Origin of the sequence: Fervidobacterium sp. (assembly GCA_026419195.1) — a bacterium.
Classification (GTDB): domain Bacteria; phylum Thermotogota; class Thermotogae; order Thermotogales; family Fervidobacteriaceae; genus Fervidobacterium.
This window is the reverse complement of the sequence record JANZZV010000006.1, coordinates 57,672-115,342: the sequence shown is the minus strand read 5'-3', so window position 1 is coordinate 115,342 and position 57,671 is coordinate 57,672. Positions and strand designations below refer to the sequence as shown.

Sequence of the window (57,671 nt, the reverse complement as noted above, 5' to 3'; positions counted from 1 at the left end):
CAAATACACCTCCGGTAGCCCTATAAAGCTACGTTTTATTTTGTTCTAAACAGTCTATCGCCGGCGTCTCCCAGTCCAGGAAGGATGTATCCATGATCGTTAAGTTGTCTGTCAAGCGAAGCAGTGTATATATTCACATCGGGATGTGTTTGCTGGATAGCATTAACCCCTTCGGGAGAGGATATAAGAGAAATAAATGTGATCTGCTTACCACCGAGCTCTTTGACTTTTGTTATCGCATCGATGGCTGATACCCCTGTTGCAAGCATTGGATCAAGAATGAATATTTCGCTTTTGTCATGAAGTTTTGGAGTTTTAAAATAATAATCAACCGCTTTTAGTGTGACTGGGTCTCTGTAGATACCTATATGTCCAACTGAGGCGTTTGGTAATAGCTCAAGTATACCATCAACCATTCCTAACCCCGCTCTCAGTATAGGTATTACAACAATGTCTTTGTCGTTTATGTAGTATCCTTTCGTTTTTTCAAGAGGTGTTTCGACTTCAATTTCGTATACTTGAATGTGTCTTGTTGCTTCATATGCAATAAGTAAAGTTATTTCTCTTAAGAGCTCTCTAAATTCTTTCGGACCTGTTTCTTTCTTCCTCATAAGTGTTAATTTATGCTTAATCAACGGATGTTCTACGATGTTTAGCACTTTTATCCCTCCACCTCGGTCAGTATTCCAAGTTCTCTTAATTGTTCTTCTATATCAAATTGCATCAACTTAGGTATTATCAAATCGAGATCTCCGTCAAGCACCGCTTGTAAATTGTAAATGGTTAAGTTAATTCTATGATCTGTTACCCTGTTTTGAGGAAAGTTGTAAGTCCTTATTTTTTCACTTCTTTCACCACTTCCAATTTGTGTCTTCCTTTGGAAAGAAAGCTTTTCATCTTGTTCTTTTCGCGCAAGTTCGTACAGTTTTGCCCTTAGAACCATTAAGGCCTTTTCTTTGTTTTGATGTTGTGAACGCTCTGATTGACAAGTAACTACGATTCCTGTTGGGATGTGGGTTATTCTAATAGCTGACTCTGTTTTATTAACGTATTGTCCTCCCGCTCCAGATGCTCTATATGTATCTATCCTTATGTCTTTCGGGTCTATGTAAACGTCCACATCTTTCATTTCAGGAAGAACAGCAACAGTTGCAGTTGAAGTGTGTATCCTTCCTCCAGATTCTGTTACTGGTATTCTTTGAACCCTGTGTACTCCTCTTTCGTACTTCATGTAAGTTCCACAATTTTTTCCTCTAATTCTTACAACTACTTCTTTATAACCGCCTAAATCCGATTTGCTTTCGTCTATGATTTCTGTAACCCAACCCTTTATTTCAGCGTATCTCAAATACATTCTTAGCAAATCACCGGCAAACAGGGCCGCTTCTTCTCCACCAGTTCCTGCACGTATTTCGAGAAATACATTCCTATCTCTAAATTCATCATCAGGAAGAAGTAGTGTGATTATTTCGTTTGAAACTTTTTCTATCTTTGCATCTAATTTAGCAATTTCGTCTTCACCACCAGGTTCCTCTTTCCAAAGCTCCTTTTCATCAAGTAGGTTAAAATACTCATTGATCAGTTCATCTATTTCTTTGAACTTCGTAAAATCTGCCGAGACTTTTATCATTTCCTTTATTTCCAGGTTCTCAGTCATTTTTTTCTCAAGCTCTTCAAGAGTTTTTCTCACCCAATCTTTTATATTTTCCATTAGATTCCTGTCCATCCGATCTTCTTAGCCACCTCCTCAGGATTTCGAGCAAACGACATGACAGTCTCCTTGGAAATTTCACCAGAAAAGTAAGCTTTCAAGAGTGCGTCGTCGAAAAGTACATTTCCTTGTTTTTGAGCTGTTTGCATTATACTTTCTATCTGGTGGATTTTACCTTCTCTTATAAGGTTTTTCACAGCTGTGTTTGCGACAAGCACTTCAACAATAGGAACCATACCCATGTTCTTTTTTGGAACTAGTCTTTGATAAACTACCCCAACGAGTGTATTGGCAAGTTGAAGAGATATTTGCTTTTGTTGATGTGCAGGAAAAACGTCAACAATGCGTTCTGGAGCAGTAGCTGCAGAATTTGTATGAAGAGTTGCAAGAACCAAATGTCCTGTTTCTGCAGCTGTTAACGCCATAGAAATTGTCTCTAAGTCCCTCATTTCTCCCACAAGTATGATGTCTGGATCTTGCCTTAAGGCATATTTTAACGCATCTGCAAATTCCTCGGTATCCCTTCCTACTTCACGCTGATGAATTAGTGAATTTTTATTTTCAAACACATATTCAATTGGATCTTCTATTGTTATTATGTGGTACGCATATTTAGAATTAATATAGTCTATCATTGCCGCAAGAGTTGTTGATTTTCCACTACCTGTTGGTCCAGTAACTATAATCAAGCCTGTGTCCCTATCGCAAAAATCCTTGAGAATAGGTGGTAAGCCAAGTTCATCAAATGTGCGAATTTTTTTAGTTATAATTCTAAGTGCGATAGCTGGGTTTCCTCTTTCGTAGTATAAATTGGCCCTTATTCTAACATCTTGAAAACCAAACGAGAAGTCTATTTCCATGGAGTCTGTTGTTATTCCGTTTTCAGTAAGTAATTGTTCAATTGCTTGTCTTAATTCTACCTTTGTTACTGGTTGATATCCTTGGATTTTGGACAAGAAACCGTCTACGCGTATGACAGGTGGATTATCCACCGAAAGATGAATATCAGTTGCCCTAAGATTTTTTGCTTTGCTTATTATCTCGTATATGCTAATCATGTTAATTTTTTCCCCCCTAAATTATTATTTTTCAAAACTAGCTTCATCAAAAAGTAGCTTCAAGCGTTCGAGTATCGGGTCTGTTACTTCGTCTGAAAGTATAACTTCTACCTTCCTGTTTAACCCCGTTTTGTTTTTGTAAATTAAAGCAATCTCTTCACTTTTTTCACGGATAACCTCATAGCTAAATTGTTTTGATTTGTCAAAAATAATTTTTATTTTGTCTTCTTGCTCCAATACATTTGCAAGAGACAATCCAACAAATATAGATAAGTCACCTTTCATTTTCAGCTCATCAAGTATTTCCTTAGTTACTGGTTTTACAATGTTTAACGTTCCAGAAGTTATAATTTCCTCCGTATTTGATTCTTCTCCCAAATTATGCAAATCATCCGCTTCTTTTTTCTTTTCATCTTGCTGAAATTTAAGTTTATTCTCTAAGGTTGATTTGTCAGTAGATTTTACATCGAATGTTTGACTAAGACTTAGAGCATCCGTTTTGTTCTCGGACTCTTTGAGTTCTTTATCCTTTTTGTTAGATGCGCTACCGAACTTATCTGCTATACTCAGAAACATTAATTTGGCAATCAATAATTTTTCTTCTGCAAATTTTATTTCTTTAAAGGCTTTGTAAAGTTCTAAAGCAAGCTTTACATTTTGAGTTTCTGGGTCTTCAATTGTTTTTTCAATTAGTTGAGTGACGAAAGTCTCAAAATCCCCTCGCTCAATGTATATTTCGTTTAAAATTTTTTCAATATTGTGCACGTCATTTTTTAAGATTGAATCTATAAAGTATCCGATAGTTTCTTCATCAACCAAGCCCAAGGCCTCTTCAACTACCTTTTCTGTAACCTCACCGGCAGCATATCTTACAACCTGTTCAAGAATTGAAAGGGCGTCTCTAAGTCCGCCAGCAGCTCTTTTTGCTATTTTGTACAGCGCTTTTTCGTCTATATCATAACCTTCTGCATCTGAAATCTTCCTCAACTGGTAAACTATGTCTTGTTGGTAAATATTTCTGAATTCAAGTACGTGGCATCTTGAGGTTATAGTTGGTGGAATTTTTTCAGGATTTGTTGTTGCCAATACAAAAACAACGTGTTGCGGTGGTTCTTCAAGGGTTTTCAGAAGTGCATTAAATGCTTCTTTTGTAAGCATGTGAACTTCGTCGATTATATATACCTTGTATTTTCCCATGACCGGTGAGAAGTTAACTCCATCTTTAATTTTTCTAATCTCATCTATTCCTCTATTCGATGCTGCATCAAGTTCTATGACATCAAGATGTGAGCCGTTGTCAATAGCCTTACATGAAGCGCATTCATTACATGGTTCACCATACTGATTTTTCTCACAATTTAAAGATTTGGCAAGAACTCGAGCTGTTGTAGTCTTACCAGTTCCTCTTGGACCAGCAAATATGTAGGCATGGCTTACGCTTTGTTTTTTCAAGGCATTTTTCAGTAATTTTTTTATGTGCTCCTGTCCCACTATATCAGAAAAATTTTTGGGTCTGTATTTTCTATACAATGCTTCCATTCGTTTCACCTCGTGTACTTCAGGTATTGTTTGGAGAATTGAAAGCAATGAAGAATTAGTATGAGAGAAATTATGTAGACTAATCAAAAAAGTGTTTCCTTTTTGATTATCTCAAGAATCTTTTGCACTGTTCCCTTTTCAAGAGGATCAAACCATAGGGCATTTTTAAATCGTCTTAAATAGATAAGTTGCCTTCGAGCATAATGACGGGTGTTTCGTTTAATAAGATGAATAGCAGATTCTAGACTGTATAGCCCTTCAAGATAACCTATTATTTCCCTGTATCCTATTGTTTTAAACGCTTCGATGTTTTTATCGTACTTCTGAACTAATTGTTTTACCTCTTCTATTAGTCCGTGTTCTATCATCTTTTCCGCTCTTGAGTTTATTTTCTCGTATAGTTTCTCCCTTTCCAAATTTAGAATTATCAACACAAAATCCTCACCTGTATTTTGATTTTGTAACTCAGAGATCCTCTTTCCCGTCTTCAAGTAAACCTCAAGGGCCCTTATCGTTCTTTTTGTATCTTGTGGATGAATCCTAATAGCTGCTTGTGGATCAAACTCTTCTAACATCTTTCTTAATATACCAGGTTCTTGTTCGTTAAGTTTGTTTAGCTCTCTACGTATGTTCTCATCCCTTGGAACACCTTCGAAAAAACCTTTTACTATAGCATCGATGTACAAACCTGTTCCACCTACAAATATTGGGATTTTGCCGTTTGAGATGACTCTTTTTTCTACTTCTTTTGCTTGTTTTTGATATAAGAACGCATTAAAATAATCTGATGGTTCGATGATATCTATCATATGGTGTTTTACAACCATCAGTTGGTATGGATCAGGCTTTGCCGTACCAATATCCATATATTTATAAATCTGTCTTGAATCCATAGATATGACTTCTATAGGCAAATAATTTGACAACTCCACAACTAAATTTGTCTTTCCGACCCCTGTGGGCCCTGAAATAATGATTCTTTTCAATTTTTCCACTCTCTCTAAATCAATTTAGATATACTAAGTCACTATTCTACTTTCAGCTCAATGTTAACATTATTGGCTTTCATATCGTTCTTTTCAGTGTATATGGTGGCATCGGAGGCAGTCATTTTAAGGTTCTTATCTGGATCATTTATCACAACTGAACCAACAAGTATGAGTTCTCCTTTTTTCTTATCGTATTCGAATCTATCAGCTACGGCTGTTACTTTACCCTTTGTTATACTTACGCCACCTTTTTTTGTACCGCTGTATCTGTCATTTTCAAGATCAAAATTGAGAGTATCCGCAACTATGACTATTCTTTCATTACTTTTCGTGTCGATTACAGTAACATTTGCATTCGTCATGGTTCCAGTTCGATTATCTAAGTCGTAATTCATTCTGTCAGCGGTTGCACTACCACCATCAAAGCTAAATTCAGCTCTTGCCGGTATATCAACAATTTTCCATTTGTCGCTAACTTTTCTTACGTACATTTCTGATGCCTTAACACTAACCTTATCTTCTTCTATGTTAACAAATATACGCCCTTTATAGTATATGACGTCACTCTTGGGTTCCACGTAATCAGCAGAAACACGTACGGTTTTGGATTTTGTTGCGGTAGTTTTTTGTGTAGTAGTTGTTTGAGAAGTAAGTACAACAAATAGTACCAATAATACCGAGATAATAGTCAACAATCTGATAGCTCTTTTCATGAACTTCCCTCCTAAAAATAATTTAATATTTTTTTGGTTATTTGGTGGTTATTAAATCTAATAGTTTTAGTCCACAATCATAAAAACGCTTACTGACAGTAGAAATATCCCTAAAATTTTTCAAGTTGACTTCCAGATAAACTCTTGCTTCCATACTTTTTTGCTTTACCAATTCAAAGGTCCTTGCAAATGTGGAAAGGAGAAGGTAGTCTGTAGCCCTTTGAGGGTAGAGAGATTTTTCCCAACTAAGATATATTATAACATCTCCATTCGGAATTCCAACTACCCAACTAAGAGATATGTAAGAATCTACAGGGGAAAAATCCAACGGATAAGCTATCGCTTTTGCAATCACTTCTTTTGAGTTTCCGAAAATTTTTTCTTCTTTATTCTCAGCCAGATTATAGGCATATATGTCCAAGTTTTCAAGACTTGTAGTGTTAATTTCTGGTATCCATTTATCGGTAAACTCCATGATTTTTTCTTTACTTGTTGCGAAATCAATTCGCTTCTGCATTTTTAACAACATGCTGAAACTTTTTGAAAGCTCATTAAGAGATAAGGTTGATGCGCTTGGAAACGTTTTAAAACACTCTTCCCACATTCTTGCAATTATATTGTACGCGTTTTTTTTATTGTAAAGCCATAACAGCGCTGGGATACATGAGAAACCTGAACAATTTATTTGGTAATCGTTAAATCCTGCTTCATCAAGTGCCTTGAGAAATCCTACAACTCCAAGGTATTGTACAACATCACCACCTAAGGAAATTTTCAAACTCATCTCTCCTTTTGAGTGCAGTGTTCATACCGATGTCGAACACTTCTTTGTATTTCTGAAACTCATCCCAGCTGTTCTTAACGGGATATTTAATAACAAATTCTGAGTTTGAAATTTCTTTTTGAAGAATTATGCTTTCTTTTAACGAATCAATGTAAAGCATTAGTTCCATTTGAGTATTGTAAGTTTTCTTGGTTTCTTCAAGAACACTTGCTACTATTTTTGTTGCTCCATAATTTCTCAGTTCAGTAGTAGGCAGAGGTGAAAGTATTCCACCATCGAGCATTTTACTACCTGCTATGTAAGTTGGTTGAAATACACCTGGTACGGTACAGCTTGCAAGCACAGCGTCCACTAAATAGCCTTCGTTGATTACCATTGAACTCATGTTTTCAAAGTCAAAAACTACAACAATTGCAGGGATTTTGAGTTCAGAGAATTTTTTCCGTTCGTAAAGGCGTTTGAAAAATTTATAGTATTCATCAAGTGTAAATAATGATTCTTTAAGTACAAGTTCAAGACTAATAAATTTTGACCTTGCTACGTTATTGGATTTCAAAAAATATTCTATGTTTTCTGAAAGAACACTATACACTTTATCTGAGTCTTCGTAAATAGAGTACAATGTTCCAACAATTGCTCCAAAAGATGAACCTGCAAGAACATCTGGTTTTTGATTACATATATCAAACAATTTTAAAGTTGCAATGTGAACAAAACCCTTGACACCACCAGCTTGTAATGCGACACCTATCATATCTTACTCCTTATGTTTATTGAATGACAAAAAGTATTCCAAAAATCAGTGACAAAGCAAGACTGATCAAGGCTACCAATCTTGTTATATTCAGTTCGTTTTTTAAGTCCTCAATTTCTTTTTTTTGGGATGTTAATTGTTCTAATGTACTTTGTTGATTAGCCCTTTGTTGGGAAATATCGTTCTGTAATTTGTTCATGTTGTTATTATTTTCAGTCCTAAGTTGGTTCAATTCTTTGAGCAGCGTTTCTGTTGAGATGCTATCTTTTTTTTCTAGCTCGGATAATCTTGAATCGAGCTGATCAAAACGATTGGTAATCAACTGAAGATTGCTGAAAGTGTTTGCTATTGTTATGACATCAGCCGATTCTATCCTCTTTATAAAATCATCTGTTTTGTTTATCAATTCTTCTATTTTTGACAATCTTTTATCCAGCTGAAGATCTGAATTTTTCAGCTCGATTTCTAAGTTACTTGTTTTCGCCATGTTGTTTTGAAGATTTGATTCAAGTTTATTTTGAGTGTTCTCAAGCTCCTTTAATTTTTTTGTCACTTCTTCAAGGCTTTTAGAGTAGTTATCTAAACTCTTTTCTATATCACTCATTTTCTTAGACAATTTTTGTATCTCGCTATTTAAAGAATTTACATCTGATGCATGAGACTCTAAAACAGACTTTAAATTACTTTGGATATTGTTTTTCAATCCTTCAATATCACCTTGCAGTTTTAGAATTCCTTGAGAAACACTCTGAACAGTTTTTTGCAAAGTCGAAAGTTGCCCTTCAAGTTCTTCGGTTTTAGGTTTGTAATTTCCTTCCAAATTAGCCAACCTTTTTTCTAATCTGCTCACCAAAGTTTGAAGATTTTGGAGGTCTACATCTAAACCGGAGATTTTGTTGTTAAGCTTCGTTGAATTACTTTCGATATTTTGAACAGCTTTCTCAATGTCAGAAATTTTACTGCCAAGCTTTCCCGCATCTTGAACACTCTGAATGTTTTTCTCAAGTCCTGAGATTTTGCCCTCAATTTTGTTTAAATCACTTTGAAAACTTTGTATTTGCTTTTCAATATCTGAAACTCTTCCAGAGATTTTGCTTGAGTCTTGGACAACTGATAAGTTTTTTTCAATCGTAGATAGCTTGTTCTCAAGCTTAACAAGATTGTTCTGAATTTCCTTTAAATCTTTTTCAATTCCATCAATCCTGCTTCCTAATTTACTTACATCTTGAGGATTTAGTAAACCTCGCTCTATTACGGAGATTCTACTGTTTATTTTACTCAAGTCGCTTTGAATACTTTGAATATTCTTCTCCATTTCTAAAACCTTACTATCAACTTTCTTCAAATCATTTAATGTACTTTGAATGCTTTGTACGTTCTTTTCAATACCAGTAATTCTACCGTCGAGCTTACGTAGATCCTCAGCGCCTAAGCCTGTTTGTTGCGAAGAAGTTTTCAAAGAAGTATCAAGATTGTAGTAATCTATAAGGTTATACAAATACCTTGCCAAGTCTAGTTTTGTTATTAGCAAAGAAGGTTTAAAGTTTCCGTTAGAGTCAATGTCCATTATCTTCTTTTCAATTAAATCGCTTACCGCTTTGTAAGTACTTGCCGATGGAGAAAGATCTTTGATATTTACAGCACCTAATAAAAATGCTGAAAATATTAAAAAAACAATCGATAAAAACCTGAGACGACTGTTTTTCATTTTCCACACTCCTTTTTTACTCATCAATTGAAAACTCATTAAGTTTACCTTGAGAAACGGAGACCAAACTTTTAAAAATCTCTCGTTCACCTTTTTTCAACAATAGTTCATGCATGCCACTGCTCGTCATAAAAAGGTAAATGGGAGTTTTTCCAATGTATTTCCCATCCCAAAATACATCTAAACCTGTCTTTGAATAGATATTTACTAAACATTTCTCCACGCTATCAAAGATTGTAAGTTTGTCTACAATCACTGTTTCTGTACCTGTGAATTTGTTGTATAAGCTTATCTTTTGACCGTTTTCTATTTGCAATACAGCAGGTCCAATGTACGCTTTGTTGTTAATTGTCACTTGGTAGTCTGAGTTTATAAGTATTGGTATTGTTGTCGGGATTTTGTTAAAAGTCCCGTCAGAAAAACCAACCCATATTATGTTGTTGTTTTTGTCAGATACCGTCGTAAAATAAGCTTTTGGAATAAGTCTTTCTCTTACAAAACCATCAAATTTGACAATGTAATCTTTATCCAAAAAGTTTGATTTATACAATTTTTGTGGTTCCAACATGTAGTTTATCACTGTATTTTCTTTTAACTCCAGTCTTCTTGTCTCTTCTTTATATCCGTCAGCGAAGATAACAATGTTATAAAACCCTTCAGAAAGTTTGTTTCTGTATGGTAATCTATAAATCTCATTGTTTATCCTTACATAAGCATACTCTGGTTCACCCGATATTTGTAGCTCATACTTTTTTTGAAGATCTAATGTTATTGAGTAACTATCAACTGGTGGTACATCAAACTCTTGAATGTTTTTAACATAATCACCCGAAAGTATCAAGCGGTACTTGCCTGGTAAAACTTCAAGTGTGTGTGGAACGTCGATGACTTTTCCATCTATAAGAACATTCGAAATTTTTTGCACTGAGTTGATTGTTAGTGTTACTGTCTTTTTCAAATTCACGTCCAAGATTTTTTCTTCGTTTTTATCAAGAAAAAGCTCGATGGTTTTGGTCGTGTAGCCTGGAGCAGATATTTTTATTTTATAATACCCAGGTCTCAATGCGTGTAGTTCCCCAGGAGAATATTTGATGTCGTTTATGTAAAGCTCTGCATTTTCTAAGGCAACATTAACCTTAAGATAACTTGGAAATGCTAAATTAGCAACAACAGTACCATCTTCTGTTATTTCTTTTTCAAAAGTTAAGTATCCAGGTTTAGCTACGCGAAGCCAACCAGGAAAACTTGCAGGAAAAGACAATGAATTGTTTTTCACCACACCTATTAGGAAACCATTGTAATATACCATTGCGCCGTTTTCGGATATTACTGTGAGTGCTAAGAAAGATGATGAGAGTAAGAAAGTAAAAATAATAATAATAAGGTATCTCACTGTCTTAAAAAACATAGAAATCACCAAATTCAGAGATTATTTGTTCGTTTCCTTTATTAAATTTGACAAATTTTCAAGGCTTGAATAGAGCTGATTTAAATCCTCGTCTGAAAATTTTTCACAAAGTTTCTTTACATAGTCTATCCTGGAATTTATGACTGCTTTTATTACTTCTTCACCTAGCAAAGTTATCTCCACAACGGCAACTCTTTTATCTTCTCTACTTTGTTTCCGTTTCAGAAAACCATCTCTTTCAAGTCTCATAACAAGACCTGTCGTCGTACTTTTTGCGATACCAAGCATCTGGCTCAGTTTTGTCATGGTTTGTGGTCCATTAAAATAAATTCTCTGAAGCAGCTCAAATTGCGCATGAGTAATGGAATAATTTTTAAGAGCTTCACGGCCGTGTATTCTGATACTGAAACAGATATCTCTTAACAACTTTTCAAGAACAGTGTACAGCTCTTCGGCTCTTTCTTTGACGTGTTTACTCATTTTTTCCACCTCTTCTACAACTGTTCCATCAATACTTTAAAGGCAAGGTAAGTTTCGTAAAGATCGGCTTTTGATACAAGTTCAAACGGAGCGTGCATACTCATTAACCCTGGTCCCATATCGACTGTATCAAAGCCTTCCTTAGCTAAAAATTTGGCAACTGTACCTCCACCACCAACATCAACTTTTCCAAGTAAGCTTACTTGCCAACAGATTCCATTCTTGTTTAAGATGTTTCGAACTTTTGCTAACAATTCAGCATGAGCTTCACTTGCACCCGATTTTCCACCCCTACCTGTGTACTTAACTATTGCTACTCCGTAACCTGGTTTTGCTACGTTGAGTTTGTCATGTACTTCAGGGTAAGATGGATCATACAAAGCGGTAACGTCCGCTGATATTACTGTTGACTTGGATATTATGTCATCTAAAACGTTTTCACTGTCTTCAAGACCTTTGGCTTTGATCAATTTTCTTAGAAAGCTTTTGTAAAACCTTCCTTGTGCACCTGCATCTCCTTCGCTACCGATTTCTTCTCTATCAAATAGTATTACACCAGCAGCTTTTTGATTTTCCGAAATTTCCGCGTTTAAAAGAGCCATAATTGCTTCGTAGGCACATATTCTATCATCATGCCCATATGCACCTATAAAACTTCCATCAAGTCCAACATCTCTTGGTTTTATGGCAGGGACAAGTTCAAGTTCGGCACTTATGAAATCCTCTTCTTCTATATCATATTTTTCTTTCAATAACTTAAGTACATATTGCTTGACTGGTTCTTTGTCATTCGTTTCAAGTGGAATAGATCCAACTAAAAGGTTCATTTTGTCGGCTTTAAACTGCTCGCTTACTTTTTTATCTTCCTTATCAAGGTGCGGTAATAAATCAGGTAATACAAACACAGGCTCTTTTTCGTTACATCCTATGCAAATATTTATTTTGTCACCATTTTCCTTTACAACTATTCCAACAAGTGCTAAAGGAAGACTCAGCCATTGGTATTTTTTTATCCCTCCATAATAATGCGTTTTTGCTAATACTATACCACTATCTTCATAGAGTGGATAAGGTTTTAAATCTAATCTTGGCGAATCAACATGTGCAACTATAAAATTTATGCCATTTGTTATGTCTCCTTTTACTGCAACAAGTGATTTAAAACGGTTCACAGAAAAGATTTTACTTGTGGTACTTTTTGACACATAATCGTTTATACTTATAAACCCTTCTCTTTTCAAAAGCTTTTCAAAGTATTCTATCGCTAACCTTTCTGTCTTTGCAAAATCTATGAATATTTTGTAATTTTCAGAAAACCTTTCGATCTCCTCTTTTGTTCTTTTTTTCCAAACCAACCCTTTTTCAACAGACACGCTCTTCACCTCCAAAAATCGTTTTGTCCTATTCCCAAATTTCAATCTCAGTCTCTAAATCTATATTATAACGCTCTTTAATTTTTAATCTAATGTATTTTATTAAACTAATTACATCTTCAGCCTTTGCATTACCTTTGTTTATTATAAAGCCAGCATGCTTTTCGGAAATCTGCGCCCCTCCTATGGAAAAACCTTTCAGTCCAAGCGATTCAATCGCTGTGCCAACATAAAAATCAGGTTTTGGTCTTTTAAAAACACTACCCGCACTTGGGTACTCCAAAGGCTGTTTCTCGTATCGTTTCTTAATCGTATCTAACATAAGATTTTTGATTTTTTCCTTTTGCCCCTTGGAAAACTTGAATGTAGCTCCAAGTATTACCATATTTTTTTCGATTTTGAATATACTGTTTCTGTACGAAAAATTAATTTCATTTTTCGTTAGTTTTATTACTTTTCTACCATCAAAGGCAGTGACTTCCAAGATATTATCAGCCGTTTCCCATCCATAACATCCTGCATTCATATAAACAGCTCCTCCAACACTTCCTGGAAGACCATAGGCGTGCTCCAAACCGGATAATTCATTTTCAAGCGCTACGAGACACAATTTCTTAAAAGAAGCTCCTGCTCCAACATGAATTTTATCGTGTTCAACAATTAATTCATCTATTCTTTCAGTAGAAAGTACCAAAAATGGTAAAGAACCATCTAAGGGAAGAATGTTTGTTCCTTTACCCAAAATACGAAATTCCATTCCTTCTTCTCTTATCAAATTAATTGCATTTAATAGTCCATCTACGTTATTGGGAATTACAAAAATGGGAACTGTACCACCAATTTTAAAACTTACATGTGCAGAAAGCTCTTCTTTAAGTAAAGTGTCACAACCATATTCCCAGAGTTTTTCAAGTACTGTTCTTCTTAAATTATGCATGCAATCCACCCGTCATTCCCTCCGAATAGACTACTATCTTGTCTTTTCCGGTATTTTTAGCATGATACAAAGCAGTATCTGCTAACCTGATAAGATCTTCCGGGGACTGTATTATAATTCCGCCTGTGTTTTCAGGATGGTTTACAACACCAAAACTCAGCGTTATTTTGAAAGGAAATTCTGTCAAGTCACGTATGTGGCGCCTTAATCTTTCAAGAATTGATTTTGTTTCCTCAACATCTGTTGATGGAAAGGATATTATAAATTCCTCTCCTCCAAATCGTCCGACGATGTCGGTCGATCGAATGTTTTCTCTAAGTAGTTTAGCAATAATTTTAAGTACCCTATCCCCTGTCAAGTGTCCATATGTATCGTTTATTTTTTTGAAATTGTCTATATCACACATCACTATAGATAAACTATCTTTTTGGTTAACAGCATTTTCAAAATGTTGAGCCAAAAGCTCGGAAAAATAATATCTTGTAAATAGCTTTGTAAGCGGATCTATATAGCTCCTCATTCTTGTTAAAACGCCTTTGAAAACTGCAACAAAACCGTATTCTATTATTTCCAACTTTGCTATAATATTATTCTTAAAGTATTCTGGAAGAGATAGAGTTGGATTCGAAGCATATATTTCATATTTAGATTTTTGATCAAAATTGTCTGTAAGATAAATCTCTAACGGAGACAACACTAAGTAGTCTTTTTCAAAACTTCTAAACTCACCCCATCCACTTTCAAAATCTCTGTCCAGTACATTGTCATGAATCTTAAAATACACATTCTTCACCGGAAAAACGGTCAAAACTTTTGAGACAAAGTAATCAAGTAGAATCTGCGGATCCGTTTTTGGATCAATAACCTTGAGACTTGTTAGAATATCTATTGATAAATTTTTCGTATCTTCAAGCTCACCAGGTTCCAAATCAACTGTGCTAACGTTATAAGTCTGTGACAAAATTTTTGATGCATTTAACATACCTATGTCTTTGTAAAGTGTAATTGCTTTTTGATAGTATACATTTGCTTTATATAATTTTCCAATTTCTTTATAATAATGTCCATAACCTTCGTAGACCATTGCAAGAGACAGTAAACTACCATCAAGTACGAATCTGTTCTCTAAATATCCTAGCTCCTTTCTAAAGAGCTCGGGCTTCAAGCGTGACAATTTATCACCTGCAATTGCACAAATTTCCTCTCTAAAAATTCTTCCACCGCTGTTGATGTATTTCTCCCATTTTAACCCAAGTTCCTCATTATTTAAATTTCCCAAAATTTCTATAACAGCTCTCGAGTCATCTGATAAATTTGAAATATCAATCTTTGAAAGATATGTATTGAAACTGTCAAATTTCCTAACTATAGCACTGATGAACATACGTTCAAGCTCGTTAGCTTTCCCAGAAATTTTCTCAGACTCCCCAATGTGTACTAAAGCCTCTTCGTATTCAAAATTGTAAGCATGATAATATGCCTCTAAGATATGGCTATATGCCAACTCGTCGGAAAGGCCTAAAAGCTCAATTTTTGGTCTAACATTGGCAATCCCTGTCACAAAGTCTTTTATCTTTCCAGCGTAAAGTGCATGGTAAAGCATATTTAATTTTGCCATGTATCCTCGAGCTGGAAGTCCTATATCGTTTGCTACATCGACTGCTCTCTGAAGAAATGTCATGGATATGTTTGTATTTGAACTTTCTGTTGACATGTTGTTGTAGATAATCGGAAGTTTATGAGCCAGGTTGAACTCGAGTGCTATTTTCTCCGCCTTTTTTAAATAGTAAAAAGCACGGTGCGGGTTATCTGAAAGCACTCTCGATATGAAAATATACGCATCCACAAGTATGCCGGCATGAATAGGGTTATCTTCTCTAAGATTTGCAATCAGGGCAAAAGTTCTGTTAACATATTCTTTTCTTTTTTTCCCAACTTCAAATTCAGCCATTAAATAAAGCAAATTCCTTTTTATTTCACCTATTGAACCATAGGCCTTTGGATATTTGCTCAATATCTCCATAGCTTCTTGCTCTTTATATGAAGAAAAGTATTTCTTAGCTATGTAATAAGAAAACAACCTATTCTCAGGAATTTCTAATGTTATTAACTCTGTTATCTCTTCTGTTCGTGTAAGTAGTTCAACTTCAAATTTTACAAGAGCGTAAGAAGTTCTGTTACCGATGATTTCCTTAACTTTACGTATCACCGATTTAACAAGTGAAGGAGAAGCATAGTATTCTAACAACTCTTTTATATATTTTAAATAAACAGTTGCAGCATTTATTTTCTCACCTATCATTTCTAAGTGCCATGCCCTCTTAAATGTATCATTAACTTTTTTCGAAAGCTCTTTATGTATTTCGTTTCTTGTTTCAGATGGTATGCTGTTGTACAAGAATTCCCAATATTGCCTCAGCGTAAATCTATACTTGTCATATTCTTTGTATACAACTCCATCTGAAATGAGTTGGTTGACATCTATTTTCTTCTTCAACTCAACTTCAAGTTGTTTTAATTCTGAATTATTGAACTTCTGGCCTAAAACGGCAACATACTGTTCTACTTTGTTGATAAATTTGCTTAGTTTTTCACTAAAGATGTTGTTAAATTGCAGCTGTTCTAACTTGTCGATATCATATCTTAGTTCCCCTTTAGAAAAATAAATAACATCGTTTTCATAAAGATATTTTATATATTCAACTATAAGTCCAGGTAAACCGGCTGAAACATTTGTTAGCCATTGACTAAGTATGTCTGCTTCCCATACTTTTGAAAACGAAGCTTTCAATAATTCTTTTGTTTGTTCCACGGAAAATGGTGTTAAATTGATCTTATCTTCAAATTCTTCAAAATTTTCAACGCTAAAAGCGATTATTTTTATATTAGAACCCTTTATCATGGTAGCCATTTTCCGTAGTAACGCTCTCAAAGTTTCAGATACTTCATGGTAGTCATCAACAATAATCACCACGTTGCTCAAAACAGAAAGGGCTTGGACTAAAGCCATTGAAACTGTATCGATTTTACATGTTTTTTCAATACACTCTGTAAGTTCTTCAAATAATTCTTCGCTTATCTTATCTGATACAAGTTGTAATGTTTGAATAATCACGTCTGATCCAGACACAGCGTGAAGGAACGGTGTACCAATTTCTCTAAGCGCGTTTTCAATGTTTTCAACGATAGTCGTTTTACCTATCCTTTGAGTTCCAATAACACCAAGAAATTTCTTATCTGTATCCTTAGAGGTAATAAATTTGATGATCGCCTTCTCTTCTTCTCTGACTATTCTCTTGAGCGCTAAGGTCCTTTTGTTTTTCAATATACTTGAGAAAGGTATATCTTCTTTAAACTTTCTTTCCTTGGGGTCTTGTGCACTTAACTGTTTTGCTATTGCTTTAACAACTTCATCTTCTGAAATAATGTCTAATAGTTTACCAAACACATAAAGTGTTGACGAATCTGTAAGATTTTGCTCGTGAAGGATTTCAGGTGCTATGAAAAGACTTCCCTCGTCTTTATCTTGGAGGGCTGAAAGCTTAACATAATTTTGTACAAATGGTAGAAAAAGTAATATCTCGTCGTCCACCTGAACTATGTCATCAAATCCGAGAACTGGCAAGAAAAGTTTTGGAACATGCAGAATGTTTTTAAGTAAGCTTAGTAGAAATGAAACTATTACTTCTTTTTGCCGAGCAGCAAACTTATCATAAAATTCAACGTTGTTTACATCGTAAATTAAAATAGGAACGTTTTCAAAAATAAACCTTTCTGGTAATAACAAACCATACACGTTTCTCGCCAGTTCCGATTTCATCACAACCTCATCAGGCCTTAAAATCAAGTTTTCTTTGACAAACTTTACAATCTTTCTTCTTCCGTCCAACTCAGCAATGTAGTCTTTACTCCAATAGGTTTCATTAACAAACTCTATGATTTCTAATTTTTCTCCAACTCTTTCCACACCTTGCCACCACCCAATTTTTTTCAATCAGTTACGATTGTATTTTTACCACTGTTTTTAGCTTCGTACAACCTTTGATCTGCAAGTCCTAAGAGCTCTGATCTTGTATTTTTCTCCGTTGAATCTGCAATTCCAATGCTTACAGTAACCTCAAATCCAAACTTATCGTTCATTGTCTTAGCTATCAAACTTTTGATTTCTTTACAAATCTTCAGCGCAACTGCTTTTTTGGAACAAATCAGACCAACAAATTCTTCCCCACCATATCGTGCAACAACATTATCGTTTACATTCAAATTTTTAAGTAAGTTGGCAATTTCAATTAAAACTTTGTCACCAACAATATGACCATAACTATCGTTGATCTTCTTAAAATCATCTATGTCCATAATAAAGATGGAAAAAACATCGGTCTTTTTATCGAGTTTTTCGTCTATCAATTGATTTAACTTCCATCTGTTGTACAAACCAGTTAAACTATCTATGCTTGCACGTTCTCTGAATATGATTCCCTTAAGCTGACCTGTGAAAAGCTCTTCCACAAGCGTGATTATATCTTCAAGACTTTCTTCTTTTGGAAATGCAAGCTCTTCGCTATAAATGTAAATGTGGTAATAAGAGTATTCATCTATTCTGTCTTTAATTAGTAATTCAAAAGGATGCAAATTAAAAACCTCATTCTCAGGTATCTTATTAGTGTTAGACATTTCATAGCTAATGTTACTAAAACTATCAAAAATTCCTATACTAAATCTTTGTGCCTTAAAAAGACGATATATTTCACTTGCAAAAAGCTTGACAAAATTACTTAATGATACATTTAAATCAAGACGTTTAAGAGTGTGTAGTATAGAATTTACGCCACCCACATCTGCGCTTGAACACTTGTACAAAAAAGGGTGCTGAAAACTCTTCATTATCTCTGCCAAGTTGCATATTTCAGATCTGATAAACTCACTTCGTACTTTGTTTCCTTTTCTTTCAAGATATCTATACTTTGCAAGCAAGATGTAAAATAAGGAAAGATTTACACCACCAGAAGTATAGGTGTCTTCCCAAGCTCTTATCTCCTTTAAAAATCCTTCTTCGTCTAACTCTGATATCCTATCTGAAAAGATGTAGAGTATCTCTTCTCTCAAAAGGTGGTATGGAGAGTTTCTGTATTCAATCCATACATTTTTGAATTCTTCGTCATCTTTCGCAAGAAGCATTTCGATGAGATATTCAAAGGCACGTGTTTTGACAGCAGGGTTATCTATGTTTTCAAGCGCAACCTTTTTGGCAGCTTCAAAATTACCACACAAAAGTTCATTAAGTATGATCCCTCTCAACGACGCTTGCTGTAAATTGTTGGATCTTTCAAAATCCAAGGCTCTTTTCAAGGATTCGTCTGCCTCATCATGTTTTTGTTCATACATTGGTAAAAAGGCTAATATTCTGTAATAAAATGCTAAGTCTGACGCATTCCTCCAAAGCGAAACATAGCCTTGAGTCTTCTTTATTTCTTCTTTTAGTTCCTCAATAAAACCAAAATAAAGTAATGAACGTAAAAGGTTTACATAAGGAACTAATGAACGTTTTGAATAACCGATCTCTAAGGATATTTGTATTGCACGTTTAAAATTTTCTATGGAAATCGCTGCCATATCGTTCAGTGTACCTACTGCGTTTTCCAGTCTAATCATTAAATATTTTGCTCCACTTTTTTCTATCAACTGTTTTGCTTTTTCAGCGTACTTAATTGCTTCGCTCCTATTTTTGTAAATTAGGAAGAGTATATACAGTAAGATATATTCACTTTTCAATTTTGTCCACTCGTTATTGATCTCCGGGATATTTTCAAACAGATCTTTTAAAAAATCTTTGTCCTCTATTGTATCATTCAGATTGTAATACGAATATTGATATAGCAGATATGCCTTAAGTTGTTTGAAATTTCTTCTTTTAGCACTCCAAATGTAAGGTTTTTCAAATGACCTTTCGAATTCTACGATGACTTGTTTATGGTTTTCATTCACGAAATTCTCAAGCAAAATAAGGAAATTATTAATTTTGCCCTCAGGTAAGCTCAATACGATATTGTCAAGTTCCTCCAAAGATTGATATCTAAACCTGAGCAATATCGAATTAAATGCGTAAGAATCAATCCTGTTGTGTTTTTTTAATATTTCATATGCAGAAAAAAGTGCATCTTTCATTCTTTCGGTTGAAAAAGTGTAAGTTTCAAGGTTCTTCTTAACGAATTTTAAGCACACAATAACCGCTGAAATTTCCTTTCCAGCCATAATGTAATGGAATGAGCTCTTAAGTAAAGAAAGGTTAAACGGGTCTGATAAACTAACCAATTTTTTTGCTAAACTCAAGTGTAAACTTACCCGTTCTTCCAGCGGAATTTGATTGTAAATAGAGTTCCATACATTTTCGTCAAACACGTACTCATTGCCTTCTTTCGAGATTATTCCTCTTTTTAAGTATCTTTTCAAGTATTTTTCGAGATCTTCATTTGTGATTTTTTCAAGTAAAATCATTTCCAATTGCTTAAATCTTTGCCCAAGTACGGCTAATATTTTCTCTTTACCATTTGTTATTTTATTACATTTGTATTTTTGCGATATGTTTTTGACAGTTAACTTCACATCTGGTCGACTTGAGTTTCTTGTTATGACAATTATCTTGGACTCCATTCTAATTGTGCGAAGATGACTCAAAAACGTCCTGATAAGGTAGTCACCGTTGTCAACGTCTTCTACGCACAAAAATACAAACTTTGCTCTATTCAAGACACCAATTAGCACTGGCAATATGCTATTAAACTTTGTGTTTGCATAAAGTGTTGGATAAAGAATTTCTAATTCGTCAGGATTCAACAGATGCTTGTATTTAGCAAGTAACTGCCTTGGAATATTTGTAAAATCATCTTCAACGCAAATGAACAACGAACTTTCAAGCCGAGCAAATTCCTTATAAATAGCTCCCAAGATGCTTTTAAATTCATTATAGCTTGCTCCATGAATTTCGATCGTATGATAATGCTGTCTTGTCTCAGATATTTTGTCTCTGATTATTGGTTCAATTTCTCGTACCAAATTCCTATTGTAAGTTACGAGCTTATCAATTAATTCTGGGGTTATGTTTCGTTTCTCAGGATCATCTAATGTCAAGTTTTCTGTTAAGCTTTCATATTTTTTGTCCTTGTCAAGAGTTTGGATAAATTTTCCGATGGCATAAAAGGTGGATTTATCATTGCAAACTCCTTCTTTGAGGAACTCAGGGGCGACGAATAAGCTGTTTACGTTGCTCTTTTTCAAAATTTTGCTTAGTACATTTTTCGATTGTATCAATGGTGGTAAAAAGAAAAATTGCCCTGCGTAAACAAATATATCATCTAAAGAAATGCATGGAACGGGGGGATATATTCCATTGATAACACCATACAGATAGTTCAAAAGTTCTTTTACTATCTCATTTAAATCTTCTTCTGAAAGTTTATCAATTATTTCTGTTAAAGGTTTTTCATTAAAATACTTGAACTTAACAATAATGTTTTCACCTTTGGATTCAACAGTTGTTGGTAAGAACGTATTTGGAATGTGCGTAAACTGATTTACATGGACAACAAAATCCAAGAACGAATCGATGAATTTTTTTGGGATTACCCTTACTAAATATTTATTGTTAATATCGTACAAAGAACTTTCTATATACTCACTTCCGGAGTATACTTCCCTAAAAAACACCATACTATTTGAGTTCAAGATAATACTAAATTCCCCCCTGAATAATATTAAGGATTCTGACATTAAATAATTTCAAAACTGCAAAGCTTTTTGGGAAACAAACATATTCTTAGCTTCTCTAATAACTTCTTCCACGATAGACTCAAGATTTCCTTTAAGTGTACAACCTGCGGCTCTCGGATGACCTCCACCACCAAGTAAAACAGCAAGTCTGCTACAATCAAACCAGTCTCTTGATCTAAGACTTACGTGTACTTCCCCAAATTCATATTCAGATAGGAAAATCGCAAGTTCAACGCCACGAATTGACCTTAGTTCACTTACAAAACCTCCACTATCATCTTCTGTGCAATTGTTATTCTCGTAATCTTGTTTAGAAAGGTATGAATACACTATCATCCCATCAAGCTCCATTCTCATGTGTTCGATCATAGTTGAAAGCAATTTGAATTGCTCGATGCGTTTGTTTTCAAAAATTCTTGAAATCAAATGCATCTTTCCACCAAGTGATACAAGCTTTGTAGCATCTGAAAAGACAATTTCGTCTGCGTTGGTGTATCTGAAAAATCCAGTATCGGTGGCTATCCCCATGAGGTTTAACGTTGCTAAACGCTCATCGTATTGAACACCCAGCTCTGTATTTATCCTCAAAATCATCTGAGCAGTTGAACCAAATTTTGTATCAATCCAATTGTAAGTACCAAAAAATGTATTTGTTCCGTGATGATCAACTACGAACACTTTCTTATTGTTGAAAAATTCCTGAAACCTACCAACTCTATCTGGACTGGATACATCAACAACCAACACAACATCTGGATCAAATTTCATTTCACTTACTGTATCATACGATTGTATTTGAGAAACCTCTTCAAATTCATAAAAGTACCAAGGTATTTTCCAGTCAATTCCGGCGATTACTTCTTTCCCAAGCCTTTTCAAACCATACATAGCACTTAGCACAGAACTTACATCGTCTCCGTCTGGCATTATATGACCAACAACAAGAACCTTAAAAGCCGTATTTAATTCTGCAACTATATTTAAGAAATCCCTATTCATTTTCAAACTACCTCCAAAGCCTTTTTGACTATTTCTATGAACTTTTCCTTTACTTCGCTTGCTACTTCCATAACTTCTTCATGAGAAAGAGGCTTCTCAAGTACACCAGCTGCCATATTTGTTGCACAAGAAAGTACTAAAGCCTTGATACCAACATGTGCACAGGCGATTAACTCAGGGACTGTGGACATTCCAACAAGATCTGCTCCTATCTTTCTAAAGGCTCTTATTTCCGCTGGTGTTTCATATGTAGGACCTGTGACACCTACGTAGACTCCCTCTTTTATGTTTGGATAAATTTCCTTTAACCTACCCATCCATATTTTATCGAAGGCACCGAGCATATCTGGAAAACGAGGACCAATATCATCATCATTTGGACCTCTCAAAGGATTTCTAAACATGAAATTTATAATATCCTTAACAATTATAATGTCGCCAGGGTTGTAAGATACGTTAATAGCACCAGCTGCGTTGGTAACGAGCATTCTTTCTATCCCTATTAATTTCAAAGTATGTACAACTATCTTTATGTCGGAAGGTTTCCAACCTTCGTATATGTGAAACCTTCCGCTTAAAACAACAACCTCTTTACCAAACAACGTTCCAAATACAAGTTTTCCCTCATGTCCAGGTGCAGTTGAATAAGGAAAATTTGGTATATCTTGGTACAAAATTTCTACTTTGTTCTCAACAAAATCTGATAGAAAACCTAGTCCAGAACCAAGAATAAGGGCTATTTTTGGATTATTCTTAACCATGGTTTTTATAAAATCAAAAGCTTCTTTTACTTCTCTATCCACCAAAAATCCCTCCTACAATTGCAGTTTACAAGCATAATAGTATAGTTTAAAATATCTGGTGTATTTTAAGTATATTATATCACATGTTTTGTACTTTGAATATTTTTTCAAAGAGGGGTGAACAGTTTATGTTTGAGACAAATTACCCAAGATTGAACATCAGTTTAGATAAAATCATATTCAATTCAAGAAAGATAGCGGAAATGTGTCATAATGCTGGAATAGAGTTAGTAGGTGTAACAAAACTTGTTCTTGCAAATCCAAAAATAGCGAAGGCAATTAGAGAAAACGGTGTTGACAAGCTTGGTGATTCGAGGTTGAGAAACATAATTAGTTTAGTTGAAAACAATGTTCCAGGTCCTTTCCAATTACTTAGAATCCCCATGCTCTCAGAGTTACCAACTGCAGTAAAGTATGTCGATGAAATTTTAGTTTCAATGCCAGCTACAGCATATGAAATAGATAAGATAGCACTTGAACTGCAAAAAAACGTACAGTTAATCTACATGGTCGATGTAGGAGATCTAAGGGAAGGCGTTTGGTTTGAAAACGCGGTTGACGAGATATATGAAGTTGCAAAGAAATTAAAATACGCAAAGATAATAGGAGTAGGTACAAACGTAGGCTGTTATGGAGGAGTTTTACCCACGCTGGAGAATATGAGAATACTCATTGAAATAAAAAGAAAACTTGAAAATCTTCTTGGTTTTGAACTAAAAATAAGTGGAGGAAGTACCGTAACGTTAAAAATGCTTGAAAACGGTACGCTTCCGTCTGGAATCAACCAGTTTAGAGTTGGAGAAGGGTTAATACTGGGAACAGATGCAACAGGTGATAGAGATATACCATATTTACATCAAGATACTGTGATATTAGAGGCAGAGGTAATTGAAGTAGACTATAAGCCATCGGTGCCATACGGGGAGACCGGAAAAGATGCATTTGGCCGGACACCTACGTTTGAAGATAAAGGTTACAGAAGACGTATAATCATCGCAGTTGGTGAACAAGACGTTAAACCAGATGGATTAAAGCCTTTGGACGAATGCCTGAAAATTTTACATGCATCAAGTGATCATTTGATAGTCGATGTCACGGAATGCTACAAAGATTTTAGAGTTGGCGATATTGTAAAGTTCCGCATGAGTTATGGATGCGCACTCAGAGCATTTACAAGTCCGTATGTGGAGAAAGTCTTTGTCTAATTCCCACTATATTTTCTTTGAACTTTTCCCTAAGTTTATCACGTTTCTCTACATAAACTTCTCTATTGGTAATCGGATCTTTCTGTGTATAATACATTGTTGTACTTAACGTACCGGGGGTCGGAGTAAAAATCTGTACTTGCTGTGGTATATACCCCAAATGTTTGATTATGAACTTCTTCAAAAATTCGTTTTCTTGCTCACCTTCACCTGGATGCCCTACTATGAAATAACCAATGACGTACTTTTTTTGTCCCTTTTTCTTTGCTTCTTCTTCAAATATTTTTTTGAATTCAATGAAAACCTCGATAGGTGGCTTTCTCATAAGCTTTAATACTTCAGGGTGCGCGTGCTCCGGAGCGAGCTTGAGTTGTCCTGATGTAAAATCAACAAGTTTTTTAATAATATAATCACAATCGTCTGAATCCATGATGAGATCGTGTCTTATTCCCGAACCAATAAATACATGTTTTACACCTGGTATGAGTTTGATTTTCTCAAGTAATTCAATAAATCTTGCTGCATTATTACTGTTCTTAATCGTCCTACAAACACTGGGATACAGACAATGTTTCTGACATTGCCCTCTTGTTCGCCTAAGATCACAATTGTATCCAAACATATTCGCGGTTGGACCGCCCACATCAACTATTGTTCCACGAAAATCAGGCATTTTTGTTATAATTCTTACCTCTTCCAAAATGGATGACTCACTTCTGGAAACCACATAAGTACTTTGATGATGCGCTATTGAACAGAAAGAACAATTACCAAAACACCCTCTAACAGCTGTGACAGAAAATCTGACTGTTTCGATTGCTTTGACTTTTCCTTGTTTTTCATAATGCGGATGGACTCGTCTCTCATAGGGCAAAAGATACAAATTGTCTAATTCTTCCGTCGTAAGTGGAAATGCCGGAGGATATTGCACAACATATCTCGTGTCTTGTTTTTGAAATAAAATAACATTTTTGAACGGATCGGTTAAGGTTGAAATGTCTAAATATGTCTTTGCGTACAAATCCTTGTTTTCCGACACTTCTTCAAATGAACAAAGTTCGATTTTGTCAAAAGCATCGAAATCTTTTCCTAATTCATTCAAGCTATTTTTCCAGATAACTGTCCCACGTATCCCATCTAAACCTAAACCACTTTCCAATCTTCTTGCAATTTCTAATATTGCTCTTTCTCCCATTCCATACACAAGAATATCTGCTTTTGAATCCACCAATATAGATTTTCTGACTTTATTACTCCACCAATCATAATGTGCGAATCTTCTCAAACTTGCCTCAATTCCACCTATGACTATGACAGAATTTTTGTAAACTTGTTTTATCATGTTGACATATTGGATTATTGCACGATCTGGTCTTTTGTTGTTAAGACCACCGGGTGTGTAATCATCTGTCTTTCTCTTTTTCTTAGATGGCGTGTAATTTGCTACCATCGAGTCCACATTTCCGGAAGTAACACCAAAAAACAAATTAGGTTTCCCAAGTCTTTTTATGTCATCAATACAAGTAGGTTGTGCTATAATTCCAACTTTATATCCCTTAGATTCCAAGAGCCTTCCAAGCAATGCAACACCAAAAGACGGGTGATCAATGTAAGCATCACCCGTCACGAATATAACATCAAGATTTTCCCATTTTCTTTTTACAATCTCCTCAACTGTTGTTGGTAAAAACAATTAATTACCAATCCTCTCGATTATATATTTTCATACTTAGTTCTTTCCCATTCAGTAACATGGATTGAATATTCCCACCATTCACGTTCTTTAATAACTAAGAACTTCTCCAAAATATGTTCTCCCAATACCTCACGAACAAGTTTGCTTTTTTCTGCCTCTATTAAAGCTTCCTTAAGATTACCGGGCAATTTATTTATTCCTCTCTGTACCTTTTCACTTTCAGACATACGGTAAATGTTTTCCTCAACTGCTGCGGGTGGTTCTATTTTATTTTCAATTCCATCCAACCCGGCTGCAAAGATGACTGCAAGGGCAAGGTAAGGGTTACAGGAAGGATCTGGAGCTCTGTACTCAAGTCTGGTAGCTTTTCCTCGAGCTTTCGGAATTCTTATCAATGCCGTTCTGTTTCCTTTACTCCAAGCGATGTTTACCGGTGCCTCATAACCTGGAACAAGCCTTTTGTAGCTATTTACAGTTGGATTTGTTATCGCCGTGATTTCTCTTGCGTGTGTTATTAAACCTCCAATGAAGTATTTCATAGTCTGTGAAATACCATCAGGAGCTTCTGGATCATAAAATGCGTTTTTACCGTCTAAGGTAAAAAGACTCATATGTACGTGCATACCACTACCGTTTACTCCAAAAAATGGCTTTGGCATAAACGTTGCGTAAAGGTTGTTTTTTATAGCTAATGTTTTAATAACCAGCTTAACTGTTTGAACATTATCGGCAGAAATAACAGGTTCAGCATATCTAAAATCTACCTCATGTTGAGAAGGTGCAACTTCATGATGTGTGGTCTCAACATCTAAACCCATTTCTTCCAAATGGACTGAAACTTGTGTCCTAATATGCTCAGCGATGTCTACTGGTAATAAATCAAAATAACTTCCATCGTCTAGAAAGTCGAACACAGGCTTTCCCTTGTCTCTTGGAAGCATAAAAAACTCAACTTCAGGACCTGCATATGCGATAAACCCCATTGAGCGCGCTTTTTCTTCCACCAATTTTAATCTATAGCGTGGATCACCAGTAAAAGGGGTTTCCGGATCATTGTAGACATCACATATGACTCTTGCACTTTTGTAACCATCGAACGTCCAAGGCAAAATTGCAATTGTTCTCAAATCTGGTTTTAAGTACATGTCGGATTCGTGGAGCCTTGCAAATCCTTCCACAGATGAACCATCGAACATTATTCCCGTTTCCAAGGCTGGTGTAATTTCGTCCGATGGAATCTCGACATTTTTCATCGTACCGTTAATATCTGTGAACTGAAGCCTTATGAATCTTACCTCGTTTTCTTCAATAAACTTGTAAACTTTTTCTTTTTCCATACCTTCACCCCCTTGAAGCAATATGGATAAAAGTGAAATACTTTGTAATAAGCACATTTTATAAGTATGCACAAGAAAAATGTCTTTATGCTGTAATTATAATATTTTTTCCAATTTTGTCAATATTTTTTGGTCTTTTCATGTTGTTAACATTTTCACAAATAAGCTTGACTTTCAAAAAAAGCTATTGTAAAATATTATTGCAATTGATTCTCAATTACAATAGAAAAAGTGTAAAAGATTGCGGGTGGTTGTTGTGCGTTTATCGGAGGTACCAGTTGGAACCGTCGTAGAAGTCAGAAAGTTATACAAGTCTGATATTTTACCAAAGTTGCGAGCTGTTGGTATTTTGCCTGGAGTTAAAATACAGATAGTAAAGGCAGCCCCGATGGGCGATCCAAAAATCTACAAAGTTTTCAACAAATTAATCTCTTTACGGAATAGCGAAGCAGAAGTCGTTGAGGTAGATATAATTCAAGACCAACCTTTACCAGCCACCTTCGTCGAACCTGGCAAGTATGTGGTGGTGAACATACAAGCTGGAAAAATGAGCAGATACTTGCTTAGCAAATGTGGAATAGTTGAGGGTGCACTGATAGAAATCAAAGAAGATAAGAAAATAGTTACCAGCGTTGGTACTTTTGACATAGGGTTTGGTAGACTTTCAAAGGTGTTTGTCTCTCCAGCTAAAAATGAACAAGTAATTATAAACAACTGTATACAATTTTTTTGAATATACCGTTTAAAATGGAGGGACAACTATGGTAATAACTGTTGGATTAGTAGGAAATCCGAATGTAGGAAAAACAAGCTTATTTAATAGACTTGTTGGAGCAAGACAGTATGTGGCTAACTGGCCCGGTGTGACAGTAAGCAGAATAGAAGGTGCAACTTCTTATAAAGATCATACATTGCATTTTATAGATTTACCTGGCGTATATACTCTTTCTGCTACCTCCATAGATGAAAAAATCACCCGGGATTTCCTTTTACTTACTCCACCAAATGTTACAGTTGTTGTTATAGACAGTGTAAGTCCTGAGCAAGGTATGTATTTGCTCTTGGAGGTTTTGGAACTTGGTTTGAACGTTATCGCAGCATTCAACGCAGTAGATGAAGCTAAGAAGAAAGGCGTGCATTTTGATAAAAATCTTCTTCAGGATTCCTTAGGAATACCTGTTATCCTAACATCGGCACACTCTGGTGAAGGAATTAACGAATTAAAAGATACAATAATAAGTGCATTCAAAAATAACTATCGACCAAAATTTCTCGATTATGGTTACAAGATAGAGTCATTGGTAAAGTCACTAGAAGGTTGCTTTGGACAAGAATATAACAAGAGATTCTTTGCTTTAAAATTGCTCGAAGGTGATGAGCTTGCCAAGAGTAAAGTCTCTTATTGTGAGTTTAGGCTTGACGAAAGTGCAGAAGAGATAGGAGTCGATATAGCCAAATGTAGATACGAATATATAAACTCAGTTTTGTCGGTTTGTATGCAAAAGTCATCAGCTACTATTACTGATATAGAAGCTATAGATCACGTTTTGACTCACAAATACCTTGGAATTCCAATTTTTTTATCGCTCTTGTACTTAGCTTTCAACTTTACATTTAAAGTTTCAGAACCCCTTGTTAACTTACTCGAATTTTTGTTCGGCAAGTTAGCTGAAACATTTGGCAATTCGACACTCATAACCTCGCTAATTTCAGATGGTGTAATAAATGGTGTAGGAAGTGTTATTTCGTTCGTCCCAAGCATATTCGCATTGTTCTTAGCCCTTGGAATAATGGAAGAAAGTGGATATTTACCAAGGATAGCGTTTTTAATGGACAAATTGATGTACTCCCTTAGATTGACTGGAAGATCTTTTATGACGTTATTGCTTGGCTTTGGTTGTAACGTTAGTTCCGTTATGGCTGCGCGTGGACTCTCGGATGAAAGAGAAAGAATTACGACAATATTAGTATCCCCTTTCATAAGTTGTAATGCCAGAATACCAGTTTACTTGATGATAATCAATGTGGCCTTTTCCCAGCGTAAAGCAGAGACTTTTTTCTTTATTTACATTCTTAGCATAATACTAACGGCTATATCATCAAGGGTTGTCAACCGTGTGGTATTAAAGGGAGAAAATGTACCATTCATTATGGAAATCCCGCGTTACAGATTTCCAAAACTTTCAAATATACTCACATACGTGTGGAACAGGGGAAAGCATTTTCTGCAAAAAGCTGGTACAATCATTTTCTTTGTGAGTATTGTGGTATGGGCACTTACTTATTTTCCGAACCCTGATAACATAGAGAATAGTTTAGTTGCTACGATTGGCAAAAATCTTGAATTCATGTTCAAACCTCTTGGCTTTACCTGGCAAACAGTGGCCGCATTGGTCTTTGGTGGTGTTGCAAAGGAGATTATTGTATCATCCTTTGCTCAGTTTTACGGTAGTATAGAGAAAGTAGTCTTGCATCCAATTACAGCTGTAACACTAATGGTATTTACATTGGGTTATATACCATGTTTTGCCACACTTGCAGCAATTAAATCAGAGACTGGTAGTAGTAAATATGTTATATTTTCCGTGGTTTATAGTTTCAGTATTTCATATGTTCTTGCATTGTTGGTTAATTTCATCGGGAGGTTATTAATATGAAAACAGTCAACATAACTCTATGGTTTTCAATTTTAATTTCCTTTTTAGTAGTTATATTGTATTTTATGCAGAAAGATTATGTATTTTCAGTTGTTTTGCTCACATTTTCTTTTGTATTTCTATCTGGATTTAGAGAATTTGGGAAATCCTCTGTATCTTATAAAATTGCACATCTTTACGTCGGAAGTATTTTATTTACCATAGCTGCTGGTTACACGTTATTAGATTTTATTTTCTCATTTATAAATGTTCTTTTCGGAGAACCTGTTGATAATCCTACCTACGCTGATGTTTTATTATGGGGGCTTGGACTTTACAGTCTGTTCAACATTTACAGGTTAAGAAAATTTGCCCTAAAACCGGGTAAATTTGGAAGAAGATAAAGTTTTTGAAGAAATTGAAAGTTGCGTTTTAAAAATTGATGCGGTATAATGAAAACGGAAGTTAAAGTAAATAATCCTCCTTATGTATGTCCAAGGGAAGTCCGGTGAAAATCCGGAGCGGGGCCGCCACCGTGAGTGGGGACGAAATCCACAAAATACCACTGGCGTTAGCTGGGAAGGTGTGGAGAGTAGGAAGATCCACGAGCCGGGAGACCTGACATACATAAGAGGGAAGCCATCCACCACGAAGCCTGGGGATGGCAAAAAAATTTTTGTAAAAGGAGGATGTGCGAAGATGTTGAGAAAGGTTAGCTTTTTGATGGTTCTACTACTAACCGTTTTATCCCTGGCAATAGCGGTTGTGGATGACGCTGGTAGAATTGTAAACATACCTATGCCACCAAGAAGGGTAGTTTCAGCAGCTCCAAGTGCAACAAGATATTTACAAGCACTCGGTTTAGAAAACAGAATAGTGGGTGTCACTGCTTGGGATAGTTACAAGAAAGCTGAAAACATAGGTAACATGGTACCACTCAATATTGAAAAGATTTATTCGCTCAAACCTGATTTAGTAATTACATTCGGAGGCTTTCAATTCCCCGAAGTAGACAAGCTTGAAAAGGCGAAATTGACAGCTTACGTTCTAAATGCCAACACATTGACAGACATAATAAAAGCAGTGGGACAACTTGGAGCGATTTTTAACGTTAAGAATAAATCAGACAAGCTCATAGAAGAACTTAGAGCAAAGATGGTGGAAATTGGGCAGAAAACTTCAAAAATACCCTTAGAGAAAAGACCCAGCGTATTTTTCACAATAACAGTTCCTGACGAAAAAGTCAAAGAGCTGTGGACTGCTGGCACGGGTTCGTACATGAACGAACTAATAGTAATATCTGGTGGCAAAAACATAGCTGCACCGTATTCTGGAAACAACGGCTGGCTTTCTGTAAGTTGGGAATGGCTTGTTCAACAAGACCCTGATGTTATTATTATAGGAGCTTATGGTGATGTCAAAGCTGTTGAACAATCGGTTAAAAGTCACTCTATCATGAAAAACCTCAAAGCTGTTAAAAACAATAGATTGCTAGTTGTTGATGGTGATGAAGTTAGCCAAGCTGCTCCACATATTTTCAAATACATGGATGTATTTTATAACTTCTTTTATGGAGGAAAGTGAGTTTGAATAATATAAGAAAATTTATTGTAAAAACAGGGAGATTTTCTCTCCCTGTTATTTTTGTGGTTGTATTTTTTATCAACCTATCTTTTGGAACAGTAAATGTCCATATTTTAAAGCTGTTTAGATTAATATTTGAAGACAGTGCTGAAAAATATATGATTTGGAATTTAAGGTTTCCAAGAGTACTTATGGCAACGTTAACAGGAATAGCTTTGGCCGTTGTAGGAAATGTATTCCAGGCAATTATGAAAAATCCATTAGTTGATCCTTATCTTGTTGGTACATCAGCTGGAGCAAGTTTTGGAGCATTGCTTGCGGTTTATTTTCTTGTAAATACAACTCTTCACGTTAGCATACCAACTATGAGCTTTATTTTTGCAGTTTTAGCCTCGTTTCTCACGATAACACTAGCCAAGAAAGAAGGTGTAATACCTGTCGTACATCTTGTTTTGAGCGGTGTACTTGTCAGCACAATGTTCTCGGCAGGTAGTATGCTACTGCTTAATATAGCAAACAAAACACTTGTAACAGGTCATGTATGGCTTTTTGGTTCCTTTTCCGGTCTGACGATTAAGGATACTATTCTACCTTCCATATCTCTGCTGATCTTTGTCTTTTTTGCACTCGCTTACAGCAAGCAGCTCGATGCAATGACATTGGGTGAAAAGGAAGCAAAAAGCTTAGGCGTAAATGTAGAATTTATCAAGTGGTTGTTCTACTTACTTGGCTCATTTGTTACCGCTGTATTCGTTTCAAAAACAGGTGTGATAGGTTTTGTCGGATTGATAGTTCCTCATATGGCGAGAATAATCGCTGGGCCAAAGCATAAAAACAACATCATCACCACTATGTTCATAGGTGGAATGTTCATGTCTGTTTGTGACACCTTGGCAAGAACCATCCTGAACCCTGTAGAAATTCCAGTTGGTATAATAACCTCCCTCATAGGTGCTCCATTCATGTTTTGGCTAATGAAAGTAAAAGGAAAATGATGTGCCTTAGCCCTTCTTGTAATACAATTGTGGTATAATACTGTCATAGCTAACACATAAATAATAATTTACACAGCCAATAGTATTATATCTACTCTTTTGAGTAGAACAATTTGTATCTTGAACCAAGGTTCTTTGAGAAATCCGATAAATTAAAGTTTTTGCAAAAAATACCTGCTCTCTGTTTTTAAAGTTGTTTTCAATCTATTGAAAAAACACGTGTTAGAAGGAGGGACTTTTTATATGAAAAAGAGGTATCTTCATCTTTGTGCTTATGGATTGCTTGTGGTAATGATTTTCTTAGTGTCTTTACTTGTGAATTCTTGTGTAGTACAACAAACTCCACAAATAACTTCTCTCTTATACGAAGGTAAAGATTATAAGAACGAAAACTTTTTAGAAATAAAAAGAACCAAAGAAATTGAAGTAAAAGTAACAGGTGTCAACGGAGGAATTTATTTATGGAAAATAGACAACATTGTTTTCGTTAATGAACAAGGAAAAAACAAAATAAAATTCAAAGATTATGAAAGTTCTTCGGAGCTGAAAAACAGACTGAGTGAAGAATTTTTTAAGACACCACACCAGTTGACAATATCTGTAAGTAGTAATAACAAAACAGCAAGTATCACGAAACAAATCAAGATAATAAACGAAGCACCAGAAATAACAATAAATCCGGACAAGATAGGACCTGAAACCTCGGTTGTAAACGTTAAAATAATCGATCCGGAAAATGACATTATAGCGATTTCTAATACTGAAATAGTAGACACAAATGGAAAAGTTTATTGGTCAGCTAAGGAAACAGAACTAAATATAAACCTCACATCACTTAATCTCGTGCCAAATGTTTATATATTGAGAGTTTATGCAAAAGATCAATACGGCGCAGAGGCAAAATTGGAAAAATATATAAGACTAAAGCAAACATATTCAATAATAGCTGTCAGATATGAAGAAAAAAACCTTAGGTACTATGACGAGCCATTTGTTGTAAATCGTTATGGCAAGTTTAAAGTTACAACTGATATAGATACCAAAGCAACTTACAAGATAGAAATTGGAGAACTTAGTTATATAAATTTGGATTCCATAACAACTAATTCAACAGAAGTGTCCTTCGAACTGAAAAAATACAATAACAACAAGGATGTACCTTGGGATGAATACTTCAGCAAAGACAAGGTAGTTAACTTAAAGATTGATTTATATAACGATAAGGGCATTCTCCAAGACTCGTTTGTCAAGAAGATCAAGATAATAAACGAAGCGCCTTTGATCAAAGTTGATGTAGATCCAATGTCAAAGACCACAAGATACGCTACTGTAACGATCGTTGAGCTTGACAATGACGATGTCCAATCCACAATAAAATTGATAAGAAAAGGTAATCCAGATACGGTTATCGAAGAAAAAATTAACGTACTTAGCTGGTCAAAAAGAGTAGACACCTTAGACAAAGGTTTGTATGAAATACATGTAGAAGCCAAGGACAAATTTGGCAAATCGAATAACGTTTCAGAGGGTATAAATTCATCACCTGTGAATGAAATACTAAGAGTCAAATACGAAGGACAAAGCATGGAATACATGCAAGAACCTGTGAAGGTAAACAGAGTAGGAGAATTTGATATTGATGCAAAAGACACAACAAATGCAAAATACACTGTCAAAATCGATAAGATAACATTACTCAATCAATCTACAGCAGATACTTTCAAGCTAAAGGATCACAATAGTAAGCTTGAGTTAAGTAGTGACTTCTTCAATATGAATCATACACTCACAATAGAACTTTACAGCCAACAAAATGGCTCAACTGTTTTACAAGATTCGTTCACAAAAACAATCAAAATTGCAAATTTACCACCAAAGATCGAATTTAACTACGACAATGTTTCTAAGATTTTAACCGTAACGATTTCTGAACCAGAAGGCGATAATATCGTGTATAAACAAGGTCAACTAATCGATTCTTCTGGAAAGGTAATATCTACTTGGACAGACCTTTCTAAAGAAATAAACGTTGCTTCTCTTCCAAGAGGGAATTACACAGTTGTTGTTATGGCAAGAGATGAATTTGGTGCCGAACAAGAAAGAAGGCAGGAGATAACGTCTTTAACTTACCAAAATAATCCACCATCTGTTTCTATTTTGCAACCTTACAATAATGAGAAAACACCGGTTTCTCTCACTGCACGCTGGAGGGGACAAGACCCTGATAATGGAGATGTTTTAAGATACAAGCTTGTGTTAAAAACAAATGGAACCGATGTTTTAACAATCGAAACTACTTCAACAGAAGCAATATTACCGAATCTTAATTATGACACAACATATTCTATTCAAGTAACAGTGTACGATTTACAAAATGCTTCTTCAACAGCACAAGTTACCTTCAAAACAGTTTCTTCACCAAGATATTCGTATATCCTTTCAAAAAGTTTTGACGGTAAATCAGTAATAAATATAGCAAATACCTATAGTCTTCCAACTGTAAAAATAGAAGGTTTTGTCGCTTTGATTGATAATGTATCATTCACTGATTTTGATGTGGCCGAAGATTATATCTATGCTGTCGGAGGTACGAATCTTTATGTTATAAACGCTTCCGACAAGTCTAATCCAAAAATCGTGAAAAAGGTAGACCTTGGGACAACTCTTAGTGCCATTAAAATCTACAAGAACTACGCGATCATTGGTGAAGGAAGCAACGGAATTCGCCTTGTTGATCTTACAAATCCATCAGAACCAATATTGACAAGTAAAAACTTTGGAAAGACATTAAAAACATTTACTTTACCTGTAAATTCTGTGTTTAGCAAGACAAGTAAGACAACAAACTCTAAGATAAATATTACACAGGGTAAAATAATGACTATAAAGCTGGCTGCTGACAGCGCTTACATTGCTAACAACATTGGTGGACTACTTAGACTAAATCTATCAAACGTTCCAAATATTACAATAAATGATATAAGATTAATTTACGACAACCAAATCAACGATCTGGAAATAGGTCAGTTCAATAACGAACAAGTCATAGCGCTCGCCGTAGGCAAAGATGTGAAGTATGTGAAACTTGCAGATGCGGAAAGATCTGATGGAGAATTACCTCCAGCCTCCATCACGTCTTTGTCAGGTGGTACATTTGATACAGAAGTGAAAGGCGTAAGAATATACAACAATAGTTTGTACGCATTTACAATCGACAGAATTAGAAAATGGACAAATAACACATCAGGGAATAACATCGAATACGAACCAGGCTCTCAATTCAATGACTTGCTCTTTGTGGGTGATAATTCAGTTGTCTTAGATGGTGGTAGAGGTTTAATTACATATAGAAATGATTCAAAATACGAACCAGATAAGATGTACAAATTACTTGATTTAAACTATATCAACAACTTCTTGTTTGGTGTCGGCGATGGTTTTTATTGTAACGGACTTTACGTTATAGATTTAAGAAACGTGCTTGAACCTACTGTTCGTCGTTACGATACTGGCGAATACTTTAACAAAATCGATGTGAAGTTGAAAGCTGTACCAAAAACTAGTTCCGAAAAAGTAGCTAAAATAGTCGTTGCAAACACTGAGACAATATCTGCCAAATTGTACGATTTCGATTACGCAAATTTAACTTTATCACAAGTAAAATCGTTGAATCTCACAGGTTACCAAGCTTTATACGATGTCGCAATAGATGCACAAGGAAGAGCTTATGTACTTGGTCGTAAAGCAGGCAACAATATTATTGAGATCTTCGATCAAAATGGTAATACAATAAGGTCATCGGTCTTACCAGTTAATGTTGATCAACGAATACCAAAAATAAGCGTTCCGATGCAAGAGGCGGTTGAACCGAGAAGTATACAAGTCGTTGTTGATTATTTGTCACAATCTCAGAATCCTTCCTATTTACTTGTTACATGTGGGAGAGCGGGAACAATTAGATACAAATTGGGTGTAGATTCCAGTGGTAATATAACAAGCTTGTCACAAGACTTGGAAATTCCAACTACGTACTACGTTGTGGTTGAAGAACAAGGAGGGGGAACGTATAGACTTCAAAGGTATAACCCAGGTATAGATTCCGCTGTAGCAGTAGACAAGTATTTTGACAGAATATTCATCGCAGATGGTGACTATAACGGAATTTGGATACTTGATAGAAACGGTACAAACTTAATTGAAAAAGAAAGCGATGATTTAAGTAAAACCCCGTTGTTTGCGGGTGCGCCAGCAAGAAATATTTCATGGTTTGGCGATTTGCTCTTTGTTTCAGGTGGTGGAAGTGGTGTTAAAATAGTAAGTATTAGAAATTTAGGAGCATTTGATGCTACGCGTGACATTATTAGTATTCCTTTTAACGGACTGACTTATGCATTCCATACTGAGGCAGATGCAAGAATCATGGTCGTGGGAAGTGATAAAGGTTTGTTACTGTACGATATATCTGAGTTCCCAGTTGTTAAACCTATCTCAACACTGAACTTACCAATGTTTAAAATAATAAGCAAATAAGCTAAGACAAGCCCTCTTTACGAGGGCTTGTTTTATTATCTCTTAACTACGTTTGTTTTTGATGATATAATTTAATTTTAGATCCATAAATCAAATTGGGGAGGAATATATAGTGATAAGAGCTATCAATCTCACAAAAAAATTCGGAGATTTTACAGCAGTAAACTCAATAAATCTGGAGGTTAAAAAGGGAGAGATCTTTGGTTTCCTTGGTCCAAATGGTGCGGGTAAAACCACAACTATTAGAATGCTTACTGGTGTATTGAGACCTACTTCCGGAATTGTTGAGATACTGGGGATGGACATGAAGACCCACGAAATAGAGATTAAAAGAAGGATAGGTGTTGTTCCTGATGAACCAAGGATATACGAACATCTTAAAGGGAGCGAGTTTCTGGATTTTATAATCTCAGTGTACAGATTAGATAAAAGCAGTCTACATTCCAGAATAGGAGAACTATGTAAAGTTTTTGGTATAGATTATCTTGATAAATTTGTTGGAGAAATGTCGCATGGGATGAAACAAAAGCTTATGCTGGTTTCTGTGTTGATGAGAAAACCGGAAGTGCTTTTCTTGGACGAGCCAACGGTCGGTCTTGATGCAAGAAGCGCGAGGATTTTAAAAGAACTTTTAAGAAAATACGCAGAAGAGGGAACAACTGTATTTATGACTACTCATATACTCGAGATAGCGGAAAAAATGTGTGACAGAGTTGCAATAATTAACAAAGGACAAATTATTGCAGAATCGAGTATAAATGATTTGAAAACTAAATATGGTAGTTCCTTGGAAGATATATTCCTTACCCTGACCGCTTCCGAAGATATAAAAAGTCTTGTTGACGAATTGTGAAATTTTGGGAGTGATATTCTATGAGAGAGCTTGGGTTGTTGATGAAATACATTGGGCTATCAATAAGTGGTGTTCCGCACAAAAGAAAGAGTGTTAAAAAAATAAATTATGCTCGGAGATATCTGGTTTCACTTTTACTCGGCAGTTTACCGATAGGTGTGTTTATCTATATTTCAAATTACGAGTTGTATAGCAAGCTTTACAACCAGCTAAAAATATTCCCTCAGGTTCAACAAGTTGGCACAATGATGTATTTAATGAGTGTGACAATGTTCTCTCTTTTTTATATCGTTGGATTTGTTGGAACTGGAATGTATGCCTTCTCAAAAAGCGAGGAAATGGAGTTTCTTCTTACACTGCCTATAAACAGGAGAGTACTTACTATTTATAATCTGATAGTTTCACTATCAAGTCAACTTGTAACTGTTGTTTTCCTTTTAGGAGCTACTCTTGGATACATGAGCGGTTTTAAGAATTATTCAGTTGATTTCATTTTGAGAACTATTTTGCACTTTTATTTCCTGACCTCGATGTCTGCACTATTTTCAGTGCTTGGAGGCGGTGTTAGTTCAAAGAGTTTCGTGAGAAAACTGAATGTGATTATAACTTTATTTTTGATATTTATTTATCTGGGTTTCATGTATCTTCAAGATATTGATGTAGAAAAACTTGGAAAAAATGCAAATATTGCAAGGTGGCTATCGTTTACAGCATCAAAGTGGAATGTAATTACTTGGTCTTATTCAGAAAACAAAATTTTATTGAGTATGTCGATAGTTATTTCTCTTGTTTCTACGCTACTTTTTTGGTTTTATTCGGAAAAAGTAGTTTACGAAAGTGATAGAATAAAACTTAAGAATAATCTAAAAGTTAAGGATTACGTCAAAAAAGGCAACTATGCTTCGAGAATTGGTGCAATCTTGTGGAAGGATCTTAAGTTATTGTTAAGAAACGAGCAGTTTATTTTCTTAATATTGTACCCATTAGCATTTGGAATTTTCATGATCTTGATTTCAGGATATTCTATAAGTTCAACAATGCCATTTATAGCTATAGCAGTATTCTACTGTGCGATGGAATCGGGTTTGATTACTATGAATGAATTTAAATACAAGGAATTACTAATGACTTTACCTACAAAAAGACGAACTATTATAATGCCAAAGTTGATCGTGCCAGTTTTGTTGAATATGCTTTTGTTTTTCTTAATTAATGTCTTTGCTTTAATATTCGGTAGGTTTAACAAAACAACGCTTTATTTTATACCAATTTCAACATTACTTTTTGCTCTTAGTGCACTAATTGGATCATATTACAGTATCACAAAGCCGGGGAAAGCCAAAAATCAGCCGTTTTCAATGTCTGCTACATTTATGATAGAAGGTATCACTATAGGACTTGCATTTGGAATGATTTATCCAACGAGTATCTTGTTTTCCAAAAATGTTGTTAGAGGATTAAGAATTTACGTTTCCTGGATTGTATTCATTTCATCTCTATTGTTAAGTTTTGTACTTTTGTATGTGTATTATCGTAAACTCAGAAAAATACTGGGGTCAAACGAAATTTGAAATTCAAAAAAGTACCGCAATCGCGGTACTTTTTTCGATCAACTTCTATATTCTCCATATTTCATGATATTCATGAGCTGTATCGCAGTATTCGCATACAAATTTACCATCTACCTGAACGAACGATGAATAAACGTTTTCCCCATGTAATGGATTTGTAATACAATTTTCGTTCTTACACCTTATCTCTTCAAAATTGTATATTCTTGGAGGAAGTTCTAATCTGTATTTTTCTGTGACTCTTGCATCTTTGATTATATTCACAGTTGTGTGCGGTGATATAGCTGCAAGTTTTTTTATTTCTTTAAATGATAAGTACCTATTTGGTAAGCTTATGTATCCTTTGAAGTTTCCATCTGCTGATTTGAAGATTCCATCTGCGCTATCAATATCGTACAATTTCAGTATTTTTCTTATTTTAACTATCGTACTGTAGATTTCTTCTGGAGATTTACCCTTGGCAATATGATCGATGACTGTGCCATTATCTACAGGTTTTATTCCTCTTTTACCCTCTTTTTGTACACCCTTAGTACCATCTGTAATTGGAGCCGGAACTATAAAATCGTCTGGCTTTTCCTCATTTTTAACTGTGGTATCAAAAGGCGCTTCAAGTGCTCCACCTAGCATTGATAAAAGGATTACCCTAACCCAGTAACCGTTAATAGCTTGGTGTTCCCATCCGTTTAACGGTAGTGTATCAAGAAAAGTGGGGATCTCAGGATCCACTTTTGGCCGTGGTAGAGGATGGTAAAATTTCGTACCTTCCAAAATCTTTTCGAGCATGTCTTTTCTAAATGTAACGGCTTTTTTAAGCATTTGTGCTTTCTCAAGGATATCTTCGCCCATCCTCTCAAGTTGTAATCTGGTAAAATACCAGATCAAAGCAGGTCTTGTGGAAGATAGATACTCGTCCAATGAAGAAAATGTGTTAACTTCAAATCCATTTCTTTTCATTTTTTCTACATAACTCTTTGGCATTTGTAGCTCTTGGGGAGCAACCAAATCAACTTTGACGTTCTTAAATACTTTTAACCCGTCTGCTTTTGAATGCACGGTCCGTCCATGTAATAAATCCCCCACTAAAGCTATGTGAATATAGGAATTGTCAAAATTCATCTGTTCAAGAAAAGTGAACTCATCGAGCAACTCTTGGGTCGGATGTTCGTGTTTACCATCTCCACCATTTATGAATGCTGGCTTTGGTATGCCATGTCTTTCGGCAAATTCTCCAACTTTTTGCTCAAGTAACCTACAAACACCTTCAAGTCGTGTTCTTAAAATGAATATTGAATATTCGCTGTAGCCTGTTAACATATTGAAGGTATCCACATAACTTTCTTGCTTATTAAACGAAGAATGTTCAGAATCAAAGATATTTACCTTCGCGTTTTTATGAAATCTTGCCGCGTTTATAAAAGATTCTTTGGTTCTTGTTGATGGTTCAACAAAAACAATATAGATTCCTGTGTCACGCTTGATTTGAAAATCAGAGACATCTTCTTTTCTTTTAATCATTTCTTTCAACTTCTTAGTGTTCTGATACAAAAAAAGCTGCTCTTCAACTGAAAAGTCATTGATAACCGCAAGTGTTCTACCAAGAAAATCGTGTTTCATGCTTCCTCCCCCCACGTTTTTAAGTACAATTTCTTTATATTAAACCTTTGAGTATTATACCACAATTAAAGAAATTATCAAAAATAAAGAAGTAATTATAACAGCTGCAACGTTACTTTTGCTGGACTACACATTGTATTTTTTCATGCCAATCAAATATAAGAATCTTGAGATGATTATCAAAATCACAATTCCAGCTAAAATCAATATAATCGGAGGTATTTTGAATAAACCGTATAAAAGAAAAATGGTTAGTGAAACCATAGCTGTTGTAAGAGCGTATGGAATTTGTGTATTTACGTGATCCATGTGGTCTGCCCCAGAAAATATCGAAGAGAGTACAGTAGTATCCGATATAGGCGAGCAATGGTCACCAAATATCGCCCCAGCGAATACTGTACCCGCCATCACTGTTACAGAGAAAAAAGGTTCGCCTGTAATTTTGTAAGCTATAGGTACCGCAAGTGGCGTCATGATGGCCATTGTACCCCATGACGTACCTGTAGCAAATGATATAACCATTGATATGAGAAAGATGATTGATGGTACAAATGTAAACTTAGCATCTTCCTTAATAAGGGAAACAACATAATCTGCAAGTTTCATATCTTTTGTTACCGTACCAATGGACCAGGCAAGAACAAGAATAGCACACGCAAGTAGCATCAATTTCAAACCATCTAAAAACGTTTTCATCATTTCGGAGAGGCTCATCAATTTAAACATAGCAGCTATTCCCATACCAGTCAAAACCATAGCAAAAGCTCCCCACAACAGTGCCGTTGCAGCATCTGCATTACCAAGTTTGTCAATTAAAGTTGTCCCCCCTCCTTTGGCACCAGTGTGATAAAATCCCCAAAGTGTGACACCAATAAGGGCAAGAATAGGAAGAATAAATGTTAGGATCATAGGTTTAGTTTTAAGGGGTTCACCAAGTTCAAAATCTACATTCAGCATTGGAACCGCTCCGTCTCTATAGGTTTTTCCCTCTTTTCTTGCTCTAAGCTCTGCTTTCAACATTGGTCCAAAATCCCATTCGGTAATTGCAATCAAACCAACGAATAGCACAGTAAATATGCAGTAAAAATTAAATGGTATGCTTCCGAAAAATGCTTTTATTGGAGCTATTTCTGTGATATTGGCTGCTTCCATCCCTTTTTGAATCATAGATAATTGATAGGCTATCCAGTCTGATATGAAGAAAGTTGCCACGGGTGCTGAGGTCGAATCAAGAATGTAGGATAGTTTTTCTCTTGAAATTTTATGTTCTTCAAATATATCTCTTGTAACATTTCCAACGATGGCTGCATTAATATAATCGTTGAAAAAAACAATAATTCCGAGCAGCCAAGCCATTACATTCGCTGTTTTACGCGATTTGATCTTCCTTTTCGCCCAGTTGGAAAGCGCCGTACTACCGCCGAGTTTCCAAATGAATGCTATACCGGCTCCCATCAATAGGTTAAAAAGTAATAGTTTAGCATTCCATTCATCTGCCATTGAACCAATAATTTTTTCAAGAGAGTATCCTACAGCTGATACGGGATTAAATGAATTCAAAAGTAATCCGCCCGTGAATATGCCAAGAAACAACGAAAATAGTACGTTTTTTGTGATAAAGCTTAACATGATCGCTACAAGTGGTGGTAAAATAGCCCATGCAGTTCCTTCCATTAACTACACCTCCCCAAAAGAATGTACCTTTGCTCAAAATCTTATGACATTATACCACATACACCAGCGAATAATGCATTTTCGAAAATCTTGTAACATTGAAAACTTATGGTATAATTTTTCATTGATCTAGAGATATCAATGAAAGGAGATCTTATATGCATTATCCACTCCCGAGCTGGGTCTATGAAAGTGTTGTATATCAGATTTTTCCGGACAGATTTGCAATTGGTAATGGCAAAAATGTATACGATAAGGCGCATCTATACACAAAGCGTGGAGGAAAAGTTGTTGACTGGAACACCTTACCAAAGCATAAACCAAACATCGAGCATTGCTTTGAGTTTTGGGGAGGAGATTTGTGGGGGATTGCCGAAAAACTTGACTATATCAACGACCTTGGTGCTAATTTAATATACACAACACCCATCTTTTTATCTCCATCAAATCATAAATACGATACGGCTGATTACATGAAAATTGATCCGCAATTTGGTGGCCAAAGAGCTTTTATACATTACTTAAAACGAGCGAAAGAGCATGGTTTTAAAGTAATGCTTGATGGTGTTTTTAACCACTTGAGCAAAGAAAACAAGTGGTTTCAAAATGCGCTAAAAGGAAAAAGAAAACATCTCGCAAAGTTCTCAATTTATGAAGATGGATACAGAGCATGGCACAATGTCCCAGATATGCCAGAGTGGAACTGGGAAGAGACTTCTGTGAGAGAATATCTATTGAATGTTGTCGAGTATTACTTGAGACTTGGAACAGATGGTTGGAGACTTGATGTTGGTTTCGATGTTGGATATGTCAACAACGCAATTATTACTTCAAGGGCCAAATCTGTATCAATTGAGAAATATGTTGTTACAGAAACGTGGAACTTCCCTTCAAATTGGGAAGTAGTAGATGGTATCATGAATTATCATTTTCGAGAAAGTGTTATTGGTTGGTTAAAAGGAGATCTAAAAAATCTAGGTAGTGTTTTACAAGATGCATACAATTCTACACCAAATATATATGGTTGTTGGAACATGCTCGATAGTCATGATACACAAAGGATAGCAACTGTATTACCAGACAAAAGCCTGCGTAAATTGGCAATTGTAATTCAGTTCACGTATCCTGGGGTGCCATTTGTATATTACGGAAGTGAAATTGGTATTGAAGGTGGTTGGGATCCGGAAAATAGAGCACCAATGATCTGGGACGAGAGTAAGTGGGATAATGAATTACGTGATTTTTACAAGAAAATCATCTCAATAAGAAAGAAGGAAATTGCACTAAAGGTAGGACAGTTTAAAGTCCTAAGCGAGGAACCTCTTGCGTTTTTAAGAAAAACTCCTTACGTACTTGATGATATAATTGTTATAGTTAACAAGGGAAAAAAAACAGAATGCACCCTTTCAGTTCCAGATGGCCGATTACTCGCTGGTACGTGCTTTGTCGATTTGTTCACAAATGAGGAATTTTACATAGTAGGTGGCGTTTTGAGAACTAATGTCCCCGAAAAAGGATTTAGAATACTAAAAGCAGTAAATAAAATTAGAGGAAGTTACAATCAGTACAAGAGAATATATTAATTACTTTTAAAAGGTAGCCAAAAGGCTGCCTTTTTAATTTCTACGGATAACCCTTGAGTCTAATAGAAAGCAACAAATGCAACTTGGAAAGTATGTATACAATGAAAATTAATATTATTAATACAGTAACTAATACACTACCCTTACGCATGTGTTCACCTTCCCATACCAAACTCACTCTAATTTGTATTATATCTCAACCAACATTGCTAGGTAAAGCTTATTTTCTCTTTGCAAAGTAAAATTAATAATTTATTCGTTGAAAATGTTTATGTATATGATACTTTATTAAATGAAGAATAGATACTTTTGGCTGAAAATCAAATTTTTATACTCACAATCAGAATTTATAACTAACAATTGCCGTGGGGGTGAAAAGGAATGGAAGACATATTAAGAGAAGAAGAAAGGCAAACAGTAGTGGTTCTCGATTTTGGTTCCCAGTATACACAGTTAATTTTAAGAAGAATCAGAGAATTAGGATTTTACAGTGAACTTCTCCCATTTGATGAACCATGGGAGAATGTTGAAAAGCTATCTCCTGTGGCTTTTGTCTTATCAGGTGGTCCTGCAAGTGTGTACGATGAGGGCGCTCCTAAAATTCCTGAATACGTCTTTGAGAAAAATCTACCGGTTCTTGGAATATGTTATGGCTTACAAGCATTGGTTCATCAACTTGGTGGAAAGGTTGAGAAATCTGTGCATCGTGAATTTGGACCTGCAAAACTCGAAGTAAAGAAATCTGTTGGTATATTTGAAAATATACCTGATAGCTTTACAGTTTGGATGAGTCACTCTGACAGAGTTGAGAAATTACCAAAAGATTTTGAAGTCTTAGCTGTAAGTGAGAATTCACCGTACGCAGCTGTAAGAAGTAGGGATGGAAAATATTACGGAGTTCAATTCCATCCGGAAGTTTCGCATACACAGTATGGAAAAAACATCTTAGAAAATTTTCTAAGAAACGTAGCAAAGTTGCAACCAAATTGGACAATGTCAAATTTCGCCTTTCATATGATTAATGAATTAAGAAGTAAAATTGACGGCAGAGTAATACTTGGTTTGTCAGGAGGAGTTGATTCTTCTGTTGTTGCAATGTTACTTCACAAAGCCATACCGGATAAGTTTATTCCTATATTTGTGGACACAGGACTGTTAAGAAAAAACGAAGGAAAGGAAGTTGTAAACCAGTTTGAACAAATAGGTATAAAAGTTCATTATGTAGATGCCTCCGGGAGGTTTTTAAAAGCACTTGAAGGGGTTGAAGATCCTGAAGAAAAAAGAAAAATTATAGGACACACCTTTATAGATGTTTTTTATCAGGAGGCAATGAAATTGAAAGAAATGTGCGGGGATATAAAATATTTAGCGCAAGGTACACTTTATCCAGATGTTATCGAAAGCAAAGTTTCAGAAAGAAAGGCAGGAGCAAAGATTAAAACTCACCATAATGTTGGAGGATTACCGGAAACTCTACCATTTCAGATTATAGAACCTCTCAGGTACCTTTTTAAAGATGAAGTCAGGGTATTGGGCAAGGAACTTGGCCTTCCTGAAAGCATTTTACAGCGTCATCCATTTCCTGGTCCGGGATTAGCGGTAAGAATTATAGGACCTATCACAAGTGAATCTGTTAAACTTTTACAAGATGCAGATTATATATTTATTCAAGAGCTAAAAAAATGGGATTTGTACAATAAGGTTTGGCAAGCATTCGCTGTACTTTTACCAGTCAAATCTGTAGGTGTTATGGGAGATTATCGAACATATGAAAACGTTGTTGCACTAAGAGCCGTCGTAAGTGAAGATGGAATGACTGCAGATTGGGCAAAATTGCCACATGAATTTCTTAACCATGTGGCAAAGAGGATTGTTAACGAAGTACGAGGAATAAATAGGGTGGTATACGACATAACATCTAAACCACCTGCAACTATCGAATGGGAATAAGCATTTAGTTTTTCAAAAGTACCATTGTAATATCGTCCTCCTGTAAGGGGGACGTTCTTTCTTTTAAAATTTTTAGGTAAATCAAACTCAAATCATCTTGGCTGTCGATTACCGACAACAACCCATCAGAATTTAATGTTCCCTTTTTAGTTTTCATCTCCGTGATACCATCTGTGTAAAGTAATAAACTCCCGTCTAATAGATAATGTTTGTTTATTACTGAAAAATCGTAATCCTGGGATAATCCAAAACCTATAGGTGGTACGTTAGTAGTTTCCAAAATTTCTTTTCTTGAAATATTTACAGGAGATGGATGAGCTATGTCAAGAAATTCAAACGTATCTTTTTCCAACTTTCCAAATATTGAGGTAAAATATAGACCTTCAAGTTGATATTTTTTCATCTCATTCTCAACAAGCAAAGGTATCTGGTTAAGTGGAGGATCAAACGACGCAACGATATCAAAAATTGTTCTTAAAAGCATACTTACAAGCGCTGCTGCAATTCCATGTCCACTAACATCTATAATTCCAACCCAAGGTGGATTATAATATATCATATCTCCACCGAGTCCTGCGGAAGGCTTGTAAAAAAATTCCAATCTATCAGTGTTTTCAGGAACAAATGCTTGCTGAATTTTTATAGCAATCGCCATGTCACTATCCATCTTTTCAGCATCGTTAAAAATTTCAATAGCACCAAGCACTTCACCGTCAATTTTTATTGGAATACCAGAAACAGAGAACGGTCTTCTTATTCCACTTTTTGTAAGCCCGTACACAGCAAACGGAATTTGCACTGGTTGTCCACTTTTTATAGACTGATACAGAGGACATAATTCGGTCGAACAAACTGGTATGCCTGTTCTGTCAACGTGATTCAATACTTGCTTTGCACAAGGTCTGCCAAGTACCTCGCTTTGACAGTAACCAGTTAAGGACTGAGCTGCTTTATTCCAGAATACAATGACCCTGTCTTTCGAGACAATGTAAGCCGGAATTTCAAGATTCTCAAGAAAATCCAAAATTTTTGAGTTCTTTAAATATTCCAACAATTTATTTAAGCTACTCATTATTTTCACCTCGCATTTGGTAGATTAATCAATTATACAAGTCAAAGTTTCTAGGAATTTTTATTTTTTCCAAATATTTCGTGTAAGTATTTTTGTTGATTAATTCTCTGTACGTTAGATCAATTTCGTTGTGCAAAAATACCGTGGGCTTTTTTTCCAAAACTACTTTCCCTGTCGGAAAAACAATATAGCTTTTCGTGTTCGGCAACACTTTCCAAAATTCGTCAACATAAAATTCCTTTGGAATCGTATATTGATGACTTGAACAGATTATTTTACCCAAAGAATATTCTGAAACAAATGCCAATATTGTTTTGTGAGGTTTGTAAAAACATGAGTTGTCGACGAGAAAGTATACCAAACCTTTTATTTTATTCTGTGAAGGAGTAATCGGAATTTGTTGTTTTTTTATCAACTTGTTTTTGTATCTTACGTATAAACTTGGATACAAATCAACCGGTTGATCTACAAGATACGAGAGAATGATTGACGGAATTGTATCATCACCATCTGATGCATACCTGAGGTCAAATATTATCTTCGACGTCTCAGTGCTTTCTTGAGCAATACGCTCAAACTGTTGGGAAATCTGTGCCATATCTTCTTTTGAAGAAACCTTAAATGTGTTTATCTTCACAAAAATAGTATCCTGTGATTTATAAACGTCAATCACACTTTTCTTGGTTGGAAACGATTCGACACCTTTTAAGTATGCTATTCTCTGGGTATTTGTTTCTGGTAGTCTGTAAGTTATCTGGACGGAACTTGCATCGATTATTTTAAGATAGTATTGCAGCTGCTTATCAACGAAAGAATATTTGGATTCAAACTCATCAAGATTTGGATAAAACTTGCTATACTTTTTTAACACTTGTTCGATCGGTATACCATTTATCGAAAGAAGCACAGAGCCTTCAGGAACATCACAAACACTTTCAACAACAACAACCTCTCCTGATATATACTTAAATCTGAGCGGTAAAACTTTATCAATTCTCCTTAGTGGTACCTCTATTCTTGTTGTACCATCGTTGAGGAAGGCAAGTACGTCAGAAATTTTAAGAGCAAAACCGTAAGCTGTTAGTCTTTGATCAAATTGTATCTGTTGTACTCTAAATTGGTTTCTCAGAATTGGGTTAAATAGGTCTACATGACGATCAAACAGGTATTCTTTTACCACTTCAAAATCAACCTGTAAAGCAAAAGGCGAAAACCTGAAATGTTCGTAAATAAATATTGCTAGCCATCCAACAAAGAAAACAGCAATTATGAACCAGACAGTAAAATTAGGTAACCTCACCAAACCACCCCCAACGACGTTCAATATATATTATACCACTTTGAGTGTATGATATAATTGTTCTGGAAGTAATCCATCTGTGACAATTATATTAGAGAGGTGGCTTGTATGTTAGAAGAATTTGACATTATTGTGAATCGCAGAAAAACAGATAGTTTTAAATGGGATATGATATTAAATCTGCATGGCGAGGATGTGTTACCTTTGTGGGTAGCTGACATGGATTTTAAAACTTCGCAGAGGATAATTGATGCTTTATCGCAACGAGTGCAACATGGAATATTTGGCTACACGTATCGTTCAAATAGTTATTATGAAACAATAGTTAATTGGTACAAAAGCAGGTACAATATAGATATTCAAAGTGAATGGATAGTCAATGGCCCAGGTGTTGTACCGATGATCGCTTTTTTGATAAATGTCCTCACATTACCCGGAGATAAGGTAATCATTCAACCACCGGTTTATCCACCTTTTTTTAGAGTGGTCGAAAGTAACGGCAGAAGGGTTGTTGAAAATCGGCTTATGAAAAAGGATAACTCTTGGTTCATGGACTTTGATAATTTGGAATCTCTGATTGATGAAAGAACTAAATTGATAATAATCTCCAATCCACACAATCCGGTCGGGCGAGTTTGGCAATACGAAGAACTTGAAAGACTCCACGATATAGCAATAAAAAGAAACTTAATTATCGTATCAGACGAAATACACGCTGATATAATCTACTCACCAAATAAATTTGTAAGTCTTCTTGAAATAAGTAGAGAAAACGTTATTGTACTTAATTCCCCAGGTAAAACGTTTAATATAGCCGGGCTAGCAAACTCATACGGTATCATCCCAGATAGCAAGTTAAGAAGCATTTACAAAAACTATCTTGAAAGCATGGAATTGGTGATTGGTAACGTACTCTCTATTGAAGCGTTAAAAGCTGCCTACAATGATCCTGATTGGGTTGAAAGACTTGTCTCGTATCTTAAAAGAAATCGCGATTATGCTTACAATTTTCTATTAAAAAATACACCATTACTTAAACCAACCTTACCTGAAGGTACTTACCTCATGTGGATCGACTGTTCAAAAACAAAGCTTGAAAATCCACAAGAATTTTTCCTAAAAAATGCAAGAGTTTTTCTAAACGATGGAAAGGATTTTGGAGACAAGAACTTTGTGAGACTTAACTTTGCTTGCCAATTTTCCGTGTTAAAAGAAGCACTTGAAAGAATCAAAGGTGCATACGAAAACGCTTTGGATTTCCAAGCTTTCAAATTACCAGACGAGCGATTTGAGATCTGTAAAGAGATTCGAGAGGAAGTTTTCGTTATTGAGCAAGGTATAGACATATCTTTGGAAATGGATGGTAAAGATTACGAGGCAGTACATTTCATTTTAAAGCATTTCTCTGAGCCTGTAGCCGTAGCGCGTGCAAGAGATATGGGTAAATATTGGAAAATTGAACGTGTGGCTGTTCGAAAAGACTTCAGAAACTTAGGATACGGTAAAATCATTATGCGACATATAGAGGCATTCTTATCCAATATTGAGCAAAAAATTTTTTCCCTGAACGCGCAAGTTCAAGTAAAAGATTTCTACAAGAAACTTGGTTATAAACAAGTAGGGGAAGAATTTCTCGAAGCTGGAATTTCACACGTCAGAATGGAGAAGGTGTCGTAAGTGGATTTTAGTAAAGTGTATTTAACATTTTTCATTGTAATTCTTCTCTTTTTTGTAGGATTTTCCCGAGGTGATTGTTTTTTAGAACTGAAAGGTGATATCGCAAGTCTGTCAGGAAATATCGAAGAATTTCTTTCACATCCCCTTACAACTTTCTCTGCAATTGTATTTGTATTTGATGAAACACTCAGCAGGGTTTATCCGAAGTCATCGTTTTTGAGCTTTCTTGATAAGCTCGATTTTCCACATTTTCTTGGCTTAGCAATTTTGGCATCGGCAATAGTATTTCCTATTGATTCTTACACAAGCTTTACTATCTTGGAAAGTTTTACTTTTACAACGATAGTGGTAGGTCTAACAAAGTTCTTAACCGGTCGCATGAGACCGTATGTTGAGAATAATCCCTATGCTTTTAAGCCTTTGAACTTTTCAAAAGATTATCAATCATTTCCATCTGGTCATTCGGCATTATCTTGGGCAATCTTCACACCTCTTTCTTTAAGATTTGGTGATTTTTGGTTTGCAGTACCTATGGTAATTTCTGCCCAAAGGTTATGGTCTAATAATCACTGGACATCAGATGTACTATTTGGGGCATCGATTGGTTACAACATAGGAAAAATAATGTTTTCAAACAAGGAGGAATAAGGTTTATGCCCTTTGCATTTGATTATGATAAGAACATACCTTTTAACCTTGAAGAAACTATTCACGAAAAATATTCAATACTAAGTGTAGATACTGTGTACGAACCAGATATTCCTGAATCCAAAAGAATTTACATATACCAATACCGTACAAAAGATCCCTGGCTTACGATGATTTTTTTGCATGGAATTGGTAATGGACACATTGCTTATCTGATGTGGTTTGCAGAACAGTTTGCTAAACATGGTATAGAAACATTTTTCATGATTCATCCATATCATTTGCAACGCGCGAAACCAGAATGGAATGGTGGAGAACCGTTTTTCCATCATTCTCCAGCTCATTGTGTAATTAGGTTCCATCAGGCAATAAAAGATGTTAGGCGAACCATAGATTTAATCCAAACGTTTGACAAACTACAAAGTCTGCCAATTGCTATTATGGGATTCAGCTTCGGTGGAATGATAGCCACAATGAGTATGGCTATTGACGAAAGAATTAAAGTCGGTATATTAGCATTTACAGGTGGTGATTGGAGATGGATAAATTGGTATTCCCCTTATGTAGAACCAGTAAGGGAAGGATACAAAAAGTTCAGCAATGAATGGGGATGCTTCGATGAAGAAAAATGCATACAACTTAGAAACGAAGGAAGAAAAAAATTACACAACTTAAAATCAATTTTTCAAATCTTAGAGCTAAAACCTACGTGTTTCCACTACGATCCAATATCTTACGCAAAATTTGTGAAGCAACCAACTTTAATGTTTCAAGGAGTTTTTGATAAGGTCATTCCGCGGCAAGCTTTCAACAGTTTGTACAGATTGATTCCAAATGCAAAGAAGATAGTTGTACCATCTGGTCATAAGTCATCTTATGCGTTTAGAAGATTCATACTAAGAAATTCATTAAAATTTTTAGAAAATTCAGTCAAAAAAGATTCGTAGGTTTGTATCAACTTATTATTTTCTTGCTGTAAATATATGTTCAATTTACTGTTGCTTTTTTCTTATCGATAGTATTAATCCGAGTACAATGGATAATAAAGCTGCGACAAGTACACGATACGCTGTTGGAAGTAGAAAAGTTATAGTATGTGCAGGGATCCAAAAAAACGGAATTGTTTTGAGGATTACAAAATTTACAAATTTATTCCAATCTATGTAATTCATTACCTCATTTATTTTTACCCTGAGCATCTTATTTAATTTTCCGCCGGACAGGTCTATATAAGCATCAGTAATTCTATGAAAAGCCATAAAAGTAGGGGCAAATATGAGATTCATTAACACACTTGTATAAAATGCCTGAAGAAATTTCTTACTGGTATGTGTGTATGGCAAAAGATTTTTCTCTAAAAGAATTGCTGTCCCACTTGCAAACAATTCAAATACCAAAACAAAAACAACACCCAAAAATCCCCAAACAAAAAATCTGTAAATAAAACCAACAGGAAAAACGTATTTACCTTTCAAGATACGTAGCGCAAGTATTTCACCAAAACTTGCCAAAACTCCAACTTTCAAAAACCCCATGATGTATGGGTGCGAGTTATTCAGAAAAACATACACATTTCTTGAATTATCGTTGAGAAGTATTAATGCAATCGCGACAAAAAAACTTACAGATAATAAATCACTTCTTTTCAACAGCTACACACCCCCGATTGCTAAAATACTGTTATATGTCGTCCTGAACGTCCAAGTAATAATCTATTATCTCATCTTCTGTGAAAAAAATCGAAGCCTCTCTTTCGAAACTTTCTAAGCTGTCACTTGCATGGATAAGATTCTTAGTAACAGTCAAAGCAAATTCTCCTCTGATAGAACCAGCCTCCGCTTTCAATGGATCAGTCGCACCAACAATATGTCTCACAAGTTCAAGAACTCTTGGAGCCTCTAAAATAATCGCAACAACAGGTCCACTGAGCATGAAATTAAGCAACTCCTCATAAAATGTTTTTCCTTTATGAGGCTCATAAAGTTTTTCTGCCTGTTCACGACTCATTTTCAAAAATTTTAGACCAACTATTTTTATTCCCCTTTGCTCGAATCTTTTAAGTATCTCTCCAACAAGTCCTCTTCTAACGGCATTGGGTTTGAGTATTATAAAAGTTCTCTCCAAGATAACACCTCCAAGTACTTGTAATTGGTAGAAAGGGCACTTAAAACATCATCCATCTCGTTTTTTGGATACTTTGTCATGACAAAGGTTTTGTCTAAATTCGAGCCATTAATGTTATTAATGCACCTTGCCAATATCACATCTCCTAAATATTCAGGAAAAATACGTTCTCCACATTTTTCATCTCTTGGAACAACGTTACCACCAATGAGTTTTCCTAAATCAAGCTTGTATTTCTTGCAAAACAAACTCAAAAATGCAGCCTGAATGGCGAACACAACCTTTGGATGGTTAGGAAAATGTTCACGAAGGACTTGAGAAATAATAAATGCATCTTCTACTTTTGATCTTTCAACAACGGTTCTATACTCTTCTATTACTCCCATAAAGATTTTGTAATTTTCTCCATTTTTCCTAACCGGTAAGATAGCTCCCACACCTTCTATTCCATTTTCTTGAACCTTAACTACTATGTATTCAAAGCTATCAACTCTTTCAATATTGTAAAAAAACTTCATTAGAACTCTCCTCCACCAAGCAATTTTTCGTACACTTCCGAGGCCATATAAGGATCTATTTCGTTAATCTTGCTTAATATCTCACGTTGCTTATCGGAATCTAAGGTTTTTAATATGTTCACAATTTCATCTGAAGTAATAGTCTTATTTTTAACATTTTCGTACATCTTTTCTAATCCTACACTCTGTTGGGTCAAATTCTCAGACGTAGAAGTACTTGTTTGAGATTCCTGATTTGATGGTTCTTTTGACCTTGTAATAGCCGGTATCTGAACTTGGATTGGTAGAGAAATTGGTGTTGTTCCGATATCAGTATCTAGTGCTATTTTTTTCCAAATAGGTGCTACGTCTTTACCACCTGTAAGATTCTTACCATCTTTTGTCAAAAGAAATAGGTATTTTCCATCTCCTCCAACAAACCAAGCATTTTTTTCAGCAGTGCCAGTTTTTCCGTAAATTTTTCTCCCTGGAATATAAGCAGATTTACCCGTACCCATTGTCACAACCTTTTCCATCAATTGTAGTGTCAACACAGCAGCTTCCAAAGGTGCTCTCTGATCAAAACTTCTTAGTGGTTTTATTACATTCAGTATCTCCGGTTTGTAAGTGTAGTATGTGATACCATCTTTATCTCTTACAAATTCAATAAGCTTTGGTTTGAATATTACCCCTCCGTTAAATATTGGTTGAAACCCTTTTGAAATATCAAATAATGACGTTTCTACCGTACCAAGAGATATAGTAGCATCGTTTGGATAATAACCTTCGATCATAAGTCTGTTTTTCAAAAAGTTTCTCACGTTGCTCTGTCCGAGTTGCATGAAAAGATTAACAGACGGAACATTTCTTGAGTAGATAAGTGCATTCTCAAGAGTAACCTCTTGCCAGTACTCCTTGTCAAAGTTTTGGGGAGTCCATGTACCAATTGTGATTGGTTTATCTTGAAGAATATCACTTTTGTTTCTTCCGGCCATAAATGCTAAATAATAATACAGCGGCTTTACAATTGAACCAATCTGTCGTTTTCCTGAGTTTATTCCAAGTCCATACGCAGCCCGGATTTTTCCTGTTGAGTGTTCTATTATTAATCCTGCCATATTTCTTTTGTCAATATTGTTTTGCAAAAGACTTTGTAGTCTTTTATCTATCGTTGTTCGAACACGAAATCCATTCCTTAGTGAGCTAAGATCGAAATTCAGCTCCTTTAACTCAAGAACTATCATCCAAAAAAGATCTTCGTCAAACGAATTATATTGTTTTCTAAAATTTTTCACATTTTCTGCGGAAAGTTGGGAAAGTGCGTTTTGATACTCTGATTCACTTATAACACCGTTTTCTTTCATCTTTCTTAAAGTTATCCTGCTAAATTCCACGTTTAAATCTTTTGATGGGTTTGCTTTTTCAGGAGATCTTAAAGTTGAAACGAGCATTGCAATTTCAACAGGTTGAAGTTCATCAAGCGTCTTCCCAAAATAATGCTTTGCTGCTGCCGGAAAGCCGTACAAACCGTTCCCAAGATAGACCGAATTTACATACATTTCAAGGATTTCTTCCTTGGAGTAGTTTTGCTCAAGCCACAAAGCAATGAAAATTTCTTTTATTTTTCTTTTCCAAGTTCTTTCTTGAGAGAGGTAAAGTGTTCTTGCAAGTTGCTGAGTTATTGTACTTCCACCTTGCACTTCATCTGTTGTAATTATAACAAACAATGATCGAATAATACCTTTTATGTCTACACCGCTGTGTGAGTAAAACCTCCTATCTTCTGAAGCTATTATGCTATCTTTCACCATGGCTGGAATGTCCTCGTAATCTACCCAAATGTTTTTCGGTGTATAAAGTGGTGTTCCATCAGAGTATTCCACCGTTAAACTTGCTGGTGTTTTATTAACAGGTAACTCTAGTTTGGCTGTGTAATTCCTATATATTTGCAAACATATAGAAAATGTTATGAAAAGAAACACTACAAATAACACTAAAAAAAGTATTAATTTTTTCAAATGCATCCCTCCAAACTTAGTAGGTATTCTTTCCATTTAATTAAATCTGCTCTTCTGTTTTTTCCACCAAAGCCTCCTATGTTGTTTTTACCCACTACCCTATGACATGGTATGTAAATTGGTAAGGGATTCGAAGCCATCGCGTATCCTATTACCTTAGGAGTTGTAGCGCACATTCTTGCCAACTGCCCGTATGTAATAATTGTACCATACCTTACGTTTTCTCCCAAATAACGCCAGACCGTATTAAAAATTGGACCAGTGTTGTAAAATATAGGAAAATCAAGTTTCTGTCGTTTTTTATTTAGGTACTCTTTTATTTGGGTTGTGAATATGTTATGACCAACTTCTGGTAAGATTTCGTTTGAAAACTCTATCTTGTGACAAACATCAGAAGAAGTATAGATGAGAATACTTCCAATTTCGCATCTAACAACTGAAATTTCATAACTTTCCATAGATATACCTCCTAACTTATAAGTTGCTAAGGTAGAATATTCAGTTTAAAATAGAGACATGAATGTTAAGTTGTATTCCAAATCCAAGGGGCGATTACTTTGAACATCGATATTGAAAAGTACCTAAACAATATTATCATAAAACCTCAAACCAATAAACGAGAAAGTTGGGATGATTATTTTAAAAGATTGGCAAAAGTCATCGCAGATAGATCAACATGTGTTCATAGAAAGGTTGGAGCACTCATAGTTAAGGACAAAAGAATTCTTGCAACTGGTTACAACCAACCACCTTCTGGATTCCCACATTGTGATCAAATTGGTTGTATCAGGGATGACTTGAATATCGCTTCTGGAAGAAATCAAGAAATTTGTTACGGGCTTCACGCTGAACAAAATGCTTTAATGCAAGCTGCAAGATTTGGTATTTCAACTGACGGTGCCACAATTTATGTTACTCACAAACCTTGTTCTGTCTGCGCAAGGTTGATAATAAATGCTGGCATAAAGCGAGTTGTTTACATAGATGGTTATCCAGATCCACTTACGGATTTCTTCTTTCAGACATGTGGAGTCGAACTGAATGGAGGTGGCAAAGTTGAAGAGGGATAGATTAGTTCAGTATCTCAGAAGCGACAGATGGCCAACAGTTTGGTGCCCAGGATGTGGTAATGGTATCATACTGAAGAGTTTCCTTGATGCCTTTGATCAAACCGGATTGAAACCAGAAGAAACAGCCGTAGTTTCGGGTATAGGTTGCTCTTCCCGAGCAACGGGTTATATAGATTTTAATACATTACATACTTTACACGGAAGAGCAGTAGCATTTGCAACAGGAGTTGCTCTCTCTCGCCCGGATTTTAAAGTGGTGGTCATGGGTGGAGACGGAGACATAACAGCCATAGGTGGTAATCATTTCATCCACGCCTGCAGGAGGAATATAAATTTGACAATTATAATATATAACAATATGATTTACGGTATGACTGGAGGTCAACATTCTCCAACAACACCGAGTGGAAAAATCGCAGGTACAATGCCTATGGGAAACGTTGAAGAGCAATTTGATATAGTAAATCTTGCGGTTGCGTGTGGTGCAACGTATGTTGCTCGTTCCACAGTTTATCATTACCCATTAACGGTTAGGTATATAAAAGAAGCCTTACTGCATAAAGGAGTTTCTGTTGTCGAAGTTATGTCGAATTGTCATACATACTACGGAAGATACAATCTTTTAAGAGAGCCTTGGCAGATGATGGAATTTTTCAAAGAAGCAGCTGTCATGAAAGAAAAAGCAGACAAAATGACTAAGGAAGAATTAAATGGAAAGATAATAATAGGTGTTTTCAAAAAAGATGAATCCAAACCAGACTTCTACACTCGCTACAGGCTAACTTACGTTGGAGGGAGTAAAAATGAATAGACCATTTTCTATCAGAATAGCTGGTATAGGCGGACAGGGGAATCTGTTGGCTGGTTATATATTATCTGAAGCCTTCGTCTTGCTTGAAAAGTACGTGATTCAGACGCAAAATTATAGTGAACAAGTTAGAGGTGGACCAAGTTACTGCGATGTCCTGATGTCAGATGATCCGATCTTGTATCCAAGAGCAGTGATGTTTG

Annotated in this window: 45 protein-coding genes and 1 riboswitch (1 of these 46 only partly in view); of the genes, 17 read left to right on the top strand and 28 right to left on the bottom strand. The window is 35.5% G+C overall.

Features of this window, described 5'->3' with window-relative positions; translation table 11 throughout:
- Positions 1–35 precede the first annotated feature (35 nt).
- The 17 genes from upp to N2Z58_06205 all read right to left on the bottom strand — a co-directional run bounded on the left by upp (position 36) and on the right by N2Z58_06205 (position 23,023).
- On the bottom strand, positions 36–665 hold the full coding sequence (gene upp / locus N2Z58_06285) for a uracil phosphoribosyltransferase (protein ID MCX7654266.1): 630 nt from the start codon (positions 663–665) through the stop codon (positions 36–38).
- The gene (gene prfA / locus N2Z58_06280; GenBank protein ID MCX7654265.1) at positions 662–1,711 is read right to left on the bottom strand and encodes a peptide chain release factor 1; all 1,050 of its coding nucleotides are present in this window, start codon (positions 1,709–1,711) and stop codon (positions 662–664) included. Before prfA ends, upp begins: the two co-directional genes overlap by 4 nt.
- On the bottom strand, positions 1,711–2,769 hold the full coding sequence (locus tag N2Z58_06275) for a type IV pilus twitching motility protein PilT (protein ID MCX7654264.1): 1,059 nt from the start codon (positions 2,767–2,769) through the stop codon (positions 1,711–1,713). Before N2Z58_06275 ends, prfA begins: the two co-directional genes overlap by 1 nt.
- Before the next feature lie 24 nt (positions 2,770–2,793).
- Entirely contained in the window at positions 2,794–4,308 is a 1,515-nt protein-coding gene (dnaX, locus tag N2Z58_06270) for a DNA polymerase III subunit gamma/tau (protein MCX7654263.1), read from the bottom strand.
- An 83-nt stretch (positions 4,309–4,391) separates the two neighbouring features.
- Positions 4,392–5,294: a tRNA (adenosine(37)-N6)-dimethylallyltransferase MiaA gene (miaA, locus tag N2Z58_06265; protein ID MCX7654262.1), complete on the bottom strand. Its 903-nt coding sequence runs from the start codon at positions 5,292–5,294 to the stop codon at positions 4,392–4,394.
- A 41-nt stretch (positions 5,295–5,335) separates the two neighbouring features.
- The gene (locus N2Z58_06260) at positions 5,336–6,010 is read right to left on the bottom strand and encodes an organic solvent tolerance protein OstA (GenBank protein ID MCX7654261.1); all 675 of its coding nucleotides are present in this window, start codon (positions 6,008–6,010) and stop codon (positions 5,336–5,338) included.
- Between the two features lie 37 nt (positions 6,011–6,047).
- Positions 6,048–6,788: a hypothetical protein gene (locus N2Z58_06255; protein MCX7654260.1), complete on the bottom strand. Its 741-nt coding sequence runs from the start codon at positions 6,786–6,788 to the stop codon at positions 6,048–6,050.
- Positions 6,766–7,548, bottom strand: coding sequence for a patatin-like phospholipase family protein (locus N2Z58_06250; GenBank protein MCX7654259.1), 783 nt, complete (start codon positions 7,546–7,548; stop codon positions 6,766–6,768). Before N2Z58_06250 ends, N2Z58_06255 begins: the two co-directional genes overlap by 23 nt.
- 16 nt (positions 7,549–7,564) lie before the next feature.
- The gene (locus N2Z58_06245; GenBank protein MCX7654258.1) at positions 7,565–9,256 is read right to left on the bottom strand and encodes an S-layer homology domain-containing protein; all 1,692 of its coding nucleotides are present in this window, start codon (positions 9,254–9,256) and stop codon (positions 7,565–7,567) included.
- A 16-nt stretch (positions 9,257–9,272) separates the two neighbouring features.
- Positions 9,273–10,664, bottom strand: a complete 1,392-nt coding sequence (locus tag N2Z58_06240) for a PEGA domain-containing protein (GenBank protein MCX7654257.1) — start codon at positions 10,662–10,664, stop codon at positions 9,273–9,275.
- Positions 10,665–10,685: 21 nt separating this feature from the next.
- On the bottom strand, positions 10,686–11,144 hold the full coding sequence (locus N2Z58_06235) for a MarR family transcriptional regulator (protein ID MCX7654256.1): 459 nt from the start codon (positions 11,142–11,144) through the stop codon (positions 10,686–10,688).
- 14 nt (positions 11,145–11,158) lie between these two features.
- Positions 11,159–12,517, bottom strand: a complete 1,359-nt coding sequence (locus tag N2Z58_06230; GenBank protein ID MCX7654255.1) for an aminopeptidase — start codon at positions 12,515–12,517, stop codon at positions 11,159–11,161.
- 28 nt (positions 12,518–12,545) lie between these two features.
- Positions 12,546–13,454 (bottom strand): UDP-N-acetylmuramate dehydrogenase, encoded by a 909-nt coding sequence (gene murB / locus N2Z58_06225; GenBank protein ID MCX7654254.1) that lies wholly within the window; start codon positions 13,452–13,454, stop codon positions 12,546–12,548.
- Positions 13,447–17,421: a diguanylate cyclase gene (locus N2Z58_06220; protein ID MCX7654253.1), complete on the bottom strand. Its 3,975-nt coding sequence runs from the start codon at positions 17,419–17,421 to the stop codon at positions 13,447–13,449. Before N2Z58_06220 ends, murB begins: the two co-directional genes overlap by 8 nt.
- 23 nt (positions 17,422–17,444) lie before the next feature.
- Entirely contained in the window at positions 17,445–21,176 is a 3,732-nt protein-coding gene (locus tag N2Z58_06215) for a GGDEF domain-containing protein (GenBank protein MCX7654252.1), read from the bottom strand.
- A 54-nt stretch (positions 21,177–21,230) separates the two neighbouring features.
- Positions 21,231–22,220, bottom strand: coding sequence for a bifunctional oligoribonuclease/PAP phosphatase NrnA (locus N2Z58_06210; GenBank protein MCX7654251.1), 990 nt, complete (start codon positions 22,218–22,220; stop codon positions 21,231–21,233).
- Between the two features lie 2 nt (positions 22,221–22,222).
- A complete protein-coding gene (locus N2Z58_06205; protein ID MCX7654250.1) occupies positions 22,223–23,023 on the bottom strand; it encodes a purine-nucleoside phosphorylase in 801 nt (266 codons plus the stop codon).
- Between the two features lie 128 nt (positions 23,024–23,151).
- Here N2Z58_06205 and N2Z58_06200 point away from each other — a divergent pair, with 128 nt between their 5' ends.
- A complete protein-coding gene (locus N2Z58_06200) occupies positions 23,152–24,228 on the top strand; it encodes an alanine/ornithine racemase family PLP-dependent enzyme (GenBank protein MCX7654249.1) in 1,077 nt (358 codons plus the stop codon).
- Here N2Z58_06200 and N2Z58_06195 read toward each other — a convergent pair.
- Together N2Z58_06195 and N2Z58_06190 are read right to left on the bottom strand one after the other, a co-directional pair.
- Positions 24,194–25,921: a YgiQ family radical SAM protein gene (locus N2Z58_06195; GenBank protein ID MCX7654248.1), complete on the bottom strand. Its 1,728-nt coding sequence runs from the start codon at positions 25,919–25,921 to the stop codon at positions 24,194–24,196. The two genes, N2Z58_06200 and N2Z58_06195, sit on opposite strands and share 35 nt — an antisense overlap.
- A 20-nt stretch (positions 25,922–25,941) precedes the next feature.
- Entirely contained in the window at positions 25,942–27,261 is a 1,320-nt protein-coding gene (locus tag N2Z58_06190; GenBank protein ID MCX7654247.1) for a glutamine synthetase family protein, read from the bottom strand.
- Positions 27,262–27,517: 256 nt separating this feature from the next.
- Between N2Z58_06190 and N2Z58_06185 the strand changes: the two genes are divergently transcribed.
- The 8 genes from N2Z58_06185 to N2Z58_06150 all read left to right on the top strand — a co-directional run bounded on the left by N2Z58_06185 (position 27,518) and on the right by N2Z58_06150 (position 39,430).
- Positions 27,518–27,994: a ferrous iron transport protein A gene (locus N2Z58_06185; GenBank protein ID MCX7654246.1), complete on the top strand. Its 477-nt coding sequence runs from the start codon at positions 27,518–27,520 to the stop codon at positions 27,992–27,994.
- Positions 27,995–28,022: 28 nt separating this feature from the next.
- Positions 28,023–29,918 (top strand): ferrous iron transport protein B, encoded by a 1,896-nt coding sequence (gene feoB / locus N2Z58_06180; GenBank protein MCX7654245.1) that lies wholly within the window; start codon positions 28,023–28,025, stop codon positions 29,916–29,918.
- Positions 29,915–30,301 (top strand): aluminum activated malate transporter family protein, encoded by a 387-nt coding sequence (locus tag N2Z58_06175; protein ID MCX7654244.1) that lies wholly within the window; start codon positions 29,915–29,917, stop codon positions 30,299–30,301. The genes feoB and N2Z58_06175 overlap by 4 nt, the downstream gene beginning before the upstream one ends.
- A gap of 66 nt (positions 30,302–30,367) precedes the next feature.
- A riboswitch (cobalamin riboswitch) is annotated at positions 30,368–30,538 on the top strand.
- A 58-nt stretch (positions 30,539–30,596) separates the two neighbouring features.
- On the top strand, positions 30,597–31,481 hold the full coding sequence (locus tag N2Z58_06170; GenBank protein ID MCX7654243.1) for an ABC transporter substrate-binding protein: 885 nt from the start codon (positions 30,597–30,599) through the stop codon (positions 31,479–31,481).
- A 2-nt stretch (positions 31,482–31,483) separates the two neighbouring features.
- Positions 31,484–32,476, top strand: a complete 993-nt coding sequence (locus N2Z58_06165) for an iron ABC transporter permease (protein MCX7654242.1) — start codon at positions 31,484–31,486, stop codon at positions 32,474–32,476.
- A 243-nt stretch (positions 32,477–32,719) separates the two neighbouring features.
- A complete protein-coding gene (locus tag N2Z58_06160; GenBank protein MCX7654241.1) occupies positions 32,720–37,006 on the top strand; it encodes a hypothetical protein in 4,287 nt (1,428 codons plus the stop codon).
- A 112-nt stretch (positions 37,007–37,118) separates the two neighbouring features.
- A complete protein-coding gene (locus N2Z58_06155) occupies positions 37,119–37,859 on the top strand; it encodes an ABC transporter ATP-binding protein (GenBank protein ID MCX7654240.1) in 741 nt (246 codons plus the stop codon).
- Positions 37,860–37,879: 20 nt separating this feature from the next.
- The gene (locus tag N2Z58_06150) at positions 37,880–39,430 is read left to right on the top strand and encodes a hypothetical protein (GenBank protein MCX7654239.1); all 1,551 of its coding nucleotides are present in this window, start codon (positions 37,880–37,882) and stop codon (positions 39,428–39,430) included.
- A 45-nt stretch (positions 39,431–39,475) separates the two neighbouring features.
- Here the strand turns inward: N2Z58_06150 and N2Z58_06145 are convergent, their stop codons facing one another.
- Positions 39,476–41,047: a bifunctional aspartate carbamoyltransferase catalytic subunit/aspartate carbamoyltransferase regulatory subunit gene (locus N2Z58_06145; protein ID MCX7654238.1), complete on the bottom strand. Its 1,572-nt coding sequence runs from the start codon at positions 41,045–41,047 to the stop codon at positions 39,476–39,478.
- 126 nt (positions 41,048–41,173) lie between these two features.
- Positions 41,174–42,721 (bottom strand): Na+/H+ antiporter NhaC family protein, encoded by a 1,548-nt coding sequence (locus tag N2Z58_06140; GenBank protein MCX7654237.1) that lies wholly within the window; start codon positions 42,719–42,721, stop codon positions 41,174–41,176.
- A 158-nt stretch (positions 42,722–42,879) separates the two neighbouring features.
- On the opposite strand from N2Z58_06140, the gene aglB reads away from it, so the two are divergent.
- Together aglB and guaA are read left to right on the top strand one after the other, a co-directional pair.
- A complete protein-coding gene (gene aglB, locus N2Z58_06135; protein MCX7654236.1) occupies positions 42,880–44,304 on the top strand; it encodes a cyclomaltodextrinase in 1,425 nt (474 codons plus the stop codon).
- A 381-nt stretch (positions 44,305–44,685) separates the two neighbouring features.
- Entirely contained in the window at positions 44,686–46,254 is a 1,569-nt protein-coding gene (gene guaA, locus N2Z58_06130; GenBank protein ID MCX7654235.1) for a glutamine-hydrolyzing GMP synthase, read from the top strand.
- A gap of 4 nt (positions 46,255–46,258) precedes the next feature.
- On the opposite strand, the gene N2Z58_06125 is transcribed toward guaA, so the two are convergent.
- Positions 46,259–47,326 carry a SpoIIE family protein phosphatase gene (locus N2Z58_06125; protein ID MCX7654234.1) on the bottom strand — a complete coding sequence of 356 codons (1,068 nt, stop codon included), beginning with the start codon at positions 47,324–47,326 and terminating at the stop codon, positions 46,259–46,261.
- 28 nt (positions 47,327–47,354) lie between these two features.
- Positions 47,355–48,626, bottom strand: coding sequence for a hypothetical protein (locus N2Z58_06120; protein MCX7654233.1), 1,272 nt, complete (start codon positions 48,624–48,626; stop codon positions 47,355–47,357).
- 108 nt (positions 48,627–48,734) lie between these two features.
- On the opposite strand from N2Z58_06120, the gene N2Z58_06115 reads away from it, so the two are divergent.
- Genes N2Z58_06115 through N2Z58_06105 form a run of 3 tightly spaced genes read left to right on the top strand, consistent with a single transcriptional unit; the run spans position 48,735 to position 51,898 of the window.
- Positions 48,735–50,303: a PatB family C-S lyase gene (locus N2Z58_06115; GenBank protein MCX7654232.1), complete on the top strand. Its 1,569-nt coding sequence runs from the start codon at positions 48,735–48,737 to the stop codon at positions 50,301–50,303.
- On the top strand, positions 50,304–50,951 hold the full coding sequence (locus N2Z58_06110) for a phosphatase PAP2 family protein (GenBank protein ID MCX7654231.1): 648 nt from the start codon (positions 50,304–50,306) through the stop codon (positions 50,949–50,951).
- Positions 50,952–50,956: 5 nt separating this feature from the next.
- On the top strand, positions 50,957–51,898 hold the full coding sequence (locus tag N2Z58_06105; protein MCX7654230.1) for an alpha/beta hydrolase: 942 nt from the start codon (positions 50,957–50,959) through the stop codon (positions 51,896–51,898).
- Between the two features lie 45 nt (positions 51,899–51,943).
- Here N2Z58_06105 and N2Z58_06100 read toward each other — a convergent pair whose 3' ends face one another.
- Genes N2Z58_06100 through N2Z58_06080 form a run of 5 tightly spaced genes read right to left on the bottom strand, consistent with a single transcriptional unit; the run spans position 51,944 to position 56,048 of the window.
- Positions 51,944–52,600: a hypothetical protein gene (locus N2Z58_06100; protein MCX7654229.1), complete on the bottom strand. Its 657-nt coding sequence runs from the start codon at positions 52,598–52,600 to the stop codon at positions 51,944–51,946.
- Between the two features lie 31 nt (positions 52,601–52,631).
- Entirely contained in the window at positions 52,632–53,075 is a 444-nt protein-coding gene (gene ndk / locus N2Z58_06095) for a nucleoside-diphosphate kinase (protein MCX7654228.1), read from the bottom strand.
- A complete protein-coding gene (locus N2Z58_06090; GenBank protein MCX7654227.1) occupies positions 53,057–53,593 on the bottom strand; it encodes a hypothetical protein in 537 nt (178 codons plus the stop codon). Before N2Z58_06090 ends, ndk begins: the two co-directional genes overlap by 19 nt.
- A complete protein-coding gene (locus N2Z58_06085; protein ID MCX7654226.1) occupies positions 53,593–55,596 on the bottom strand; it encodes a penicillin-binding protein in 2,004 nt (667 codons plus the stop codon). The genes N2Z58_06090 and N2Z58_06085 overlap by 1 nt, the downstream gene beginning before the upstream one ends.
- Entirely contained in the window at positions 55,587–56,048 is a 462-nt protein-coding gene (locus N2Z58_06080) for a methylated-DNA--[protein]-cysteine S-methyltransferase (GenBank protein MCX7654225.1), read from the bottom strand. The genes N2Z58_06085 and N2Z58_06080 overlap by 10 nt, the downstream gene beginning before the upstream one ends.
- Positions 56,049–56,147: 99 nt before the next feature.
- Here N2Z58_06080 and N2Z58_06075 point away from each other — a divergent pair, with 99 nt between their 5' ends.
- The 3 genes in view from N2Z58_06075 to N2Z58_06065 are tightly spaced (each overlapping or abutting the next) and all read left to right on the top strand, a layout consistent with a single transcriptional unit that may run on beyond the window.
- Positions 56,148–56,660: a cytidine/deoxycytidylate deaminase family protein gene (locus N2Z58_06075; protein MCX7654224.1), complete on the top strand. Its 513-nt coding sequence runs from the start codon at positions 56,148–56,150 to the stop codon at positions 56,658–56,660.
- A complete protein-coding gene (locus N2Z58_06070; GenBank protein MCX7654223.1) occupies positions 56,647–57,471 on the top strand; it encodes a 2-oxoacid:ferredoxin oxidoreductase subunit beta in 825 nt (274 codons plus the stop codon). The genes N2Z58_06075 and N2Z58_06070 overlap by 14 nt, the downstream gene beginning before the upstream one ends.
- Positions 57,464–57,671, top strand: the start of a protein-coding gene (locus tag N2Z58_06065; GenBank protein ID MCX7654222.1) for a 2-oxoacid:acceptor oxidoreductase family protein. It continues 389 nt past the right edge of the window; the window shows 208 of its 597 coding nt (coding positions 1–208); its start codon is at positions 57,464–57,466; its stop codon lies beyond the right edge, outside the window. Before N2Z58_06070 ends, N2Z58_06065 begins: the two co-directional genes overlap by 8 nt.

What these genes read in the sequence shown, in the direction of transcription:
- N2Z58_06080 (MCX7654225.1), bottom strand. Translation starts at nt 56,048, where the DNA reads ATGGAAAGTTATGAAATTTCAGTTGTTAGATGCGAAATTGGAAGTATT.
- N2Z58_06115 (MCX7654232.1), top strand. Translation starts at nt 48,735, where the DNA reads ATGTTAGAAGAATTTGACATTATTGTGAATCGCAGAAAAACAGATAGT.
- feoB (MCX7654245.1), top strand. Translation starts at nt 28,023, where the DNA reads ATGGTAATAACTGTTGGATTAGTAGGAAATCCGAATGTAGGAAAAACA.
- N2Z58_06150 (MCX7654239.1), top strand. Translation starts at nt 37,880, where the DNA reads ATGAGAGAGCTTGGGTTGTTGATGAAATACATTGGGCTATCAATAAGT.
- N2Z58_06090 (MCX7654227.1), bottom strand. Translation starts at nt 53,593, where the DNA reads ATGAAGTTTTTTTACAATATTGAAAGAGTTGATAGCTTTGAATACATA.
- N2Z58_06085 (MCX7654226.1), bottom strand. Translation starts at nt 55,596, where the DNA reads ATGCATTTGAAAAAATTAATACTTTTTTTAGTGTTATTTGTAGTGTTT.
- N2Z58_06240 (MCX7654257.1), bottom strand. Translation starts at nt 10,664, where the DNA reads ATGTTTTTTAAGACAGTGAGATACCTTATTATTATTATTTTTACTTTC.
- N2Z58_06125 (MCX7654234.1), bottom strand. Translation starts at nt 47,326, where the DNA reads ATGAGTAGCTTAAATAAATTGTTGGAATATTTAAAGAACTCAAAAATT.
- N2Z58_06275 (MCX7654264.1), bottom strand. Translation starts at nt 2,769, where the DNA reads ATGATTAGCATATACGAGATAATAAGCAAAGCAAAAAATCTTAGGGCA.
- N2Z58_06200 (MCX7654249.1), top strand. Translation starts at nt 23,152, where the DNA reads ATGTTTGAGACAAATTACCCAAGATTGAACATCAGTTTAGATAAAATC.
- N2Z58_06160 (MCX7654241.1), top strand. Translation starts at nt 32,720, where the DNA reads ATGAAAAAGAGGTATCTTCATCTTTGTGCTTATGGATTGCTTGTGGTA.
- N2Z58_06190 (MCX7654247.1), bottom strand. Translation starts at nt 27,261, where the DNA reads ATGGAAAAAGAAAAAGTTTACAAGTTTATTGAAGAAAACGAGGTAAGA.
- N2Z58_06235 (MCX7654256.1), bottom strand. Translation starts at nt 11,144, where the DNA reads ATGAGTAAACACGTCAAAGAAAGAGCCGAAGAGCTGTACACTGTTCTT.
- N2Z58_06260 (MCX7654261.1), bottom strand. Translation starts at nt 6,010, where the DNA reads ATGAAAAGAGCTATCAGATTGTTGACTATTATCTCGGTATTATTGGTA.
- N2Z58_06170 (MCX7654243.1), top strand. Translation starts at nt 30,597, where the DNA reads ATGTTGAGAAAGGTTAGCTTTTTGATGGTTCTACTACTAACCGTTTTA.
- N2Z58_06250 (MCX7654259.1), bottom strand. Translation starts at nt 7,548, where the DNA reads ATGATAGGTGTCGCATTACAAGCTGGTGGTGTCAAGGGTTTTGTTCAC.
- N2Z58_06140 (MCX7654237.1), bottom strand. Translation starts at nt 42,721, where the DNA reads ATGGAAGGAACTGCATGGGCTATTTTACCACCACTTGTAGCGATCATG.
- aglB (MCX7654236.1), top strand. Translation starts at nt 42,880, where the DNA reads ATGCATTATCCACTCCCGAGCTGGGTCTATGAAAGTGTTGTATATCAG.
- N2Z58_06245 (MCX7654258.1), bottom strand. Translation starts at nt 9,256, where the DNA reads ATGAAAAACAGTCGTCTCAGGTTTTTATCGATTGTTTTTTTAATATTT.
- N2Z58_06105 (MCX7654230.1), top strand. Translation starts at nt 50,957, where the DNA reads ATGCCCTTTGCATTTGATTATGATAAGAACATACCTTTTAACCTTGAA.
- prfA (MCX7654265.1), bottom strand. Translation starts at nt 1,711, where the DNA reads ATGGAAAATATAAAAGATTGGGTGAGAAAAACTCTTGAAGAGCTTGAG.
- guaA (MCX7654235.1), top strand. Translation starts at nt 44,686, where the DNA reads ATGGAAGACATATTAAGAGAAGAAGAAAGGCAAACAGTAGTGGTTCTC.
- N2Z58_06210 (MCX7654251.1), bottom strand. Translation starts at nt 22,220, where the DNA reads ATGAATAGGGATTTCTTAAATATAGTTGCAGAATTAAATACGGCTTTT.
- dnaX (MCX7654263.1), bottom strand. Translation starts at nt 4,308, where the DNA reads ATGGAAGCATTGTATAGAAAATACAGACCCAAAAATTTTTCTGATATA.
- N2Z58_06145 (MCX7654238.1), bottom strand. Translation starts at nt 41,047, where the DNA reads ATGAAACACGATTTTCTTGGTAGAACACTTGCGGTTATCAATGACTTT.
- N2Z58_06175 (MCX7654244.1), top strand. Translation starts at nt 29,915, where the DNA reads ATGAAAACAGTCAACATAACTCTATGGTTTTCAATTTTAATTTCCTTT.
- murB (MCX7654254.1), bottom strand. Translation starts at nt 13,454, where the DNA reads ATGCATAATTTAAGAAGAACAGTACTTGAAAAACTCTGGGAATATGGT.